This window comes from Streptomyces sp. LZ34 (assembly GCF_053890475.1).
Window position 1 is genome coordinate 3,327,616 of the sequence record NZ_CM132680.1, and the last position, 55,222, is coordinate 3,382,837.

Below are 55,222 nucleotides of genomic sequence, written 5' to 3' on the forward strand. Positions count from 1 at the left end.
TAGCAGCCGGGGTCGGTGGTGCGGACCATCTGGACGGACCAGTCGACGATGGCGGGCTGGCCGGCGGCGAACGCGAGGGTGAACCAGCGCTCGGGGGTGGCGCGGGCGATCGGGTCGAGGCCGTTGGTGCGGACCACCACGCCGCGCTGGCGGAAGGAGTCGGCGGTGCCGAAGCGCGGTGAGGCGGAGACGAGCGCGAGGGAGCCCACTCTGAGCGGATGTCGCAGCGCGAGCTCCGCGCCGATGGCCCCGCCGATCGAGCAACCCGCGTAGCCGAAGCGGTCGACGCCCAGCCCGTCGAGCGTGGCCAGGAGCCGCTCGGCGAGGTCGGAGACCGAGGCGGCGGGGTGGGCGGGGGCGCCGCCGTGGCCGGGCAGGTCGAACCGCAGCACGCGCCAGCGGCGGGACAGCTCGGGTATCTGGCGGTCCCACATGTGCCATGTGGTACCCAGGGAGGGACCCAAGATCAGGACAGGTGCGTCTTCTGGCCCGTCAAAGCGGTATTGCAGGGTGTTCGGTGGTGTCTCGCTCACCCGTCAGACCCTCTCATCTCTCACGGACGCCCCTATAACGGGGGGACGCTGGATACCGTCCTGCCCAGGTTGAAGACCTCTCGGGCGGCATATCGCTTGAGGCATCGGATGATCTCACGTCGGGTCTTGCCCTCCTGCGTGCGGCGTTCGTAGTACGCCTGGGTGCGGGGTCGAAGCGCAGCCGAGTGAACACAATGCGGTGCAGGGCCGCATTGGCTTGCCGGTCGCCCCCATGGTTGAGCCGACGCGAACTCCGACGGCCGGAGGAGTACTCGACGGGGCTGACTCCGCACAGAGCGGCGAAGGATGCCTCTGTGTTCAGCCGCTCGAGGTTGTCTCCCATAGTGATCAGGAGAGTGACGGCGCTGTCCGGGCCGATGCCCACCGGTATGAGCAGTTGCGGGGCGTGGCGTTCGACGAGCCGAGTCAGGCGCCGGTTCAGCTCATCGATCTGCCCGGTGAGCTGTTCGATGCGCTCGGCGAGCATGCTCAGGGTCATATGGGTGGCCCGGACCACCGCGTCCGGTCGGCTATGACCAGGACGGCCTCGATCTGGTTGATCGCCTGGGTGCGGGCCTTGACCGCGGAGTCCTTGGCGAGTTTGAACATCCGAGCGCTATGCACCGGACCGTCGCCGGTTTTCGCCCGGGCCCGGGCGCGACCACTGAGCACAGCCCGCGCAGCAGCCTGCGCATCGACCGGGTCCGACTTCCCCAGCAGACGGCGGGCTGTGCGGTCGGGCCGGTTCACTTCGTACACCTGGATGTGCTGAGCCAGCAGGTAGCGGGACAGGCCCGCTCCGAAGGTGCCGGTGCCCTCCACACCGGCCCGGCGCACCGCCCCCAGCTTGCGAGCCCAGACGAGCAGCCGGCCATACCCTGCCGCCGTGGCCGGAAAGGACCTGGTACCCAGGACCTCACCCAGCGTCGAAATCACGGCGGCGACGTGAACCTCACCGTGTGTGTCCACGCCCAGGACGACCTCGCCCGGATCAGGCGGGACCGTGCTGGAGGAGGTACTGCGCTGCCTGGTCGTCATGGTGGTTCGCCTCCCGCATGGTGGGGTGCTGGGTAGCCGACACCGGCCTGCTCGGGCGGTCTGAACCGTGATGGCGCCTGATCGTCGGCAAGGCCCCTATTGGGACACGCCCTGTGGCTCGGTGACAGCAGACAGAGTCAGACCCCCGCCCGGGACAGCGCTGCGCAACCTTCGCACAGTACCGGCATGATGGCATCGCCTGATCACTCCCGGAAGACTTCGCCCGGATCAGCGACCAACCACGTCCCCAGAAGTGGAGGATGAGTTAGTTCATCGCCGCTCGTGACCGCCGATGACGGACACCCGGCCCTTGGGCAGGCCCGCCCCTTCAAAGGTCCGCACCATGGCGGCACCACGGGTGATCACCGTACGGGGTCGGGCTTGAGCAGCACGATGCTGCCGAGCGCCAGGGCGGCCACGACGGGGCGGATGCCGAGCTCGCGGGGCGGCCCCACAGGCGCGGGACACTCAAGATCATGCTTGCCGAAGGTCTTGTGCTTGCGCAGGCGGCGGCGGTTGTAGAAGGTCTCGATGAAGTTGAAGACCTCGGCGCGGGCGGTGGCCCGGTCGGGCCAGGTTCGGGTGCCGATAAGCGGTCGGTGCGGCCATCGACGCGATCACGGCCACCTTCACGGACGACCGCCGCGAGTTCAGCGCCCGGCTCCGCCCGGTCATTGCCGGCAACAGCGAACTGCAGGAGCGCGCCACCTTCAAGCGCGCCCGTCTCGCCGGAGCCATGTCAGACGCACTCCACAAGCGCGGCGTACAGGAACCGACCGCGAGCCTTGCCGCCGAACTCACCAAAGCCGCGCTGGGTTGGCAGCTCGGGTCCTGTCAGGACAGTGCCCCCTCGGGCGTCCTCCCTTTTGGCTGCTCTGCCCAGACGGTCTTTCCCTGATCCCAATAACGGGTACCCCACTGGTCCGCGAGGGTGGCGACGATGAACAGCCCTCGGCCAGTCTCGTCGATGGTGCGGGCGTGTTTCACGTGTGGAGCGCAGGTCGAGGCGTCGCTGACCTCACTGGTCAGCATCTCGTCAAGGATCAGGCGTAGTTGCAGGGGCGGAGCGCCGTAGCGGACCGCGTTGCCGACGAGTTCGCTGACGATGAGCGCATTGGTGAACGCACTCTCCTCGTCCACGCCCCAGGCATCCAGCTGGCGCCGGGCCGCTGAACGGGCGATCTGGGCGGCCTCGGGGCCCGGCGGCAGGGAGAGGGCCAGTACCTGATCCGAGGGCAGCGCTTTCGTACGGGCGAGCAGCATCAGTGTCTCGTCGGTCGGGTGGCCGTGTGTGAGCGCATGCGTGATGTCGTCGCGCAGCTCGGGAAGACTCCGCTTGCTGCCGCGGTCCAGGAGCGGGCGCAGTGGCCCTGCCAGGACCTCGTCTGCGAGTGGGGCCGTGGCCATGGCCAGGGTGGTGCCTTCGGGGAGGCTGACCGTGGTCGCGGGAAACGGGGCGCTGCCCGCTCCGGCGAGCAGGGGGCCTGGAGGCACGGCCACGGTGGATGAACTGCCGTCGGGGAAGAGAACGACTGGCTCCGGGAGACCGGCACGGGCGAGGGTGCATGTGAGAGTGACCGGGTCGTAGATCGCGATGGCGCAGCTGGCAGTGAGCGGCTCATGGTGCAGGGGATCCCCAGGGGGCAGTGCGGCACGTTCAGCTGCGAGACGGATCGCGGTGTCGCTCAACCGGGCCAGTAGCTCGTCGGGCCCCAGGTCCAGCGGGGCCAGTGAGTGGAGGGCCGTCCGAAGCTGTCCCATGGTGGCCGCCGCGGCGACGCCTCGTCCGGCGACGTCGCCGACGACCAGCGCGGTCCGTGCGCCGGGCAGCGCGATCGCGTCGAACCATACGCCGCCACCCTCCGGACCGGGAAAGTGCAGTTGGCAGACCTCCACGGAGCTTGGCGTGGCTGGATGCTGGGGCAGAAGCCTGCGCTGGAGAGTCGCTGCGATGGTCCGCTCGCGGGTGTACCGACGGGCGTTGTCGATGCAGAGAGCGGCGTGCGCGCATACGTCGGACGCGAGCTGAAGGTCCTCCTCCTCGAAGGGATCTTCTTGTTGGTGGCGGTAGAAGCTGACTACGCCCAGGGCATGACCGCGCAATGCCAGCGGTGCCACGATCAGAGAGTGGACATCGGACCGCCTGATGGACTCCGCTCGGGCTGGGTCGGCGGCGAGCCACGCGCTGTCGGCATCGATCGGGACGAGCCGCGGGCGGAGGTCGGACAGTACGCGCGAGTAGGGGGTGCCGGACGGCAGCGGGCGCACGTCTCCCACCGGGTATGCCGAGATCCGTCCCCGGAAGGCTGTTCGGCGTAGGGGAACGTCCTGGTGGACGGGGACCAGTGGAGGGTCCTCACCGCGGACGACGTCGTCGATGACTTCGACGACGGCGATGCCGGTGAAGGCAGGCACTACTGCGTCCACCAGTTCTCGGCACACAGCCAGCACGTCCAGCCGCCGCCCCACCCGTGCGCGGACCGCGTCCAGGAGGGCCAGGCGTTTCAGCGCGTTCTCACGCTCGGTGACGTCGACCGCGGACGCCACCAGACCGAGCACGTCCCCGCGGCCGCCCTCCAAGCGGGCGATGGAGACGGAGCAGATGCGGCGTCTGTGCAGGCCAGGCACCTCGCCAGCCCGGACGAGCAGGTTCGGTACCGGCACTCCGCTCTCCAAGACCCTGCGAGCCACCGCGAGCGCTTCGTCAGGGTCTTCGAGTTCGAACGCCTCGGTGAACCGCTTGCCGAGCAGGTCTGCCACTGGCGTATCGCGCAGCCAACGGGTGCCGGTGTTCATGCGGACCACGCGGAGTTGGTTGTCCAGGACGTGCAGTCCCACCGGGGACTGGGTGAACATGGCCCTCAAGACCGCCACGTCCTGCCGTGAAACGGCGTCCGCTGCCGCGCGTACCTGCCAAACAACGGAAGTGCCGCGCAGCTCCGGCGTGACCAGTACCGGGGCTCCGTCAGAGAGGCTGCCTCGGCGCCCTCCGTCCCCCGCGTTGATCTCACGCATCAGCGCGAGGACGGACTGGCCAACGGCCTCCTCGGCGGACCATCCGAACAGCTCCTCAGCAAGACGCTGCCACTCGATCACCCGTCCGTCCTCAGCGATGATCATGAGCACGTCGCGGTCGGGCACTGAAAACACCTCCCGCTCTCATCCCCGGGTCCATGCACCCCCCGATCTGCGCAATGCACCCCTCCACCAGTTCAAGCGCGTGGCGGTCCCCCGGCAACCCGACCCGGGTGCTTCAAGCTGTCACGGCAGGCTGATCGAACTCCTGAAGAGGATGCCGCGAAAGCCGCCCTCCCCTGCTCCACAGACGCCGGACGCACTGCGTGTTCCCGCCGTGCGCGAACAGGCCGCCACCGTGCTCGCCCGGGGTGGAGTGCTGGTCCTGGCCGGGCTCACTCCGAAGCCTCTCACCATCACGGACAGCACCCGGTTCAGCTTCCTCCGTAACCAGGGGAAACGCATGACGACGCTGGTCCTCATGGTGCTGTTCGTCATGCTCAACTTCACCACCTGCGGCGGCATCTTCGAACCGGAGCTGCAGAACGGCTTCTTCGGCGCGCTGCACTCCTTCTGGAACGGCCCCGACTTCGTCGAGGGCGCCCGCAGTCTGCTCTACTTCGACTCGGCGGGCCTGGGTGGCCGAATGCTCTCCCTGGTGCTCTGGCTGGTTGCGGGCCTGCTGCTCGTGGCCGCGGCCGCGGTGACGGAGCGGCGCAGCACCACTGTCCGGGCATCCATTCCTTCAGCGGAGGCGGACGCCGAGGAGGAAATGGGCGAGGCCGTCGCAGTGTGATCGCCCGGACGGCCAGGGGGCGGTCCTACGGCCTGAGGTAACACCGCTTCTCTCTGCCGCCGGAGTGTCGATGCCTCGCACCCGCCACAAAACCGATCAACGTTGTCACCTACGGCTGAGCCGTCAGCGGTTGTCAGCATGTGGTGGCGCTGGGGCGCCGGTGGGACGCATGGCCGGCCACGCACTTATGGCGCTCCTACAGTGAGTAGGTGGGCGTTTCGGCGACTGACGCGGTGCGTGCGGCCACAGCAGAGGTCGACTACGCTGCGCTCTTCGCTGCTACCCCCAGCCCATGCCTGGTGCTTCTCCCGGACCTGGTGATCATCGCAGTGAACAGGGCATTCTGCCAGGCAAGCGGGCGCACCCGCGATGATCTGGTCGGACAACCCTTCTTCGACGCCATCCCGGTAAACCCTGCAGACCCCGACGCAGATCAAGTACGCCACCTGGTGACGGCCTCGCTGGAGCGGGTGCTCTCCACCCGGGAGCCGGACACGATGGCGCTGCCGAAGTACGACGTCCCTGCCGCGAGCCGACCTGGGGTGTTCGAAGAGCGCTGGTGGTCCACGACCAACACGCCGGTTTTGGGGCCGGAGGGGCAGGTGAGGTGGATTCTCCTCCGGGTGGAGGATGTGACCGCCTACGCCCGTGCAGGGCGCGCCAGCAACAAGCCCGGCAATACGCAGCAGATGGAGGCCGAGCTGTACGAACGCACCGGGAAGGTGCAGCGCCTGAACGAAGAGCTGCGCCGGGCCAACGCCCGCCAGCGACGGATCGCCATCAAGCTGCAGGAGGCAATGCTCCGCTCACCCGGCCTGGCCCTTCACCAGGATGTCGCGGTGCGCTACCTGCCCGCGGTCGACTCTTTGAATGTGTGCGGCGACTGGTACGACGCTGTGGACCTGCCCGACGGCCGCTTCTCGGTGACCGTCGGGGACGTGGTCGGCCACGGCTTGGAGGCAAAGGCGCCAGTGACGACATCGCCCTGGTTGTCGTCCGGCTGTGAGAGTGAGCTTGCCGCACTTCCTGACGAAGGGTCCCCGGCGTCCTACTCAATGTCGGGTTCGGGAGGCACCAGACTCCGCGACGTCGTCACGGCGCTGATCCAGCTCCGTGACGACCTACTGACACGGACTCCTGCCACCACGCCGACCAACTGCTGCTGGCACCGCTCGTGCGACAGTTCTAGCGGGGCATCAGCCGTGTCCGCCCAGCACGATCTTCCACACTCGGGTCGCCACCTGGAGGTTGAGCCGGTCCTCGACGTTCGCGAGGTCGTTGCCGCTGATGTCGCGGATGCGCTGGAGCCGATAGCGCAGCGTGCTGCGGTGGATCGCGAGGGATTCGGCGGTCTCGTCGTAGTTGCCGCCGCAGTCGAAGTACCGGGACAGGGTCTCCACCATGGCCGTGTGGTGCCGGGAGTCGTAGTCGATGAGCTGCCCGAGCCACTCGTGGACGAACGTCTCTAGTTCCCGGTAATCGTTGCCAGGTCCCAGGATGCGGTAGAGGCCCAGCTCGTCGAAGAACGTCGTGCCGTAGCGCTCGCGGGAGTGGCGGCGCACTTCCAGGGCGCGCTGCGCCTCCTGGTAGCGGTGGGGGATGTCGTCCAGGGAGTCGCAAGGGGCGCTCACCCCGATCGTCCCGGACCGTGTTCCGGTCTCCCGGGCGAGCGCCTCGTACAGCGCGCGGGCGTGCGGCCTGTCGTCGGCGACCAGGACCACGTGGTCGGAACGTCGGGTCAGCAGCGAGCGCATGCCCACGGCAGAGGCCGCCCGGCCCACGGTCTGCGCGAAGGAATCGTCCGCAGTCCGGTTCGACCACTGCACCACGACGATGTAGTTGCTGCGGTGCAGGTCGTGTCCGACTGCCTCGGACCGGGCGTAGGCGCTCGCCTCGTCCGTCCCTGCCAGGAGGTCGTCGACCAGCTCGCGGTGCAGCCTCAGCTCCACTTCGGCCAGATTACGCAGGTGCGCCAGCTCCAGGGCGAGTGACGTGGCGGCGTGTTCCAGCGCGAGCACGGTGTGCTCGTCGGCCTCGGCCCGGGCATCGACCAGGGCCAGCACGCCCAGGATCTCGCCGTGCGGGCGAGCCAGGGTGATCAGCCGGTCCTTTATCCGCACCGGCCCGACCTCCCGGGCGACGGCGTGCAGCATTTCGTCCTGGCGCACGGGGTCAGGTTCCGGATAGGGGTCGGGGCGGCTGGGGCCGGTCCAGGACCTCAGCCGACCGAAGCGGTCCTCGACCAGCGCGGGGAGTCCAGTGAGCCCGTGCAGTACGCGGGTGATGGCTTCCTCGCCGCCGCCCGAGGCAGCGACGTCGGCCATGAGCGCGTGAACGGCCCGCAGGTACCCCGACTCAGCCACGACGGAGATCAGCCGCCCCTGGAGGGCTGTCCGTTCCTCCCTCAGCCGGTACAGCTCCAGCGCGTCCTCGCGTTGGCGGCGGTGTGCGAAGGCGACCGACAGTGCAGCAGCCGTGTGCCGGACGAGCGTGGCGAGCAGGGATCGCTCGGCCTCGGTGGGCCGGGAGCGGGACGTCACCACGAGGTAGCCGTGGAGTCCCTCAAGTCCGCGTAGCCCCAGGGCCCGGCCCCAGGGCCGGCCGGGTACGGTCACAGGGCCGTCCTGCCCGGCCAGCTCCCGCAACCTCCGGTCCACGGCCAAGGCATGGATCTGCCCGTTCCTCGGGCTGGGGACCAGGTCGCCGTCCACCTTGAGGTATCCGGCCTCGGCGCCGTACGGCCCTGCGGCGGCGATGTGGTCCATGGCCAGGCGCAGGATCTCGCCTTCGTCCCGGGTGTCGAACAGGGCGCGGGAGAGCGCCATCAGTTCGTGGGGGGCATGGTCGGCCGGGGTTGGAGCGGGTGGGCGGGGCCCTCTCCGCGCGGCCGTGGGGTGCCGCCCGCCGCTGCCCCGCGGGGGGCTGCCCTCCCAGTCGGAGCGGCGGCGGTACAGGTTGTGCGCCCGGCTGCCGGCCATGGGATCACTCCGTTCTCCCCGAGCCTACAGGCGAGCGGTGGAACCCGCTCTCGGGCCGGCTCATCCGAGATGTTCGGATTCTTCCTCTCGTACTCGTGGGGCGATCGGACCCGTGCATTTCTGACTCGCCAGGCGCAGGCGTGGAGCCACTCGGCTCGCCACCCTGGGGAGTGTTCGAAACTGTCCGTGCGCACCGGCAGGAAGGGCTGGGCGATGACCGAGCAGCATCGCAGGCCGGTTGCCTCGTACAAGACGTACCGGGAAGCTGCACGCGCCGTTGACCACCTCTCTGACCATGGGTTTCCCGTGGAGAGGGCGGCGATCATGGCCAGGGCGTGCGCCTGGTCGAGCAGGTGATCGGCCGGATGGGCTACGGCAGGGCCGCCCTTCACGGAGCGGCGAGCGGTGCGCTCCCCGGTGTCCTGATCGGCTGGCTGTTCGGCCTTGTGAACTGGCTCGACCCCGTCGTCTCCGCCCTACTCCCTTGTACGGGCTGATCTTCGGAGTGATCGTCGGCGCGCTGTCCGGCATGCTGCCGCACGCCTTGCAGGGCGGTCGCTGGGATTTCGCCTCGCCCTGCTCGATGCAGCCGAGCCGGTACGAGGTCGTCGTGGACGAGGAGGTCTCCGACGAGGCTGTAGGGCTGATCGGCGGGCTGCAGACCACCGGCGGAGGTCCCACCCGTACCTGAACGAACGTGATCCGGAGAGTCGACGCAGGCGCCGTACCGGGAGGAGTTCCCCATGGCCAAGGCAGTGGGCATCGACCTGGGCACCACCAACTCGGTGATCGCCGTGTGGGAGGGCGGCGAGCCGTCCGTCGTGCCCAACAGCGAGGGCAACCGCACGACACCGTCCGTGGTGGCCTTCACCGACACCGGGGAACGTCTGGTGGGCCAGCTGGCCCGGCGCCAGGCGATCCTCAACCCCAAGGGCACCATCTACTCGGCCAAGCGGTTCATCGGCCGGCATTTCGACGAGATCTCCGACGAGGCCAGGGCGGTGGCGTACGACGTCGTCGAGGGCGACGGCGGGGCGGCCCGCTTCAAGGTGCGCGACAAGCTGTACGCGCCTGAGGAGATCAGCGCACAGGTGCTGCGCAAACTCGCCGACGACGCCTCCAAGCAGCTGGGGGAGCGGGTCACGGAGGCGGTCATCACGGTGCCCGCCTACTTCAATGACGCTCAGCGCACCGCCACCAAGGACGCCGGACGGATCGCGGGACTGGAGGTGCTGCGGATCATCAACGAGCCGACGGCGGCTGCCCTCGCGTACGGCATGGACAAGAAGCAGCACGAGACCGTCCTCGTCTTCGACCTGGGCGGCGGCACCTTCGACGTGAGCATCCTCGACGTCGGCGACGGCGTGGTGGAGGTGCGCTCCACCGCCGGCGACAGCCACCTGGGCGGTGACGACTTCGACCGGCGTCTGGTGGATTACCTCGCGGACGACTTCCAGAAGGAGAACGGCATCGACCTGCGCAAGGACCCGCAGGCGCTGCAACGACTGTTCGAGGCGGCGGAGAAGGCCAAGACCGAGCTCAGTTCGGTGACGCAGACGCAGGTCAGCCTGCCGTTCATCACCGCCGACGCCTCGGGCCCCAAACACCTCACCGACTCGATCATGCGGTCCACGTTCGAGCAGATCACCGGCGACCTGGTGGAGCGTTGCCTGGGACCGGTCCAGCAGGCAATGGCCGACGCCAAGGTCGGCGAGAGCGACATCGACGAGGTCATCCTCGTAGGCGGCTCCACACGGATCCCGGCGGTCCAGGCCCTGGTCCGCCGGCTGACCGGCGGCAAGGAACCCAACATGAGCGTCAACCCCGATGAGGTCGTGGCCCTGGGTGCCGCGATCCAGGCCGGGGTGCTCAAGGGCGAGGTCAAGGACGTCCTGCTACTCGACGTCACACCCTTGTCGCTGGGCGTCGAGACGCGCGGCGGAGTGATGACGAAGATCGTCGAGCGGAACACCACCATCCCGGTGCGCCGCACCGAGACCTTCTCCACCGCCGAGGACAACCAGCCGGCCGTCGATGTGGTGGTCCTCCAGGGCGAGCGCGAGCGGGCCGCCGACAACCGGGTGCTCGGCCGGTTCCAGCTCACCGACATCCGGCCGGCGCCGCGGGGCGAACCACAGATCGAGGTCACCTTCGACATCGACGCCAACGGCATCCTCAACGTCAGGGCCCGCGACCGGGACACCGGCAAGGAGCAGGGCATCACCATCAGCGAGAGCTCCAACCTGGACCGCAGTGAGGTCGAACGCATGGTCCAGGAGGCCGAGCGCAACCGGGGCCAGGACCAGGCACTCCGCGAGGCCGTCGACGCCCGCAATGAGCTCGACGCCGTCGCATACCAGGTCGAGAAGCGCCTCGCCGAACTGGGTGACGCAGCGCCCGCGCACGAGAAGGCACGCGCCGAGATGCTCGTGTCCGACGCCCGGGCGGCGGTCAAGGAAGAGGCGGGCGTGGAGCGCGTACGGCCCCTGACTTCCGAACTCCAGCAGGTGCTCGCCGGGCTGGTGGCCCATCAGGGCGCCGCCGCCACGGGCGGTCCCGGCCAGGACGCCGCCACCGGTGGTCCCACCAGTGGCGGTGGCGGTGGCGACGATGTCATCGACGCCGAGTTCGACAAGGACTGAGGCGCGCCATGCCCAGCCACCCCCAGGAACCCGACCGGGCCGCGTCGGATCCGGTCGAACCGGTCCCGGAAGGCGCCGTACGCCCTCCTCGCGGGGATTTGCCGCAACCGGGCCCGCCGACCCGGCCGGAAGCGGCGAACGGCGAACCGGGACCCGACGCCGCCGGCCCCGCGCCTGCCGAGGACGAGCACACGACCGCGATCCAGGAACTGGAGGACCGCTGGCGGCGCGCGCTCGCCGACCTCGACAACCTTCGCAAGCGTCACGCCAGGGAGTTGGAGCGGGAACGGGCGGTCGAGCGGTCCCGCACGGCGGCCGCCTTCCTGCCCGTCCTCGACAACCTCGAACTCGCCCTGACCCACGCCGGCGCCGATCCGGGCGCGATCGTGGAGGGCATCCGGGCCGTACGCGACCAGGCGGTGAACGTCCTCGAACTGCTCGGCTACCCGCGGCGGGCGGAGACAGGCGTCGCCTTCGACCCGGCCCGGCACGAGGTGGTCGGCGTCGTCCAGGACCCCGACGTCGAGCCGGGCACCGTAGTCGAGGTGCTGCGCCCCGGCTACGGGGACGGCGAGCGGCAGCTCAGGCCGGCCGCGGTGACCGTCGCGAAGCGGGAGTGACCGGCGATGGCACGGGACTACTACGAGGTGCTGGGCGTGCCGCGGAGCGCGAGCCAGGACGAGATCCAGCAGGCATATCGCAAACTCGCCCGCAGGTACCACCCCGACGTCAACAAGGACCCCGGGGCGGAGGAGCGTTTCAAGGACCTCAACGAGGCATACAGCGTCCTGTCCGATCCCAAGACCCGGGCCCGCTACGACCGCTTCGGCGAGGATTTCCGTCAGATCCCGGAGGACTTCGACGAACGGGTCGCGGCGGGCGCGGGCGGCGGCTTCCGCGGTCGGAGGACCGCGGGCGCGGGCGGTCCTCGCGTCCGGTACGCCACCGGCTTCGGCGACGCCTTGGGAGCGGAGGGCATCGACATCGAGGACCTGCTCGGCTCCATGTTCGGGGCCGGCGCCGCCCGAGGCAGCGTCCCCGGAGCGGACCAGGAGGCCGAACTGCCGCTCACCGTCGAGGAGGCGTACCAAGGCGGCCGTCGCACCGTCACACTCACCGGTCCCACCGGGCAGCCGCGGCGGTACGAGGTCGACCTGCCGCCGGGCGTCACCGACGGGCAGCGCATCCGGCTGGCGGGCGAGGGCGGCCGGGGCAGTGGGGACGCCCCCGCGGGCGACCTGTACCTGCGGGTGCGTATCCAGCCTCACCCCCGGTTCCGGCTGGACGGCCGCGACGTGCACGTCCAGGTACCGGTCGCCCCCTGGGAGGCGGCCCTGGGCGCGACCGTGCCGGTGCCCACCCCCGGGGGTGGCACGGCCAAGGTCACGGTGCCCGCGAGCTCGTCCAGCGGCCGGCGGCTGCGGCTGCGCGGCGAGGGCATGCCGAACCCGCGCGGCGCGAACGGCGACCTGTACGCCGAACTCCGCATCATGGTGCCGCCCACCCTCGGCGACCGGGAGCGCGAACTGTTCGAGGAGCTCGCCGCCACCTCCTCGTTCGACCCCAGGAGGACGCGATGAACGACCGACCCGCGGGAGCGGCAGGCATCGGCCGGGCCGGCGTGGGCGACCGTCCGGTACGGACGGGCGTCGACGTCACCGCCTCGACGGCTGTCCGGTACGCGCTCGTGCCCGCCCCCAGGCTCTCCCTGAACGCCGTGGCCCGTCGCTCGGGCCTCCACCCCGATCTGATCCGCCGGTTCGTCGCCCTCGGCCTGGTCGACGCCGAGCGCGACGCCGCGGGGCACCTGGTGTTCGACCCCACGGCCCCGGCGGTCCTCGCCCGCATCCAGCGGCTGCGCTCCGGACTCTGCCTCAACTACGCATCCATCGGCCTGGTGCTCGACCTGCTCGACCGCATCAGCCTGCTCGAAGCCGCACTGCGCGCCCGCGGCACGAGGAGTGAAACACCCCCATGGACATGAACCGTCTCACCCAGAAGTCACAGGAAGCCCTCCAGGAGGCCCAGACCGCGGCCGGCCGCATGGGGCACACCGAGGTCGACGGGGAACACCTGCTGCTCGCACTTCTCGATCAGGAGGACGGTCTGATCCCGCGGTTGCTGCAACAGGCCGGCACCGAGCCGAAGGAACTGCGCGCGGCCGTGCGCGAGGAACTCTCCCGCCGCCCGAAGGTCACCGGCCCCGGCGCGGCACCCGGCCAGGTCTTCGTCACCCAGCGCCTCGCCCGCCTGCTCGACGCCGCCGAACGGGAGGCCAAACGCCTCAAGGACGAGTACGTGTCCGTGGAACACCTCCTGCTCGCCCTGGCTGAGGAGAGCTCTTCAACCGCCGCCGGGCGACTGCTCAAACAGGCCGGCATCACCAGGGACTCGTTCCTGAGCGCGCTCACCCAGGTCCGCGGCAACCAGCGCGTCACCTCCGCCAACCCCGAAGTGGCCTACGAGGCTCTGGAGAAGTACGGCCGCGACCTGGTCCTCGAGGCTCGGTCCGGGCGGCTGGACCCGGTCATCGGCCGTGACGCGGAGATCCGCCGCGTCACCCAGATCCTCAGCCGCAAGACCAAGAACAACCCCGTCCTCATCGGCGACCCCGGCGTCGGCAAGACCGCCATCGTCGAGGGCCTGGCCCAGCGCATCGTTCGCGGCGACGTCCCCGAGGGCCTGCGCGACAAGACGGTGTTCGCCCTCGACATGGGCTCCCTGGTCGCCGGCGCCAAGTACCGCGGCGAGTTCGAGGAACGCCTCAAGGCCGTGCTGTCCGAGGTGAAGGCCGCCCAGGGGCGCATCCTGCTCTTCGTCGACGAACTCCACACCGTCGTAGGAGCGGGCGCCGCCGAAGGGGCCATGGACGCGGGCAACATGCTCAAGCCGATGCTCGCCCGCGGCGAACTCCACATGATCGGTGCCACCACCCTCGACGAGTACCGCAAGCACATCGAGAAGGACGCCGCCCTCGAACGCCGCTTCCAGCAGGTCCTGGTCGACGAGCCGAGCGTGGAGGACACCATCTCCATCCTGCGCGGACTGCGTGAACGCCTCGAGGTCTTCCACGGCGTGAAGATCCAGGACACCGCGCTGGTCTCCGCGGCCACCCTCAGCCACCGCTACATCACCGATCGATTCCTGCCCGACAAGGCCATCGACCTGGTCGACGAGGCGTGCGCCCGGCTGCGTACCGAGATCGACTCGATGCCCGCCGAACTCGACGAGATCACCCGCCGCGTCACCCGCCTGGAGATCGAGGAAGCGGCCCTCTCCAAGGAGACCGACCCCGCCAGCAAAACCCGCCTGGAGGAGCTGCGCAGGGAACTGGCCGACCTGCGCGGCGAGGCCGACGCCAAACACGCCCAGTGGGAGGCCGAACGGCAGGCGATCCGCCGCGTGCAGGAACTGCGCCAGGAACTGGAGCAGGTCCGCCACGAGGCGGAGGAGGCCGAACGCGCCTACGACCTCAACCGCGCCGCCGAACTCCGCTACGGCCGACTCCAGGACCTGGAGCGCCGACTCGCCGCAGAAGAGGAGCAACTGGCCGCCAAACAAGGGCAGAACCGGCTGCTGCGCGAGGTCGTCACCGATGAGGAGATCGCCGAGATCGTCGCCGCCTGGACCGGCATCCCAGTCGCCCGCCTCCAGGAGGGCGAACGCGAGAAACTGCTGCGCCTCGACGAGATCCTGCGCGAGCGCGTCATCGGCCAGGACGAAGCCGTCAAGCTCGTCGCCGACGCCATAATCCGCGCCCGCTCCGGCATCCGCGACCCTCGCCGCCCCATCGGCTCGTTCATCTTCCTCGGCCCCACCGGCGTCGGGAAGACCGAGCTGGCCAAGACCCTCGCCCGGACTCTGTTCGACTCCGAGGAGAACATGGTCCGCCTCGACATGAGTGAGTACCAGGAGCGGCACACCGTCAGCCGGCTCATGGGCGCACCGCCCGGATACGTCGGCTACGAGGAAGGCGGCCAGCTCACCGAGGCCGTACGCCGCAAGCCGTACTCGGTTGTGCTGTTCGACGAGATCGAGAAGGCGCACACCGATGTCTTCAACACCCTGCTGCAGATCCTCGACGACGGCCGCATCACCGACGCCCAGGGCCGCACCGTCGACTTCCGCAACACCGTGATCATCATGACGTCCAACATCGGCTCCGAGCACCTCCTCGACGGCGCCACCGCCGAGGGTGAGATCAAGCCGGACGCCCGCGCCCTGGTGATGGGTGAGCTGCGCGGGCACTTCCGTCCGGAGTTCCTCAACCGCGTCGACGACATCGTGCTGTTCAAGCCGCTCGGTGAGCGGCAGATCGAGCGGATCGTGGAGCTGCAGTTCGACGAGCTGCGGCAGCGGGTTGCCGAACGCCGCATCACCGTCGAACTCACCGACGCTGCCCGGGAGTTGATCGCCCACCAGGGCTACGACCCGGTGTACGGGGCCCGGCCGCTGCGGCGTTACATCTCCCACGAGGTCGAGACACTGGTCGGGCGCGCCCTGCTGCGCGGCGACGTCCAGGACGGCGCGAAGGTCCGCGTCGACGCCGAGCACGGAGAGCTGGTCGTCACCTACGACCAGCCCGAGGACGTGAAGGGAGCGAGGGCGGCATGAGTACCGTGCAAGCCACCAACGTCACCTGCCCGCACTGCGGGCGCGCCAACCGGGTACCCGTGGCCGCCGAGGGCCGCCCCAGGTGCGGCAACTGCAAGCAGCCTCTGCCGTGGATGGCCGACGCGGGCGACGACGACTTCACCGAGGTCGTCGAGCAGGCCACCGTGCCCGTCGTCGTCGACCTGTGGGCCACCTGGTGCGGCCCCTGCCGCATGGTGAGCCCCGCGCTGGAGAAGGTCGCCGCCGATCTCGCGGGAACGATCAAGCTGGTCAAGGTCGACATCGACAAGAACCCGCGCCTGGCGCGGCGGTTCGAGGTCCAGGCGGTACCGACGCTGCTGGTCCTCGACAAAGGACAGACCATTGCCCGGCAGGCGGGTGCCGCACCTGCCCCTGCCCTGCGGCGGTGGGTGGAGCAGTCGATCGCGGGCCGCGAACCGGCCGGGAAGGGGTGATCGGCCATGACCGTACGGGCCGACCCCCACCTCGCCCTCGTACGCCCCGTCACCCCGCGCGCCCCAGGGTGCGAGGAATGCCTGGCCACGCGTTCCCCCTGGGTCCACCTCAGGCTCTGCCTGACCTGCGGCCACGTCGGCTGCTGCGATTCCTCGCCGAACCGGCACGCGCGCCGTCACGCCGCCGCCGACGGCCATCCGATCGTGGCGTCGCTGGAGCCCGGCGAGGACTGGCGGTGGTGCTTCGTCCACGAGGCGTTCGTGTGATGCCCGGCGACGAGACGCGGCCAAGCGCAGCGCCTGTGCCGGACGAGGCGGAGGAGAGCGTCCCCTTCGAGACGCCCGACATCTACGGCGCCTATCCCCGCCTGCCGGACGACCAGATGGACCGCCTGGCGCAGCATGGCCGGCGGCGCGCGGTCGACGCCGGTGACGTGCTGATCCGGGAGGGGGAGCGGTGCGAGACCTTCTATGTCGTCCTCAGTGGCTCGGTCGCCATCGTCGAGGGCTACGGCACGCCCGACGAACGCCTGCTGCGTGTGCACGGCCCTGGCCGCTTCATCGGCGAACTCGGCCTCCTGAACGGACAGGTGGCCTTCTACACCGCCGTGGTCAGGGACCCCGGCGAGGTCCTCGCCCTGTCCATGGATCAGCTGCGTGACCTGGTGACCCGGGACTCCATCCTTGGTGATGTGGTGCTGCGCGCCTGCCTGGGCCGCCGTGCCCTGCTCGTCGGGCAGGGCGCCGGTTTCCGCATCATCGGCTCGCGCTATTCGCCCGACACCCGGCGGCTGCGCGAGTTCGCCGCCCGCAACCGGCTGCCGCACCGCTGGATCGATCTGGAGACGGACGAGGAGGCCGAGGCGCTGCTGCGCCGCTTCGCGGTCGGTCCGGAACAGACGCCGCTGGTGATCTGGCGTGACACGACGCTGCTGCGCAATCCGAGCAACGCCGAACTGGCCCGGTTGATCGGCTTGCCGCCCCTGCCGTCGGGCAACGGCCGCGGCGATCTCCTGATCGTCGGCTCCGGTCCGGCCGGTCTCGCCGCCGCGGTGAACGCCGCCTCGGAGGGCCTCGGCACGACCGTGGTCGAGGCGATGGCCACCGGCGGCCAGGCCGGGACGTCCTCCCGCATCGACAACTGCTTCGGCTTCCCCTCCGGCATCTCGGGCGCCGAACTCACCGAGCGCGGGGTGCTCCAGGCGGGCAAGTTCGGCGCCCGGATCAGCGTCCCGGTGGAGGCGGCCCGGCTCGAACCGCGGGACGGTCACTACGCCGTGGGGTTCGCCGACGGCAGCGAGATCACCGCCCGTACCGTCGTCCTGGCCACCGGCGCCCGCTACCGCCGCCTCCATGTGCCCGGCATCGAGCCGTTGGAGGGAGCGAGCGTCCATTACTCGGCGACCGTCTACGAGGCCCAGCAGTGCCGTGCCGACCCGGTGGCGGTGGTCGGCGGCGGCAACTCCGCGGGCCAGGCCGTGCTCTTCCTGGCCGGGTACGCACCGCAGGTGTATCTGCTCGTCCGTGGGCCGAGCCTCGAGGCGCACATGTCCCGCTACCTGATCGATCAGGTCGAGCGCCACCCGCGGGTGCGCGTGCTGCTGCACACCGAGATGACCGAGGCACTCGGCGACAAGGTGCTGGAGGCGGTCACCGTGGTCGACCACCGTACGGGCGAGCATCGCCACCTCGCGGTGCGCGCCCTGTTCGTCTTTACCGGCGCCGACCCCCACACCGAGTGGCTGTCCGGCGCGCTCGCCCTCGACGCGCGCGGCTTCGTGCTCACCGGCGCGGAGGCGCAGGCCTGCTCCGTCCCCGAACTGTGGCAGAGCCAGGGCCGCGACTGCCTGACGTTGGAGACCAGCCTGCCTGGCGTCTTCGCCGCCGGCGACGTCCGCAGCGGCTCGGTGAAGCGTGTGGCCTCCGCGGTCGGCGAAGGCGCGATGAGCATCCACTTCGTGCACCGCTCCCTGGGCCACACGGCCGCGCCCGGCGGCACCGACAGCTCACCGCACACCCGTCCGAAGGAGTCCGCTTGGCTCGCATGACACCCAGCGGGCGACGAGATCACGAGAAGGAGGCGATGGGAATGACCATGCCCGTCCGGCGCCACCGCGGTGGCGCAATGCAGGACAGGCCCCTTGGCTGGGCACGCAATCCGCTGACGGAGTTCGACCAACTGCTCAGCGATATGAGCGGACTGATTGAATCCACGGTGGGAGGCGCTGCGCCCGCAGTCGCGTGGACACCCCTGGCGGATGTCACGGAGTCCGACGACGCCTTCCACGTCGAGATCGAACTCCCCGGCGTCAAGAGCAAGGACATCGACGTCGAAGCGAACGGCCAGGAGCTGGTGGTCACCGGAGAGATCAAGGAGAAGGAACGCAAAGGCGTCCTGCGCCGGAGCACCCGCCGCACCGGAGCCTTCGAGTACCGGCTGCGGCTGCCCGGAGAGGTCGACACCGAAAAGATCAATGCGCAGATGTCGGACGGGGTGCTCACCATCACCGTCCCCAAGGCCGAGGTCGCAAAGCCCCGGCACGTCGAGATCAGCGAGACGAGTGAAAGCACCGAGAGCAGCGGCTGAGACGCGAACGCCGCGGTTCCGGGCACCCATCCGGCACCGCGGCCGGGCCGGCGGGCCTCGACACCCGGAGCGGCTCATGAACGACGTCCCATATCACAACCCCTCACGGCGGCGGAGACGCGGCACGCGGCTCCCCACCGGCCTCCTTTCGGTGCCGGAGACGCCAGGCGCGCAGCAGCCGAAGGGGGAGCAGACCCAGCGGTGCTCGCCGGCCCATGTCCGCCTGGTCCTCGCGGTCGAATGCCCGTGCGTAACGCTTGGCGTCCTGGGCCGTCGGATATCGCTTGCTTCCCTCCGCTCCGCACCCGCGCGCGCAGTGCCAGACGTCACGACCAAGGTCCCCGCCCGGCTTGACCGGCTGCCGTGGTCCCGATTCCATTGGCGGATCGTCATCGGTCTGGGAGCCGTCTGGATTCTGGACGGACTCGAAGTGACGATCGTCGGGGCGGTTGCCGCCCGTATGACCGAGCCGGGCAGCGGCATCAACCTGACCAGCGCCGACATAGGCACTGCCGCCGCCATCTACGTGGCAGGCGCATGTGCGGGCGCTCTCCTGTTCGGGAGACTCACCGACCGCGGGCCAAGAGCCTTGCGAACGGCAGCTACGCGCCGACGGACGGACCCGGCCGGCCCGACAGCGCACCGGGCGACCCCCATGACCGGCGGTGACCGGCGCAGAAGGAGGCAGCGATGAAATATGACGGATTCCTCGCCCATGTACGCGAGCGAGGCGAATACAACGACCAGGACGAAGCCGCGGACGTCACCAACGCCGTGCTGGAAGTGCTGGCCCAACGGATCAGCCCGGGAGAGGTCAAGGACCTCGCATCCCAGCTGCCCGGCCCGCTGGGACAGGTTCTGAACCATGCAACGCCCCAGCGGGCGCAGAGCTTCGGGATCGAAGAGTTCTACCGCCGGGTCGCCGAGCGCACCCATGCCCGGCCGCGTACGGCGCAGTGGGACGCCAGCGCGGTCCTGACCACCGTTGCCGACGCTGTGACTGGCGGAGAACTGAATCAGATCATCAGCCAACTCCCCTCCAGTTACGCGGTCCTGTTCGGCAAGGCCGACCTCGCGGACTGAGCTCGTGAGGCGCCCAGAACGAAAGGCCCACGCAAATGGTTGATACAGGTTTCTCCTCGTTCGACACCATGGTGGACAAGGCCAATCGGCTCCTCAAAGACGTCGAGGAGGCTTTCGAGTGGCCCAAAGAACGGCGTAAGCAGTCGTATGCGGCACTGCGGGCCGTGCTGCACCCGCTTCGGGATCGTCTCCCGGTCGAGACGGCCGTGCAGTTCGGCGCCCAACTGCCGACCATCGTCAGAGGCGTCTACTACGACGGCTGGAAACCGGCCGAAACGCCCGTAAAGATGAGCAACGAGGAGTTCCTCGCACGGGTCCGGAGCGAATTCCCCTATGCGGTCGAGGGTGGCAGCGAGAAGCTGGTGCGCACCGTACTGAAAACTCTGGAGCGCCATGTGAGCGCCGGCGAATGGCAGCACCTCAAATCCCGGGTGCCGAACTCGTTTGCCGCGCTCCTGCCGTGACCCCGGTGGAGGAGGTCATGAGCGCGGTCCAACGCGCCGAGCCGCTTTGCTCCGGCGAGCGGAAGCCGGGGCGCAGATGTGCGGCACCATACCCGCCGCTTCCCGGAGACTGAGTTACGCTCGGCATCCACCGACGTCAGCGTCTGCGCCCTCGGAGTACCGGCGCCACGGCTGCGCTCTCCGGCTCTTGCGGTCACGGATCAGGGGGCTGCCACTCGAACATCAAGATCGTGGCGTCGTCGCTGAGTTTGTTGTGCCGATGCTCGAGGATGGCATGGATGAGCAGGCGCAGCACTTCCGGGGCGCTCTGCCCCGCTGCGGTCGACCGGATGACGTAGTCGGTGAAGCGCTCCAGGCCGAACTCTTCGCCTGCATCATCGCGTGACTCCACGACGCCGTCTGAGTAGAGCAGTATTCGGTCACCGGGTTCGAGGCTGACGTCGTGCACCTGACGGGCGGTCTCGGCGAGACTGGCGGGCAGACCCAAAGGAGGCTCAGGTGGCCGCTCCAAGGCCTTATGGAGCAGGCGGTGGCGACGGATGAGCAACGGAGGCGGGTGGCCGCAGTTGCACCAGCGCAGCACACCGGTGGGCATGTGCAACTGAGTGAAGACACCCGTGCAGAACTGCTCCGGAAGCCACTTCGCCAGCGCCTCGTCCACGGTGCCCACGAGTTCGTGCAGGTCTGCCCCGCTGCGCCGGGCGTTACGGCAGCCTGCCATGGCGACAGAGGTGGCAAGTCCGGACGCCAGGTTGTGCCCCATGCCGTCAAGGATTGTGGCGTGCAGAACGTCCTCGGTGAACGCATGGTCGAAAGCATCGCCGCCCAGTTCGTACGCAGGCTCCAGAACCGCCGTCGAAACGACCCGCCCGGTGCCGATCGACCGGGGAGGGAGAAAAGCCCTCACCATCTCCGTGGGCAGGTGCATCGGCCTGGTACGCATGCGCTGCGCGATGGTGTCGCTGTAGGTGCGCTTGGATGTGATGATCAGTGCGAGGAGCAGCGCCGTCGTTCGACAGCGCCGTAGCTTGAGCCCGTCCAGGGTGCTCATGTTCAGCTCCACGACGCCCAGCCGCTCCGCCCCGTCGGCCAGGGGTAGCCATATGTTCAGCCCGCCGGAGGGGCCTTCTTCCACTCGGAGAGAGTCGGTGCGGTAGGCCCATCCGGCCAGCGAAGTGTCGAGCTCCAGTTCCGGCTCGCTTTCGACAAGCGGCACCAGCAGTCTTTGCTGGATGTCGACCAGATAGATAACGGCCCTGCCCAGACCCATGGCCTCGGCATACCGGTTCAGGACCACGGGCAGTTCCCCAGGTGATGCCAGCTGGGCTGCTCTGACCAGTTCCTCCAGCAGCCGCTCCCCGGACCCGACGGACATGTTCCTGTCCATGCCTTCGATGATCCCTGCGAGGTCGAGCCGCCACAATCTGAGCTCTCCGACACCCGAGATATGGGCCGATCAGCCTGGGGTGCTGGGGCTTGCCCTTGCGGATTGGTCGGGCTTCGGGATCGGCTTACGACACCAACCGGTCGGGGATCGTGCGGATCCCCGCAAGCCGCACAGCGGTCTGCTCCAGCAGCCGGCGGGTACCCGCCGCGGTCTCGGCCGGCTCGCTGGCGGAGGTCACGACCGCTCTTGGTCCGGTCGCCACTCACAGCAGGAGGTCGAAGACGGCTCGGGCCTCGTCCCAGTGCTGAGTCTGGGGGTTCTTCAGGTCGGGGTGGAGGATCTTGAAGCTCTGGGCAAGGGCCAGGCTGAGTCCGCCGATGATGTCCGGATAGGCCGCCTCGGTCTCCTCGTCGGGCGTGCGGTCCAGAGCGGGGTGGGTGGCGAGCTGTTCCAGGATCGGCTTGAGTTCTACTTCCTGGTCGATCTTCCGGAAGTGGTGAATGCTCTCCTGCAGGCCTTTCGTGATCGGTAGGTCACAGGTCCGGATGATGTCGCGCCCGTTGGCCTTGGCAGTGGCCTGGGCGACGGTCAGCAGATCGTAGAGCTTGGCGTCGATGAAGTCGCTGTAGCGCTTGAGATCGTTCTTGTCGACGTCCAGCCCCGCGGCCACGCGGAAGAACCTTTCGAACCTGGCGATGGACATCACGGTCATGACGGCAACCTCCGGCTGCGGGCGCCGGGGTGGCTCCCGGCCCCTGGGCTTCCCATTCAGCCTGGCCGACGGGGCGCGGGAACGCATGCGCATGTCGGGCCCAATTAGCCTCCCTGTATTGCCCTGCCAGGCCCAGGTGTCCGACTGCCCGGGTAGTCGGACGGGCGTGCGGATCGACAGCAGGGTGAACACCGCGTCGCGGAGCGGCCCCACGTAAAGGGTGACCCTCCAGATGTCGATGCTCATGAGGCCGAACGCCGCGGTGGCGAACATGCCGGGGAGCGCTCGGGAGAGGCCGGTGAACAGCAGCCAGGGCCGGTTGACGCGGACCAGCCTGCCTAGCAGCCGCAACCGCCCGCGGACGTGCGGTGCCTCGCTGGTGTACTGGATCCTCCCGGGTGGCAGGGCGTTGCCGGACTCCGGGATCAGCGCTCCGATCACGCCGAGGGCCGCTCCCCTCAGCCGTTGGGCGGCGCGCATCAGGCTAAGCATGGGCAACGACAGCAGCGCGATGTGCTCCGGCGGGCCGATCATGGCGATGAGGGGGCGGGTGTTGTCCCGGTAGGACAGGTGGCGACGCTGGGGGTGTGGTCATCGATTGCCCTGTACGCGAGGGTGCCGGTTTGTGGGTGTAGGTCGGCCCGGGGTCGCGCGGCCGACGCGCCCCGGCAGGGCGTTCCGGCTAGGCTCACATGGGTGAGGTGGCTGCGGACCTTCGGGGAGGTCGTGCGATCCGGGCTCACGATCGAGGAGACGCGGCTGGAGCCTCTGCTCGCGCTGCGCACGGCCGCTGGGGTGGCGATCGTCATCGGGCCGGCGCTGTGGCTGGTCTCCCCTGCGTATGCCGCGTCCGCCGCCCTCGGTGCCTACTCCGCGGGTGGGGCCACCTTCCAGCGCACCTGGCGTCCACGCAAGGTGATCGCGCTCGGCGCGGGCGCGGGTTTGGCGCTCAGCACCTTCGTGGGCTACCTGGCGGCGGGGCGACTCGTGACGTTCCTCCCACTGCTGGCCGTATGGGCCTTTGTGGCGGGGATGGCGTGGGCCGTCGGATCGACCGCTGGGATCGTCGCAGCGACGACCGTCGGCAGCATGCTGGTGACCATCACCCTGCCCACGAGCGTCGGGCGAGCCCTGGAGCACGCCGGGGTCATCGCGCTCGGAGGCGTGGCGCAGGCCGTGCTGATCTTGCTGTTCCCGATCCGCCGTTGGGGGGCGCATCGTGACGCGCTCGCCGACGCCCTGGCCGCCGTGGCGGACTACGCCCGCCGGCTGCGGCACGACCCGACCGCCCCGTTCGACCCGGAGCCGTTGATGACGGCCCGGGACGCGGCCGCCGTGACGCCATCACAGGCCCGCACCCGTCCCCCCGTCCTGCACGGCCCCCGGGGACTAGCCGAGCGCATGCGGCCGGTCGTCGCCGCGCTCGCCGACCCGGACGTCGGCGCCCCGGCGGAGGGACCCGGGCGGGACCGCGCGCGGGAGTTGCTCGACGCGGCCGCCGACGTCCTGGATGCGGCCGCCCGTTCGATCCGCCGCGGCACTCCCGCCGAGGTGCCGCCCGGGAGCACGGACGTCCTGCGCGTCGACGAGGACCACGAGGTGCTGGAGGGCCCCGCGAGGCGGGCCGCCGAGCGGCTCGAGGAACTGCTCGGCGAGGCGTTGGAGATCGCCGGGAGCGGCGGCGCGCGCGGGAGGACGCACAGGCCGCCCGGCCCCGCGGGCGCCCAGTTCCTGGTGCGCCCGACTATGTTCCGGCTGGTCCCGGTCGTCGTCCGGGCGGTCCGCCGTGAGCTCCGCCGGGACTCGCCCGTGTTCCGGCACGCCGTCCGCCTGGCGGCGGTGGCCACGCTCGGCTATCTGATCGCCGCCCGGCTCCCCCTGGGCCACGGCTACTGGGCGCCCATCACCTCGGTGATGGTGATGCGGCCGGACTTCCACCGGACGTACGCGCGCGCGGTGGCCCGTCTCGCCGGGACCCTGGCGGGGGTCGCGCTCGCCACCGTGATGGTGCGGGCCCTGGGCCCGGACGCCCATGTGTTCGGCGCGCTGGCGGTGGTCTCGGCGGGCCTGTCGTACACGCTGATCCGTACCGGCTACGCCTACTCCCAGTGCTTCACTGCCGCGTACGTCGTCTTCCTGCTCGGCATGGGCGGCCAGGCGTGGGAGCAGACGGTCCCGGAGCGGGTGGTGCTCACCCTGCTCGGCGGGGCCCTGGCAATGCTGGCGTACGTGGTGTTCCCCGCATGGGAGACGCCCCGGCTGGCGGGCCGGCTTGCGGACTGGCTCGCCGCCAACGGCCGCTATGCGGCCGCGGTGCTCCGCAGCTACGCCGAACCGACCCGGGAGCATCGCGCCGACATGCGCAGGGCACTGCTGGCGAGCAGGGAGGCACGTGCCGCCTGGCAGGAGGCATACGACCGGGCAAGGCAGGAACCGGTCCGCCCCAGGGGTCTGACGTCGCGCGAGGCGGAGGAGGCGCAGGAGGCGCTCAAGGGGTTCGGCCGGGCGGCGATGCTCATGGAGAGCCACGTCCCGCGGGCCGACAGCCGTTTCGTCCCCGAGGCGGAGCGGTTCGCCGAGGCCCTGGAGGCGGACACCGCGCAGGCGGCAGTCGACGTGCGCGAGCACAGGAATCCGGACTGGGGGCGCGTGGAGGAGGCGCTCCACGCGTGGGAGGGCTCCGCCGCCGGGGACCGGAGCCCGATGGTGCGGCGCGGGGCGGAACTGCAGAAGCAAGCCTTGGAGGACCTTGCGACGGCCGTGAGCCGCACACCCCTGGAACGGGACGTCGGCTCCGCTCGCGAGGAGCAGCGGGTGCGGGCGGCCGCGGCGGCGGAAGGTGACGGATCAGGACCCGCGCCCCGGGGTGGGTGACGGCGCCGGCGACGGGGAGCGCCGCGCCTCCTGGAGCGGGAAGTAGTCTCCCGGCCGCGTCGAGCGCCGCCACACGTACGTCGCTGTCGCCATCACGAGGATCAGCCCCGCCAGGATGAGCAGTTCGATCCCCTCGACGTTCCGCCGGAAGGACTTCTCCGTTTCGGCCGTCACGATGAGCACCTTGCGGATGCCGGCAATCAGGCCGACGACGAGGAACGGCTCGGCGTCGAGGGTCTGGTTCCTGATGGTGAGGCGGACGGTGTGGAGCAGCTCGGCCACGATGAACAGCACAAGGCCGTTGTCCAGGGCGGAGAGAACGACCGTCTCCTCGCGGCTGACCGCGGCGGGGATGCACACCGTGGACCTGGACGAGGAGCTCGGCGGGACGAAGTCCGCCGACCTGCTCGTCGGCGCCGACGGCGTGGCATCGCGCCTGGCCGAGGTCAAGGGCGCCTCCGGTCCCGCGCAGGAGCATCTCGTCGGGCATCTCCAGCGGCATCTGGAGACCTGGCCGCAGCTGCGTCCCGACAAACCGGTCTCCGAGGGCGTACTGATCGTCAACCATCAGCACAAGCTGCACCCGTCGGAGAGGACGGCGGCGGTTTACGCGCGGCCCGAGTTCGTCGCCTCGCTGGAGTCGCTGCCTGTGACGGTCATCAGCACGGTGGAGCTGTTCAACTGGTGGCGTGCCGCGGACTGGACGGCGATCCGCACGGCCGTGCTCGGCGACGCGGCCGCGATCGCACAGTCGGCGACGCCAGTGAACCCGCCGCAACCGCCGACCGCTCAGCGGCGCCGCTGGTGGAGCGGCGGACGGCACCAGTAGCGACGCGTGATGGGGGCCACCGGCTTCACCTCACGAGGCCCAGGGGCCGTGAGCAGTCGAGCATTCTCGCCTCGTCGAAACGGCGCAGCGCGACGGAAAGCCGAAGCCACTACGCCCGCCGATCACGGCACACCGTCGCAACCCACCACACGCAGAGCCCCCGTCGGCATCAGCCGACGGGGGCTCCTCACCTCTCACCTGCTATCACACGCGTCTCACCAACAGCGTCGACGCACTTGGACCACAAGGACCTGACCTGCGAAAACGCTCCTGCCCTAGACCACCTGGACGCGGGGATCAGGCCCTGTCCTACCGGTCTTCCGGGCGCCCGGACGGCCGCAGAACCGGTCGCCCCGGACGGCCCGCCGGGGCATCCGCCCAGGTGGCGCCTAGGGCGTGACGGTGGAGACGACGTACACCTTGGGGTGGCGCCGGTTGTCGAAATCGACGGTGATGTCCAACTCCGGCTGGGGTTCCTTCTGTTTCAGCACCATCCCGGCCCAGTCCTCGTCGCCGCCGACCCGCCAGCCGACCTTCTTCGCGTCGTCGGCCTCGATGGTGATCCTGCCCTCCCTCAGCTCGGCGCGGTCGGTACCGAGCCCGACCAGGAACCGGTCCAGGCCCTGCACGGACGTGACGAACTGCACGTACAGCGAGCTGGTCTTCCAGGAGTTGGTCTCGTAGTACGCCACGTCGTCGGAGTAGCCCGGGATCCACACGTCGTAGATGCGCCGCTGGACCTTGCTCGGCCAGCCCGCGGTGAGGCCGGTCGCCGAGGCGTTCTCCTGCTTGTCCTCGCCGCTGTTGCGGCTCTGGAGGGCGGAGATGACCATATAGCCCGCCGGGATCGTGATCAGCAGGAAGACCACCACCGCCTTGAGCCAGCGGCGCGACCGGCGGCCACCGCCTCCGGGCCGCTCCCCGGCGGCCCCGGCGGCCCCGGCGGCCCCCCGGCCCGGCGGCGAGGCACCGTTGGCCGAGACGGCGGAAGTGGCCGAGACGGCGGAGGTGCCGTTGGCGGGGGCTGCGGGCGCGGCGGGGCGCTGCTCGGCGGCGGTCACTGTCGCCCCGTCTGACCGCGCGACGCCAGCCACGGGGTGGCCCCGGCGCGCTCGTAGCGCTCCACGCGGCGCCGGTTGGCGCGGCGGAACCGGCGGGCGACCAGCCGGGCCAGGTCGGCGGCGCCGACCATGCCCGCCTCGGGGCCCAGCTGAGCCTTGACGATACGGGCCTCCGGCCGGTAGCCGCGGCCGGTCAGGTTGCGCCGGAACGCGTCCCGGGCCGGGCCGATCAGCAGATCGTCGGCCGCGCTGACGCCGCCGCCGATGACAAAGCAGGAGGGGTCCAGAGCCGCCGCCAGATTGGCGATGCCGACGCCGAGCCACTGGCCGATGTCCTGCAACAGCTCGATGCACATGGCGTCGCCCTCGCGGGCCAGCTCGGTGATCAGCGGCCCGGTGATCTCGCCGATGTTGCCGCCGACCCGGTCGATGATCCCGTACGCGACCGGGGACTCGGCCGCGGCCAGCTCACGCGCCTCCCTGACCAGCGCGTTTCCGGAGCTGTACTGCTCCCAGCAGCCGCGGTTGCCGCAGGGGCAGCGGTGGCCGGCGGGCACCACCTGCATATGGCCGAACTCGCCCGCGACCCCGTACTTGCCACGCTTGACCTGGCCGTCCTCCAGGATGGCGCCGCCGATACCGGTGCCGAGGGTGATCATGACGAGGTGGTCCTCGCCGCGCCCCGCGCCGAAGCGCCACTCGGCCCACGCGGCGGCGTTGGCGTCGTTGTCGACCATCACCGGCACCGCCAGCCGCTCGGCGAGGCGGTCGCGCAGCGGCTCGTTGCGCCAGGACAGGTGCGGCGCGAACAGGACACGGTTGCGGTCGGCGTCGACCCAGCCCGCGGCGCCGATGCCGACCGCGTGCACGTCGTGCCGGTCGGAGAGGTCGAGCACCAGCTCGGTGATGGTGTCCTCGACAACCCTGGGGCTCTTGGACTTGTCGGGCGTCTCGGTGCGCAGCTTCTCCAGGATGTTGCCGTCGGCGTCGACGACCCCGGCCATCACCTTGGTGCCGCCGATGTCGATGCCGACGGTGGGGACCCGGGGCGCGGTGAGGTGCGAGCGGCGCTCGCGGGTGCCGACGGTGCGCAGCACGGTCGCCCGGGCCGACCCCCGGTGCACTCTTTCGCGGTACAGGCTCATCGGCTCACCCCTTTGCCGAGGCCAGGGCCGACGGCCACCCGGGCCGGGCCGGACGGGCCCGCCGAGGCGGCGGCGCAGACGTGGGGGGTGCGGTCGCTGCGGGTGCGTGCTCGCAAGAGTTCGTCGTCCCTGCGGGGGTCTCGGGAGGCCGGGGCCTCGGCTTACACGGTCGTGGCGGGTGGGGCCCGCCGTGCGATTGTGCCTCACCCGCGCCGGGCGCCGCATGGCGAGCCCCGCCCCAAGGCGGGTGATCGCGCCATGGCCCTGTCTCCCCGATCTCGGCGGATCAGCCCGCGGCGTCTGGTGCGTGCGATCGCAAGGCGGAGGGTCGCCCTCGTAGTGGGCCTACTCGGGCGAGCCCGACAACGCAGCGAGCGTGCGTGCCAGGCGTCGCGGGCCCGCGGAGATCGGGGAGACAGGGCCATACGCGCCCGGCGTACCCCGCGCGTTCTCAGATCTTGCTCGCCGCGTCCTTCTCCGGCGGGCGGGCGAGCTCGTGGCTGAGCTGTTCCAGTTCGCTGCCGCCCGCCATCTGGCGGGTGAGCTCGTCGAGCGCGATCTCCGGCTTGAGGTGGCTGCCGGCCATCGTGCCGCGCTTGAGGAGGACGAAGCGGTCGCCGACGAGGTAGGCGTGGTGCGGGTTGTGGGTGATCAGAACCACACCGAGGCCCGCGTCACGGGCGGCCGCGACGTACTTGAGCACCACCCCGGACTGCTTGACGCCCAGCGCCGCCGTCGGCTCGTCCAGGACCAGGACCTTGGCGCCGAAGTGGACGGCGCGGGCGATGGCCACACACTGCCGCTCGCCGCCGGAGAGAGTGCCGATGGGCTGGTCGACGTCGCGCAGGTCGATGCCCATGCGCAGCAGCGCCGACCGCGTGGTGGTGCGCATCGTCTCCACGTCGAGCCGCTTGAGGGGCCCGCGGCCCTTCCGGGGCTCGGAGCCGAGGAAGAAGTTCCGCCACACCGGCATCAGCGGCACCACGGCGAGGTCCTGGTAGACCGTGGCGATGCCGCGGTCCAGGGCCTCGCGCGGCGAGCCGAGCCGGGCCTCCTCGCCCTCGATCGTGAGGCTGCCCGCGTCGTGCTGGTGCAGCCCGGCCACGATCTTGATGAGGGTGGACTTGCCCGCGCCGTTGTCGCCGAGGACACAGGTGATCTCCCCGGCGTGCACTTCGAGGGAGACGCCCTGTAGCGCCTTGACGTTGCCGTACCGCTTGCTGACCTCGCGCAGCTCGATCAGCGGCGTCCGGGCAGGGGTGTCTGTCGTGGTCATTTGCTGGCCTCCGCCCGCTTGCGGACCCACCAGTTGAGCATCGTGGCGAGCAGCAGCATCGCGCCGAGGAAGAACTTGAACCAGTCCGCGCTCCACTGCGCGTACACGATGCCCTTGTTCGCCATGCCGAAGATGAACGCGCCGACGGCGGCGCCGATCGCCGAGCCGTAGCCGCCGGTCAGCAGACAGCCGCCGATGACGGCCGCGATGATGTAGAGGAACTCGTTGCCGACGCCCTCGCCGGACTGGACGACGTCGTAGTTGAACAGCAGGTGCTGCCCGGAGATCCAGGCCGCGAAGGCGACGCCCATGTACAGCCCGATCTTGGTGCGGTCCACGGGCACGCCGACCGCGCGGGCCGCCTCCTTGCCGCCGCCCACCGCGAAGATCCAGTTGCCCGCGCGGGTGCGCAGCAGGATCCAGGTGGCGAGCGCGACCAGCCCGAGCCACCACAGGACGGTGACCTGTAGATCGACGTCCCCGATGGTCAGGTGGGAGGCGAAGACGTCCTGGGCGGCGGGGAAGCCCTCCATGTCGGCGATGCTCTTCGTGGAGACCGTCTCGCTGATCAGCTTGGTGAAGCCGAGGTTGCAGCCCTGGAGGATCAGGAAGGTGCCGAGCGTGATGATGAAGCTCGGCAGCCCGGTGCGCACCAGCAGAAAGCCGTTGAAGAACCCGATGGCGAGGGTGGCCAGCAGGGACACCCCGATGCCGACCCAGACGTTCGCCGTCATCTGGTACGAGAACATCGACGAGACCAGCGCGGAGGAGGTGACCATCACCCCGGTCGACAGGTCGAACTCGCCGCCGATCATCAGCAGCGCGACCGGCGTCGCCATGATCCCGATGGTGGAGGAGGCGTACAGCACCGTGCTGAAGCTCGACCACTGCAGAAAGCTGTCGGCGACGACCGAGAAGAAGACGAAGACGGCGATCGCGCCGACGATCGCGCCGAGCTCGGGGCGGCCGGCCAGGCGGCGCGGCAGCGAGCGGCGGACCAGGCGCTCGTCCTTGGTCAGGGGCGGCGCTTCCGCGCTCATCGGGTCCCCCGCTTGGCGTACTTGGCCAGCTCGGCGGCGTCGTCCTTGGTGATGATCTGGGGGCCGGTGAGGACCGGCTGGCCGCCGCCGAGGACATCGGCGTTGTAGTGGTAGAGCCACAGCAGGTCCACGGCCTCGTAGCCCTGGAGATACGGCTGCTGGTCGACGGCGAAGCCGAGGGTGCCGTCCTGGAGCGACTCGGCGACCTTGGCGTTGAGGTCGAAGGTGTCGATCTCCGCCTTGCTGCCGGACTGCTCCGCCGCCTTGGCGGCCGTGGCCGCGAAGGGCGCGCCGAGCGTCACCACGGTGTCGATGCCCTTGTCGGACTGGAGCTTGGCCTCGATGGTGGACTCGACGTCGGGCATGTTGGTGCCCTCGACGTAGACCCGGTCCATCTTGCCGTCGAAGGTCTTCTCGACTCCGTCGCAGCGCTGCTCGTGGCCGACGTTGCCCTGCTCGTGGAGCACGCACAGGGCCTTCTTGCGGCCCCGCTTGTTGAGCTCCTCGCCGACCGCCTCGCCCGCGATGGTCTCGTCCTGGCCGATGTGGCTGAGCGCCCCGAAGTCCTTGGACTCCGCCGACCCGGAGTTGACGGTGATGACCGGTATGCCCGCCTTCTCGGCCTTCTTGACCACGGCCTTCATGGCGTCGGGCTTGGCGAGGGTGACGATCAGCCCGTCGACCTTCTGGTCGATGTAGGACTGGACGAGCTGGGCCTGGTCCTTGCCCTCCTCGTGGTGGGCGTAGAGGAACTTCACGTTGTCCTTGACGGCGGCCTGCTCGGCCCCGCTCTGGACGATGTCCCAGAAGGTGTCGCCGTCACCGGAGTGGGTGACCATGGCGAAGGTCATCCTCGGGGTGTTCACCGCCGCCCGCCCGGAAGCGTTCGCCGCCCTCTCGGCCCGCTCCTCGGCGCGCTTGCCGCCCGTACTGCTGCATCCCGCCGAGGCGAACCCCAGCACCGCCGCAAGCACGGCAGCGGTCAACGCACGTGCCCCTGTCCCAACCCTGGCCACGAAGACCCAGCCCTTCTCGAAGACGTCCCGTTTTGGCGGCGTCCGGGCATGCCTGAGCGGCCGGGACGCCGCCCAAGTATCCGTCACGGTGCACGGCTGGGGTCCAGGGGGTGTACGGCGGAGATCCGGGGAGTCTTCAGCGGCTCAGGGGCGTACGAGCAGCTGGAACTCGAAGGAGTAGCGCGAGGCCCGGTAGGTGTGCGAGCCGAATTCGACGGCCCGGCCGGTGTCGTCGAAGGCCGTCCGCTCCATGGTGAGAAGCGGCGCGCCTTCCGGCTCGCCGAGCTGCTCGCCCTCCTCGGCGGTGGCGGCGCGGGCGCCGACCGTCTGGCGGGCGCTGTGCAGGGTGATCCCGGCCGCGCGCATCAGGCGGTACAGCCCGGTCTCCGCCAGCTCGGCGCTGTCCAGCTTCAGCAGGCCCGCCGGGAGGTGGTTGCACAGATGGGCCATGGGCTCGCCGTGGGCCAGGCGCAGCCGCTCGATCAGCACGACCTCGGTGCCCTCGGCGACCCCGAGGGCCGCGGCGACCTCGGCGGTCGCGGCCTCGGTGGTGTTGCGCAGCACGTGGGTGGCGGGGCGCTGGCCCGCGGTCTCCAGGTCGTCGTAGAGGCTGCTCAGCTCGAGCGGGCGCTTGACCTGGCTGTGCACCACCTGGGTGCCGACGCCGCGGCGGCGCACCAGCAGCCCCTTGTCGACCAGCGACTGGATGGCCTGGCGGACGGTGGGACGGGACAGGCCCATCCGTCCGGCCAGCTCTATCTCGTTGCCGAGCAGGCTGCCGGGGGCCAGCCGGCCCTGCTCGATCGCCGCTTCGAGCTGCTGGGACAGCTGGAAGTACAGCGGGACGGGGCTGCTGCGGTCCACGCTGAACTGCAGCGCCTCCGCTGAGCCAGAAGAGCCTTCTTCCTGCTTTGCCACGGGGCGAGCGTAGCCGGATGCGCACATGACGGGAAGTCGTGAAGTTCTGTTGTCCGGACAAACTACGCACAACTTATCCGACATCGCCAATAACATCGCCAATAACGCTGTCAGTGTTGTCGGTGCCGCTGTCGGCGCGGGCGTGCAGCCAGCACAGGGCGCGGTGCCCGGGGCCCACCTCGGCCTCCGGCGGCCGGCGCGTACAGGCGTCCATGGCCAGCGGACAGCGCGGCCGGAACCGGCAGCCGTCGCCGACCACGATCTCCCGCCGCTCGGCGAGGTCGTCTCGCCGCGCCCGCGCCGCGAGCCGGGCGACCCGCGCCGCGCGCGCCTCCTCCCGGCCCGGCCCCGGGGAGCCGGTCGCGGCCGAGGCGAGCAGCTGGGTGTAGGGGTGCTTGGGGGCGAGGATCACCTCGTCGCTGGGGCCGCGCTCGACGATCTCGCCCCGGTACATCACCATCACCTCGGAGGAGAAGTGGCGCGCGGTGGCCAGGTCGTGCGTCACATACAGCAGGGCGAGGCCCCGCTCGTCCTTGAGCCGGTCCAGCAGGCCCAGGATCTCCAGCCGGATCGAGACGTCCAGCATCGACACCGGCTCGTCGGCCAGCAGCACCTCGGGGCCCGGCGCGAGCGCCCGGGCGATGGCCACCCGCTGCCGCTGTCCGCCGGAGAGCTCGTACGGGCGCTTGCGGGCCACATCGGCCGGGGGCGTCAGGTTGACCGACCGCAGCAGCTCCTCCGCCTTCTCCCGTACGTCGGCCCCGCGCCGCGCCTTTCCGTTGACCAGCAGCGGCCGGTGCAGGTGGTGGCCGATCGTGTGGGCCGGGTTGAGGGAGGCGAACGGGTCCTGGAAGACCATCTGGACGGCGCGCCGGTAGTCCGCGCCACGGGTGCGGCGCGCCCCGCCGAGCTGAACCGTTCCGGCGGTGGGCGTCACCAGCCGGGACAGGGCGCGTACGACGGTCGACTTGCCGCTGCCGCTCTCCCCCACCAGCGCGAGGGTGCGCCCCGCGTGCAGGGCGAAGGAGACCCCGTCGACCGCCCGGAAGGGCCGCCTGCCGGGCTGCGGGAAGTCGACGGTGAGCCCGGTCACCTCCAGTGCGGTCACGGCTGGCTCCGTTCCTGAAGTGACCCGAGTGACCCCGCCGCCGCGGCAGCGTGGGCCGGGTCGTGCAGATGGCAGGCCGCGTAGCCCCCGCCGGGCAGCGGCACCGGGCGCGGGGCGACCGTGCGGCACGGCGCGAACGCCCGCTCGCAGCGGTCCGCGAACGGGCACCCGGTCAGTTCCTCGCGCAGGTCGGGGGGCGAGCCGGGGATGCCGCGCAGCGCGCGCCGCTCGCCGGTCAGCTCGGGGAAGGAGCGCAGCAGCCCCTGGGTGTACGGGTGGCCCGCGCTCTCCGCGATGCGGTCACACGGCCCGTACTCGACGATGCCGCCCGCGTACATCACCGCCAGCCGGTCGCTGATCTCCAGCAGCAGGGACAGGTCGTGGGTGATGAAGACGACGCTGAAGCCCAGCTCCTCGCGCAGCCGCTCCACCTCGTCGAGGATCTCCCGCTGCACGACCACGTCGAGGGCGGTCGTCGGCTCGTCCATGATGACGACCTCGGGTTCCAGGGCGAGCGCCATGGCGATGACGACGCGCTGGCGCATGCCCCCGGACAGCTCGTGCGGGTAGGCGCGGATCCGGGCGGGGTCGATGCCGACCATGTCGAGGAGGGCGCGGGCGCGCTCATGGCGCTCGGGGCCGGGCATGCCGGGCCGGTGCGCGCGGAAGATGTCGTCGAACTGCCGGCCGATGCGGGTCACCGGGTTGAGGGCGTTCATCGCGCTCTGGAAGACGATGGACAGCTTGTTCCAGCGGAAGGCGCGCAGCGCCTCGCCCTCCAGCTCCAGCAGGTCGCTCTCGCCGCCGTCACGGCCGTGGAAGGTCACGGAGCCGGCGGTGAGGCGGGCGGGCGGCTGAAGACAGCGGGCGACGGCGTACGCGAGGGTGGACTTGCCGCAGCCGGACTCGCCCGCGATGCCCAGCAGTTCGCCGCGGCGCAGCTCGAAGCTGACGTCGCGGACGGCGCGGGTCGGGCGGCCGCCGCCGTGCGCCTCGTAATTGACGTCGAGGTGCTCGGCGCGCAGCACGGTGTCGTCCAGCGCTGTGTCGTTCAGCACGGTGTCGTTCGTCTCGCTGTCGTTCATCGCGCTCCCTTCCGCAGCCGCGGGCGGCGGGTGCGCAGCCGCGGGTCCAGGACCTCGTCGAGGCCGAAGCTGACGAGGGACAGGGCAGTGCCGAGAAGGGCGATACACAGACCCGGTGGGACGAACCACCACCAGGCGCCGCCGGCCAGGGCCTCCGCGTTCTGGGCGAAGTAGAGCATCGTGCCCCAGGTGAGATAGGAGGGGTCGGCGAGGCCGAGGAAGGCCAGGCCGGCCTGGGTGAGCACCGCGAAGATCACCGCGTGGATGAACTGCGAGACGATGATCGCCAGTTCATTGGGGAGGATCTCCACGAGCACGATCCGCCACCGCTTCTCCCCGTAGACGCGCGCGGCCAGGACGTAGTCACGGGTGCGCAGCGAGAGGGTCTGGGCGCGCAGGACCCGGGCGGAGGCGGCCCAGCTGGTCAGGGCGATGACGAGGACGGTGGAGAAGACCCCGTCGCCCTTGACGTACGCGGCGACCACGATGACCAGCGGCAGCCCGGGGATGACCAGGAAGACATTGCTGATCAGGGAGATGGTCTCGTCGGCGACGCCGCCGAGGAAGCCGCCGCCGATGCCGATGACGACGGAGACGACGGTGGCCAGGACGGCGGCCGCGGCGCCGATCAGGAGGGTGCCGCGGGCGGAGACGACGAGCTGGGCGAAGACGTCCTGGCCGGTCTGGGTGGTGCCGAGCCAGTGCGCCCCGGAGGGGCCCTGGCCCAGGTCGACGCTGACCGCCTCGGGGTCGGCGGCCAGCCAGGGGCCGATCAGCGCGGTGAGCGCGAAGACGACGAGGACGCCGAGCGCGATGACCAGCCGGCGGGAGCGCAGCGCCAGGCGCAGCAGGCCGCGGCCGGCGGCGCGTTCCGGGGCGGTGGTGGCGGCGGTGGGGAGGGTGGCGGTCATCGGGCCTGCCTGGTCCGGGGGTCGACAAAGCCGTACACCAGGTCCACCAGGAAGTTGGCGGCCAGGACGGCGAAGGTGATGACGAGGAAGACCGCCTGCATCAGGGGGTAGTCGGTGTTCTCGACGGCCTGGAGGAGGGTGAAGCCCATGCCGGGGTAGGAGAAGACGATCTCCATGACGAGCGAGCCGCTGACGATGAAGCCGAGCGAGATGGCGAATCCGGCGACCGAGGGCAGCACGGCGTTGCGGGCGGCGTAGCCGACCATGACGGTGCGCGGGCGCAGCCCCTTGGCCTCGGCGGCGGTGACGTAGTCCTCGGCGAGGGTGGAGACCATCATGTTGCGCATGCCGAGCATCCAGCCGCCGATCGAGCTGAGCACGATGGTGGCGGCGGGCAGCACCGCGTGTTCGACGGCGGAGGAGAGGAAGTCGCCGTTGAGCCCCATGTCCAGGGTCTCGTCGTAGCCGCCGCCCAGCGGCAGCACGCCCCACACCTGGCTGAAGAGGTACAGGAGCAGCAGCGCGAGCCAGAAGTAGGGGACGGAGGCGAGGAAGGTGGTGGAGGGGACGAGGGAGTCCAGCCAGCTGCCGCGCCGCCAGCCGGCGAGGGTGCCGAGGGTCAGGCCGAGGACGAAGCTGATGAGGGTGGCGGCGCCGACGAGGACGAGCGTCCAGGGTATGGCGTCGCTCAGGACGTCCGTGACGGGGCTGGGGAAATAGGTGACCGAGAGGCCGAAGTCCAGGTGGACCACGGAGCCCAGATAGTCCCAGTACTGGGTCAGGATGTTCCCGTGGCTCAGGCCGAGCATGCTGGCCAGGGCCTCCTCCTGGCCCGGCTGTACGGGCCCGGACTGCGCCATCCGGGCCAGCATCAGCTGCACCGGGTCGCCGGGGATGAGCCGGGGCAGAAAGAAGTTGACGGTGACGGCCATCCAGGCGGCGACGGCGTAGAAGCCGAGCTTTCTCAGGACGTAGCGCACGCTGCCGCGCCCTTACTTACCGGATTTGCCGTTGGCGGGCTTGATACGGGCGGCCACCCAGCCGCCGTCGGGGTCGAGCCAGATGGAGGGGGCCGCGTAGAGGTTGTCCTCGGTGGGATATCCGGTGACGCGGTTGCCGTTGAACTCCTGCTCGTTCTGACCGTAGAAGAGCGGGATGACCGGCATGTCCTTGATGAATTCCTGCTGGATCTTGTAGTACCAGGGCTTCTGCTTCTCCAGGTCGGCGCTGGAGGCGATCTTGTCCAGTGCGTTGTCCATGACCGGGTTGGCATAGCGGCCGAAATTGCCGACGTTGGTGGACTCGCCGATCTTCGGCGGGATGGTGCTGTCCAGCAGCTGGGCGTAATAGGCGCGCGGGTCGGGGGTGTAGCCGCTGTTGTCGAGCAGCATCTGGAACTGGCCGCGGGCGCGGTTGTTGGACCACTGCGCGTACGACTCGGCCTTGACGACGAGTTCGATCCCGGCCTTCTTCAGCTGCTGCTTGGCCAGCTGGGCGACGCTGACGTAGTCGGTCCAGCCGGAGACCAGCTCGAGCGTCACGGACAGCTTCTTGCCGTCCTTCTCCCACTTGCCGCCCGACTTGGTGTATCCGGAGGCGGTCAGATACTCGTCAACCTTGTCCTGGCCGGTCTCGATCACGGCGTCCTTCAGGGACGGGTCGAGCACGGACTCGTAGTTGGGGAGCAGCAGCGCCATGGGGTTGGCGACGGGGGCCTGGCCGTCGTACACGCTCCGGTTCATGAATTCGCGGTCGAGGGCGGCGCTGATCGCCTTGCGGACATTGACGTCGGCCGTCGGGCCGCGCTGGGCGTTGGGCACGAAGGACGTGGTCGCCAGGGGGATGTTGACGAGTTCGAAATTCTTGTTCTTGGCGAGGTAGTTCTTCTTGATGTCGGGGATGAAACCGCCGCCCCAGTCGATCTGCCCGGAGGTGACCGCGGCCGTGACCGCGCTGTTTCCGGTGAAGGACCGGTACCGCATGATTTTGAAGTGCGGAAGCCCCTTGAAGTAATAGTCGTCGCGGGCGACCAGATCCATGGTCATGCCCTTGACGGATTTCACCTTCCACGCGCCGGTGCCGACCGGGTTGGGGTTGAGCGTGGTCGCCCTCTCCTTGACCGGGATCTTCGACCAGATGTGCTTGGGCAGCATCTTCATCTTGCCGAGGACGAAGTACTCCTTGGTGGAGGCGGACTTGGAGAACGTGATCACCGCCGTGTCCTTGCCCTCGGCGCTCGCCGAGGCCACAGGGAGGGCGTACATGTTCTGCGCCTTGTTGTCCTTCGCCATCTGGAAGGTCCAGGCGACGTCCTCGGCCGTGAAGGGCTTTCCGTCGTTCCAGGTGGCGTCCGTGCGCACCTGGATGCGGAGCTTCTTGCCCCCGTCCGACCAGGTGTACTTGGTGGCCAGCCACGGCTCGATCTCCCCGGCCTTGGCCGCGTTCATATGGAACAGCGGCTCATAGATCATGCCGTTGGTCGCCTGGAGGGGCTGCGGGGCGAACGGATTGAAGTTCCGGATGAAATTTCCGGTGGATCCCGTGGCAACGGTCAGCACGCCGCTCGAGCCGCCGTTATTGTTCTTGCTCCCGCCGCACGCGGCGAGTGTGACGGTGAGCGTGAGCGCGGCCCCGGCTGCGAGCGCGCGGCGCGGACCTGCCGTTGTCCTCGAGATCATGAGTTCCCCTCGGTGTGCGGGTCGAGCCGTGCGGGATGGACGGACGCCTGCCGGGTGGCGGTCCGCGCACCCCCGGCGCCGCGAAATTAAGGGCGCCCGGAAGAGGGTGTCAATAGTGCTGACGCGGCGCCCTTGCTGAACCGGGCTAGTCGAACCCGTCGAACCCCCAGGTCCGGGCCCGAAACCGCCCCATAGAGCCAAAGTTGGGCGATCAAGCCGGTCCGTCGACGGCGCGTACGGACCTTGTCCGAAGTGTTGACACTAAACCGGTAAAGCCGTTCACTGCTTGCTGCGCGGCACCGCCCGTCCGCACCGGGCCGCATCCCTGACGCCCCCTGCCTGAGGGAGAAGTTCGCAGATGCAGCGCACGTCCGCACGGCTCACCGTCGGCGACCACCCGGTCATCTGGCTCGGCGCCAACTACTGGTCGCGCACCGGCGGCCCGCTGATGTGGCGCTCGTACGACCCGGACGTGGTCGACGCCGAGCTGCGCGTGTTGCGGGACCACGGGCTCAACATGACCCGGTCGTTCTTCTACTGGCCGGACTTCATGCCCGCCCCGGACCGCCTCGATACGGAGCTCTGCGCGCGCTTCGCCGACTTCCTCGACCGCCACCAGGCACTCGGCATGACCACCGTCCCCACCTTCATCGTCGGCCATATGTCCGGCGAGAACTGGGACCCCTCCTGGCGCGGCGACCGCGACCTGTACAGCGATGTGTGGCTGGTGTCCCGTCAGGCGTGGTTCGCCCGCGAGACGGTGCGCCGCTTCGCCGGGCACCCCGCGGTGGCCGGCTGGCTGGTCTCCAACGAGATGCCGATCTACGGCCGCCAGCCCGGCGAGCGGTCCGGCCAGGTGCCCGCGGAGCGCGAGGCGGTCGCGGCCTGGGCCCAGATCGTCGTCGACGCCGTACGGGCCGGCGGCGGCACCCAGCCCGTCTCGCTCGGCGACGGCGCCTGGGGCCTGGAGAACTCCGGCCACGACAACGGCTTCCGGCTCCAGGACACCGCCGAGCTGTGCGACTTCCTCGGCCCGCACGTCTACCGCATGGAGAACGACCCGGTCCGGCAGCACTACGCCGCCGCCTGGGTGTGCGAGCTGACCGGCACCTTCGAGCGCCCCGTCGTGCTGGAGGAGTTCGGCGTCAGCTCCGACTTCGCCGCGGGCCCCGGCGCCGCCCGCTACTACCGGCAGACCCTGCACAACAGCCTGCTGGCCGGGGCGACCGGCTGGATCGCCTGGAACAACACCGACTACGACAACCTGAGCGAGCAGCCCCCCTACCGCCACCACGCCTTCGAGATGCACTTCGGCCTCACCGACACCGCCGGCACCCCCAAGCCGCAACTGCGCGAACTGCGCGCCTTCTCCGAGGTGCTGAGCGCGGTGGACTTCCCCCGCTGCCACCGCGCCGACACCGACACGGCCCTGCTGGTCTCCTCCTACCTCGACACCCTCTACCCCTTCACCCGCGCCGAGGACCGCTCCTACGTCCAGCAGACCGGCCGCCAGGCCTGGGTGGCCGCCCGGCTCGCCGACGCCCCCGCGGCGGTGGTGCGCGAGAGCGACGGCACGCTGCCTTCCGACGTACGCCTGTGGCTGGTCCCCGCCACCAAGCAGCTCCTCTCCCCCACCTGGTACGAGCTGGAGCGCCGGGCCCGGGACGGCGCCACGGTCTATGTCTCGTACTCCCCCGGCGCCCACGACGAGCAGCGCGGCCCCTGGTACGCCCATCTGAACGAGCTCTTCGGCGTGACCCACCAGCTGGAGTACGGCCTGGTCAACCCGATCGAGGACGACGAGGTGACCTTCACCCTCACCCGCGCCTTCGGCACCCTCCCCGAAGGCGCCAGGCTCACCTTCCGCGCCGCGGGCACCGAGAACAGCCGCGTCTTCCTCCCCGTCGAACCCGACGGCGCGCAGGTCCTCGCGGTCGACGGCCGCGGCCGCCCCGCGCTGCTGCTGCGCGAGACCGGCGAGGGCTGCGTGGTCTTCTGCACCTATCCGATCGAGCACATGGCGGCCGTCACCCCCCGCGTCAACCCCGAGGCGACCAGCACGCTGTACGACGCCCTCGCCGCCCACGCCGGCGTCCGCCGCCCGGTGACCGCCTCCGACCCCCGGGTCGCCGTGGACCGCCTGGTCCACGAGGACGGCCGGGTCTTCGTCTGGCTGGTCAGCCAGGCCGGCGAGGAGCTGTCGGTGAAACCGGCGGTGGCCGACGGCAGGCTCACCACCTTGGACGGCTCCCCGGCGGACACGGTGGTTTTGGCGCCGTACGGGGTGCGGGTGCTGCGGCTGCGCGCGGCATAGCCGGACCGCGCCCGAACGTCGGACAGGTGGTGCGTCAGCTCCCGCCACCGCTGCCGGCGGCGGGGGCGAACTCGACCGGCAGGGCCGCGAGGCCGCGGGCGAACGGCGAGGGGCGCCAGACCAAGGCGCTGTCGGGTACGGCCAGCCGGACGTCGGGCAGCCGGTCGAGAAGCACCTCGACCGCGGTCTTCGAGATCGTCTCGGCGATCTCCCGGGCCGGGTAGGGACAGCGGTGCGGGCCGTGGCTGAAGGACAGGAACGCCTGATTGCCCTCGGTCAGGACCTGCTCATCGGGGCGTATCGCCGGGTCGGTGTTGGCGGCGGCGAGGCCGAGCAGCAGCATGTCTCCTGCCGCGATGCGCTGCCCGCCGAACACGGTGTCCTGGGTGGCCCAGCGGCCCGTGAGGTTCTGCAGGGGGGTGTCCTCCCACAGCACCCCGTTCATCGCCCGGCCCACGCTGTGGCGGCCGCCGGCCAGCGACAGGGCGAACCGCTCGTCGGTGAGCATCAGACGCAGCGTGTTGCCGATCCAGTCGGCCGTCGGCTTGTGACCCGCCAGCGTCATCACCATCAGGTCCGCGACGATCTCGTCGTCGGAGTACTGCGCGGCGCCCTCGTGCGCCAGCATCCGGGAGACCACGTCCCCGGCGGGAGCGGCACGCTTGTCCGCCACCAGACGCTGCATCGACGTGAAGACGTGCTGAAAGGCGGGCAGGGCGTTCTCGTTGCCGTCCGCCATGTCGTTGATGGCCGTCGCAAGGGCGGGGCCCTCGGCGTCCGCGAAGCCGTAGGTCCGCGCGAGGACCAGCATCGGCAGGAGGTTGGCGTAGTCGGCGATCAGGTCGCTCGTACCGGTGCCGCAGAACCCGTCGATCAGCCGATCGGCGAACCGCTCGGCATCGTCGCGCAGTTCGTACGGATCGGCGCCCTCAAGGGCGCTGTGGAGTATCCCCGAGCGCCGCTCGTGCTCGGGGCCGTCGCTGTACAGCACACACGGCAGGTCAAAGGTGACCAGGGGGCGCAGCGGCCAATCGGCGGGGATGCGGTCCCACTGGTTCCACAGGGCCGAGTCATGGCTGAAGAGCACCGGATCGCTGGTCATCTGGTGCAGTTCGCGGTAGCCGAGCACCAGCCAGGCCGGCACGTCGCCGTCGAGCAGCACCGGGGCGACGGGCCCCTGTTCGCGCCGCATCTCCTGGTACAGGCGGGCGGGCTCGGTCTGGAACCGCGGACCGCTCAGCCGCGCGGCGCCCGCGTGGGCCGGGCAGCCGGGAGGGGGCGTCGTGGCATCGGCGGTGGGCGGCTGCGCGACGGCGGTGGGCTCGGGGTGCGCTGTCATCGGTCAGTCCTCGCGGCGGATAGCGGATACAGACGGACGTGTCTCCCGGAACACCCGCATCACGGTGGGGCACGTCCCGGTGCGATCCGCTCGCACCGGGACGACGGACACGGGGCCGGTCAACCTGGCTCAATATATGCAGGTTGACGCCCTGAAGGCACCTGGTCGATATAACGAAACTGATGGTCAGAGACATGGTGCCGACATCGGGCGACGGCGCGGGAAGGCGGGTGACACCGGCCGAAACGCTACGGGCGGCGCGGCCTGCTACGCCTGCTCCTCCTCATAGCGGATGTCGTGGCGGGCCGCGATCGGGTTGATCTTCACCGGGTCGAGCTCTCCGTCGGTGAGCACGGACGCCCCCGCCTCGAACAGGTCCTCCAGATAGCACTCCCACCCGCCGGGCGAGGAGATCTGAAGCACGCGGGGCGGCGGGTCCGAGGCGCGGCGCAGGGCGTGCGGGACGCCCTTGGGCAGGAGGACGAACGTCCCCTGTGCCGCTGTCAGGGTCCGGTCGTCGAACTCCACCTCGAGCTCGCCTTCCAGGACGTAGACACACTCGTCCGCCGCGTGGTGGGTGTGGCGCGGGATGTCGCGCGCGAGCGTCACCTCCAGCAGGGAGAACCGGCCCTCGGTGTCGTCGGTGGCCGCCTTCACGGCGAAGGCCGGGGGCATGGGGACCCGGCCCGGTCGTGCCTGACCGGGCCCGAGCAGGATGAAGCGGTCTTGTGACATCGCGGTTCCTTGTCTGTGCGGTCTTCGGGGCTGTGTGCGGTGTGCGGTGTGTGGGTCCGTGGGGCGGGTCTTCGGGGTGAGGTCCGGCGGCCCGGTCAGCGGCTCTGGCGCACCCCGCGCCGCCACACCTCGGCGATGGCGCGGCTGGCGGTGATGTCCCGGGTCGGGTCGCCGTCGACCAGGAGCAGGTCGGCCCGCAGGCCGGGGGCGATCCGGCCCCGGTCGGCCAGCCCGAAGTGGCGCGCCGGGACGCTGGTGGCTGCCGCCAGCGCCTCCGGCGGGGTGAGCCCGGCCTGGACCAGCAGCTCCAGCTCGCGGTGCAGGCCGTCGCCGTGCAGCGGGGCGAAGGGGTTGGCATCGGTGCCGGCCAGCAGCGGGACCCCCGCCCGGCGCAGTGCCCCGGCCGCGTACGCGGCGTTCGCGGTACGGGCGGCGCCGTCGCCCCCGTACACCTCGTAGTTGACGATCGCGCTGATCACGAAGACACCCTGAGCGGCGATCCGGGCGGCGAGCGCGTCGGCGGCCGGGTCACCGGGGGCGGTGTCCGCCCAGACGTGGGACAGCCCGTCGGCACCCGCGTCCAGCGCCGTCCCGGCTTCCTTAGCGGTGACCGCGTGCGCGATCGTACGCAGCCCCACGGCGCGGGCCGCCTCGACGAGGGCGGTCGCGATATCGGCGCCCAGGGTGGGGACCGGCGTTCCGGCGGCCGAGCCGTCGTCGATCACGAACTTCAGGTAGTCGCTGCCCTCGGCGGCCCGGGCCGCGACGAACGCCTCGGCCTGGGCAGGGTCGGTGATGGTCTCGAACGGTCCGTTGGCGTCCTCGGGGCGCTCCAGCATGGGCGCCACCATCGCCATGACCCCGGACGGATGACCGCCGGGGGCCGTGCCGAGGACCCCGGCGCTGCGCAGATCGGCGACGTCGTCCCGGTCGGCCGCCAGGCGGCGCTGCCGCGCCAGGTTCGGCGGCAGGCAGAACATGTCGAGCTCGGTCGTCACACCGAAGGTGAGCGCTTGGGCGAGGCTGCCGTCGAAGGTGTGGGTGTGGGCGTCGATCAGCCCCGGGAGAAGGGTCCGGCCGGTGCCGTCGACGTCCACCTCCGCGGGGCCGCCGTCGTATGCGGCGATGCGGTCGCCGTCGATGAGGACGTGCGTGCCGGTGGTGGCCCGCTCACCGTCGAAGACACGGACGTCACGGATGAGAGTGCGCATGGAAGCTCCCCAAGCAGCCAAAGTTAGTTCACCAGATGATAATACCCTAGCTAACTATATTCATGGCGAACTGTATTCCGACAACTAGACTCCCGGGACATGAGCGAAGGCGAGCCCACGTACGACGACGACGGCGGCGGCGGTATGTGCGTGGTGGACAGGATCCTGACGGACTGGCGCCGGGAGCGCCCCGATCTGGATGTGTCGGCGCTGGCGATCGTCGGGCGGCTGTCGTTCGTCGCCGAGAACATCGTCGGCCCGGCGGGCGAGCGGGCCGTCGAGCGGCACGGCATCGGGCGGGGCGACTTCGACGTGCTCGCCACGCTGCGGCGCGTCGGCGCCCCCTACACCCTCAGCCCCTCGGTGCTCTCGGCGGAGTTGATGATGTCGCGGGCCGGCATGACCAAGCGGCTGGACCGCCTCGAGCAAGCCGGGCTGGTGGAGCGCAGCCTCGACGCCGAGGACCGCCGCAGCTTCCGGGTCGCCCTCACGGACCGGGGCCGCCAGGTGGTCGACGCCGCGCTCACCGACCTCACGGCCGGCCTGAGCGCGCTGGTCTCCGAACTCACCGCCGAGGAGCGGGACGGCCTGGTCCGGGCGCTCGACGCGCTCCTGCGCGCCGCCACGCGCCCGAACCCCCCGGGCCGCGGCTGAATCCCGGGCGGCCGCCCGGAAGCGCGGCATGGCCGTGCCACTGCGGCCGTCACCAGGGCATGGGCGCCGTCACCAGCCGTCACCAGGGCAGCGGGCGGCCGTCGCGGAAGAAGCCGCCCGTGGGGCCGGAGTCGGGGAGGGTGGCCGCCCAGACCACGCTGCGCGCCCCCTCGGCCACCGGCCGCCCGCCCGGCCCGCCCATGTCGGTGGCCACCCAGCCGGGGCACACCGCGTTGACCAGCACTCCGTCGGCGCGCAGTTCGGCGGCGAGCATGCGGGTCAGCGCGTTCAGGCCGGCCTTGGAGGCGGTGTAGGCGGGGGTGCCGCCGCCCATGTTGGTCAGGGATGCGGCCTCGCTGGAGACGTTCACGACGCGCGGGTGGGCGCCGGCGCGCAGCAGGGGCGCGAAGGCTTGGGCGGTGCGCCAGGGCCCGTAGAGATTGGTTTCGGCCGCCTCCCGGACAACGTCGAGGTCGGCGGTGACGGCTCGCTGCCAGGTGTCGTAGTGGACGGCGGCGTTGTTGACCAGCACGTCCAGCCGCCCGTAGCGGTCGGCGACCTCGGCGGCGACCCGCTCGACGTCCGCGTCATCGGTGACATCGAGCCGCAGGGGGTGCACGGACCGCCGTACCCTTCCGGCCACCCGCCGCGCCGCGGCCTCGGCGGCCTCGAGCGAGCGGGCGGTGAGCAGGACGGTGTGCCCGAGCTCCGCGAGCTGCCCGCACACCTCCAGGCCGATCCCCCGGTTGGCTCCGGTCACCAGCGAGACGGCCTGTGGGCTGCGATTCTGCGGCATGCCACCAGCATCCGGCGAATCGCCGCCGCGCGTCCAAGACCCGCTGTGATAACCAGCCGCTATGGACGCTCACATACGCGACCTCCGCTACTTCGTCGCCGTCGCCGAGGAACTCAACTTCACCCGCGCCGCCGAGCGGATGTTCGTCTCGCAGCCGGCGCTCAGCAAGCAGATCCGCCACCTGGAGGAGCTGCTGCGGGTCAGGCTCTTCGACCGCGACCGCCGGACGGTCACCCTCACCGCTCCCGGCGAAGCCCTGCTCCCCAAGGCCCGCGAGTTGATCCGGGTCTGGGACGAGGCGCAGCGAGCGGTCAGCGACGCGGCGGCCGCCGAGGCGGCCGTGCTGACGGTGGGTGTCTCCAGCAGCGTGGGCCGCGGCCTGCTGCCGGCCGCCCGGGCGCGCTTCGCCGAGCGGCGTCCCCACTGGCGGATCCGGGTGCGCCAGGTCGACTGGGAGGACGCCACGGCCGGGCTGGCGACCGGCGGCGAGGTGGACCTGGCCCTGCTCTGGCTGCCGGTCCCCGGCCAGGAGGCGCTGAGCGTGCGTGTGGTGGCGACCGAGCCCCGCTGGGTCGCGCTGCCCGTCGGGCACCGGCTGGCCGGGCACACCGAGGTGCCCTTCGCCGAGCTCCTCGACGAGCCGTTCCTCGCGCTTCCGGAGAGCGCGGGTCCGCTGCGCGACCACTTTCTGGCCCTGGAGGAGCGGGCCGGGCATCCGGTCCGTATCGGCTCGGTCGTCTCCAACGCGGACGAGACCTTCGAGGCGGTGGAGGAGGGCAGCGGGGTCGTGCTGCTGGCCGCGGGCAACGCCGCGATCTACTAGCGGCCGGGCGTCGTCACGCTCCCGGTCAGCGGGCTCTCGCCGAGCCGGCTGGCGCTCGCCTGGCGACCCGACGACCACCGCGCGGCCGTCCGCGACTTCATCGAGGCCCTGCTCAACCCCACACCCGACCTGCCCCGGGACGGGCAGGCCGGGCCCTGAGCGGACGCGCGCCCTTCCCTCACTTCATCCAGTCCTGTTCGTACTTGGCGTACGTGCCGTCGTGCGTGGCCAGGTGCACCCACTGGTCGACGTACTCCTTGAACTGCGCGTCGCCGCGCGGCAGCGCATACGCCTTCTCCGAGAAGGAGAACGGCTTGTCGGGGTGGACGGCGCACAGCTCCGGGTGGATCTTCGCCTGGTAGCGGGTCTCGCTGGCGTCGGTCATCATCACATCGGCGCGACCGGCGATGATCTCGTCGAAGATCGTGGTGTTGTCCGGATGGACGGTGAGGGTGGCCCGCTTGATGTGGGCGCGGGCGAACTGCTCATTGGTACCGCCCGGGTTGACGATCACCCGCACGCCCGGCTGGTCGATGTCCTCCAGCGTCTGGTACTTCTGCTCGTCCGCGCACCGCACCACCGGGGTCTTGCCGTCCGTCAGATACGGCTCGCTGAAGTACGCCTTACGGGCCCGGGCCAAGGTCACCGACACCCCGCCCATGCCGACGTCACAGCGCCCGGCGGCCAGGTCGTCGACCAGCTTGGCCCAGGTCGTCGCGACGAAGGCGGGCTTGGCGTCCAGGCTCTTGGCCAGGTCGCGGGCCATGTCGATGTCGATGCCGGTGTAGTCGCCGGTCTTGGGATCGCGGTGAGTGAAGGGGCGGTAGTCGCCCGTGGTGCACACCCGCAGCACGCCACGCTCGGGCACCCGGTCGAGCAGGGTGCCGCGCTGGTGCTTGCCCGCCGCCGCGGGCGCGGAGGCAGGTCCGGAGGCGGGACCGGCGGCCAGGGCCGAGCCGGCGGCGGTGGCGGCCAGCACGACGGCCAGGGCGGACAGCGTGACGGAACGTCGCATGGCGACTCCTTCGCACAGGCCGCGGCGAGCGGCACGGAACGGCACGCACAGGGCGCACGGGAGGGGCGCCTCCCAGCCGTGGCTGGGGGCGCGACGCCCTGGGCGTGATCACAGCGCGCTCAGGTTGGCAGAAGAGGCCGTCCGGCGGAACCCGTTGACCACCTGCTGAAACGTCGCCCCGGCCAGCCCGGCCGTCAGAAGGCGTCGGCCGGGGCGACGTCCCGCAGCCGGGCGAGGAGCTCGGCGGCGCGCTTCGCGACCACGTCCCGGTCGCCTTCCGACAGCGCCGAGCCCATCCCGCAGGCGACCGCTCCGGCGGCGATCCACTCCGGCGCGTCCGCGACGGTCACCCCACCGGTGGGTAAAAGCGCTGCCTGCGGCAGCGCGGCCCGTACGTCCCTGACCCAGCGGGGGCTGTAGGCGGAGGCCGGGAACAGCTTGAGGGCGTCCGCGCCCAGCTCCAGCGCGCGCACCATCTCGGTGGGCGTGGCGACGCCGGGAAAGACCGGCAGGCCGTAGCGGTGACCGGTGCGGATCACCTCCGGGTCCAGGCTCGGGGAGACCAGGAAGCGGGCGCCCGCGTCGACCGCCATCCGGGCGGAGGCGGCGTCCAGCACCGTGCCCGCGCCGATCACCGCCTCGTCGCCGACCTCGCGGACCAGTGTGGTGACGGCCTCCAGCGCGAAGGGGGTGGTCAGCGAGAACTCCACGGTGGTGAGGCCGGCGGAGAGCAGGGTGTCCGCCGCCGCGGTCGCGTGGTCGTAGCTGTCGCTGCGGATGATGGCGAAGACCCGCTGTGCGAGCGCGGCCCGGGTGATCTCCCAGCGGTACACGGCAATTCGCCGCCTTTCCTCTCAGAAGGGTCTCCTGGGATGCCGCCCCGGTTTGCCTCCGGGATATGCGGCCTTTCGCTGTGCGATTGTCGGTGTGGGGGGCACTGCCTGGGGGCACTGTGGGGGTGAGGCCGGTCAGTGGCGGTGCGTGGTGGGCGATATCGGCCTCTCGGTGCGTCAGGGCGTGGAGCGAGGGCGCGGGTTCAGCGGTGGACCGAGTCGGCGCCGCTCGTGAACGCCGCCAAAGCCCGCTCGCGCCCGGCCGCCGAGGGCAGCCCGTCCGTATCGGTCGCGGTCTGGACGACCAGCGCGGCGACGCAGGCGGCCTCGGCGAGCGCCCGAGGCTCGGGCAGCCCGCGCAGCCGCCCCGACAGATACCCCGCGGCGAAGGCGTCTCCGGCGCCCAGGGGGTCGGTGACCGGCACCGGATAGGGCGGCTGGTCCCAGCGCCCGTCCGCGGTCACGGCGGTCGCCGAGCGGTCGGCACGCTTGATGACGACGGTATGCGCCCGGCCGTCCAGCAGCTCCGCCGCGGCCTCGTCGGCGGATCTGGCGGTCAGCAGCTCCAGTTCCTCGTCGCCCGCGAGGACGAGGTCGGCCTCACGCAGCAGCCGCCCGGCCGTCTGGGCCCACTGCGCGGCGCCGCCCAGCTTGCGCCGCACGTTCGGATCGAAGGAGATCTCCGCCCCGGCGGCACGGGCCAGCTCGACGAGCCGGTCCGTGGCGGCCGCCGCGGTCGGCGACAGCATCGGGGTGATCCCGGAGAGATGCAGCAGCCGGGCGCCCTCGACGGCCTCGGCCGATATGTGCTCGGGCGCGAGCCGGGAGCCGGCCGAGCCTGAGCGGTAGTACTGCACGTCGATGGCGCGGTGCGGATGGCTGTCGCGCAGCAGCAGCCCGGTCGGGGCCTGCTCGTCCACCCCGGCGAACGCCACATCCACGCCGTCGGCGCGCAGCTCGCGCAGCACGGCCTGGCCGGCCGGATCCGCGCCCACCCGGCCCAGCCAGCGGGCGCGGTGGCCGAGCCGGGCGAGGCCCGTGGCCACGTTGGACTCCGCTCCGGCGACCGAGCGGCGGAAGTACACGGCCCGCTCCAGGGGAACGCCGGGCTCGGCGAGCAATAACAGCATCGCCTCGCCGCATGTGACCACTTCAGGGCCGCTCGCCACCGGTGCCTCCCCTTGCTCCCCGCACGTCCCCTTCTCCCGGAAACGCTACCTGGCGGCACCGACAGCGGCCCCCGCGGGGTTCAGAACCTCTTTTTTCAGGCTCGGTTCTCCCTCGGCTACCGCTCGGAGGTGCCCCCGGGGCCATGCCGTTCGGGACGGGCGCACAACGCGGCGGCCGCTGCCTGCGAGCAGGCAGCGGCCGCGGTGCGGGGGGTGGCGGTCTTCGGTGGTCAGCAGCGGTAGTCGACCAGGTCGAACGAGGCGTAGTGGTCGGCCGTGTAGTAGTCCTCGTCCGTCTTCTTCCCCGTCACGATGCGGCGGGCGCCGCGGGTGTCGGAGCCGGGGGTCTTGACGGTGTACTCGTGGTAATAACCGCTGGACTGGGACGGGAGGATGCCCTCCCGGTTCTGGAAGACGGTCCCGTCCTGCGGGTACGGGAAGGGGCCGCCGGACGTGATCAGGTCGAGCGTGTCATGGGCCTGTGACGGCAGGTCGGAGTAGCAGATGTCGCCGACGGCCGCGATCTGGAGGACCGACGAGGCGGCCTGGGGCGCGAGCGGGGTGGCCGTGGCGGACGCGACGGCCGGGCCGCCGATGAGAAGGCTCGAGGCGAGCGCGCCGAGCACACCGATGCGGGCGATCCGTGGGGGGATTCTCATACCCGATAGCATGACGCGCGTAGACCCTGACATGTCAATGCCAAGTCGAAGGTGTTTCCCCGGAGTTCACAAGACCCGCGCGAAGCGCCAGGAGAAGTGATGAAGACGTAACGTCCGCGCGACCTTTGGGCCCAGCTCGACCGGTTGTGCCTGCTCGGCCCGGCGCCATGGCCCCGGACGAAGGTTCCTTGAAGCCCGGCAGCTCAGCGAACAAATAATCGGTTGCCTGTTGGCGATGGGGGTGGATGCAATGTCCGGCATGGTCGCCCAGGTGCGCCCGCCACGGCGAGATGAGATGGACGAGATGAACGCGTACTGCCGGGCCTTACCACTCTGCGATCCGGGCAAACCGCCACCGAATCGTCACGCGGGAGACGCCAACACATGAATACGCCACCATCGCCATCTGGACCGGAGTGGACTGACGGATCGTCCGTCCGGATCGGCGTTCTCGTTCCGCTGACTCGGCCCGGCTGGGTCGAGGCAGGCCGGCACTTGCTCGCCGGCCTCGAGCTGGCCGTTCGCGAAGTCAATGACGCCGGCGGGATCGGTGGAAGGCCACTCGAGCTGGTGGTCCGAGACACCGCGGCCGATCCACAGAGGGCCGCGGCGGCCGTGGATGAATTGGCTCGCCTGGGCGTGGCTGCGTTGGCGGGGGAGTATCACAGCGTCGTCGCTCGCGCGGCCGCCGGCCGGGCCGACGCCCTCGGCCTGCCGTTCCTCTGCTCGTCAGCGGTTCTCGACGCGCTCACCGAACAGCCGACGGAATGGGTCGCGCGCCTCTCCCCGCCGCAGTCCCGCGGCTGGCAGGTCTACGCGGACTTCCTCCTCGGCGCGGGCCACAGCCGAATCGCCGTAGCAACCCAGCCGAGTGTCTACTGGGCAGCTGGGACCCGCATTCTGCGGGACTACCTCACTCCACGCGGCGGCAGCGTCATCGAACTCGACATGAACGCTCTCACCCCCACAGCCGTGTGCGACAAGCTCGTCGAGAACCGCGCGACCGCCCTCCTTCTGCTGGTCGGCCACCCGGAGCCGGCCGTACCGATCGTCAAGTCCGTCCGCCACGACCAGCGCCTCGCCGAGATCATGATTGGCGCTCCAGCCGGGCAACCGGAGTTCGCCGAATGGGTGACGTTGCTGGGCGACGACGGCGCCGCGATCCCGTTCTTGCGCTACCTGCCCGAGCGCCTCGGCCCACTCGGTGCACGAGTCGAGACGGCCCTCCGCGAGCGGCTGGCCGAAGCACCCTCCTTCGTCGCCTTCGAGGGCTACGACACGGTCGCCGTCCTCGCCGATGTGCTGCGTTCTCACGGCGCGGACCGGGCGCGCACTGCCGAATCCTGGCCGCGCGTCGCGGTCGAAGGCACCCGCGGGCAGATCCAGTTCTCCCGCACGCCGGGCATCAGCGTTTGGCAATGGGCTTGGACGCCGATCCAAGTCGTTGATCGAGATCCGGCGGAACCCGATCGCTTTCGGATCCTTCACGCCGGCTGAGAGAGCAGTCTTGCCTCAGAGGCAAAACTTTTGCCCGAGAGGCGAAAGCTGGCTATACCGGAGACATGACCCCGTCCCCCGAGGGGCCCGCCGACGGGCCCTCCGCAGAGCTGCCCTCCGTCGCCCCCCGCCTGCGCGACCTGCGGCGGCGCAGCGGCCTGACGCTGGAAGCCGCCGCCCGGCTGGCCGGGCTCTCGCCCGCGCATCTGTCCCGCCTGGAGACCGCCCGGCGCCAGCCGTCGCTCCCGATGCTGCTGGCCTTGGCCCGTACCTACGCCACCACGGTATCCGACCTCCTCGGCGAGGTCTCGCCCGAGCGGGACCCGATCCTGCGGGCCGACCGGATGGCAGCCTCACAGGCGGGCGGCTGGACGTACTGGCGGGCCGGCAGCCCCGGCCGGGCCATGCAGGCGCTGCGGGTACACGTACCGGCGGGGACCGGCCCACAGGAGGACCTGGTGCGGGTCCATCCGGGCGAGGAGTGGCTGTACGTCACCCAGGGGCGGCTGCGGCTGACGCTCGGCGAGACCGTCCATGTGCTCGGCGTCGGCGACGCGGCCCACTTCGACTCGCTGACCCCGCACCGCATAGCCGCCGCCTCGCCCGGCGGCACGGATCTGCTGTTCGTCCACACACTGCTGCAGAGCGGCACGGCCGAGCTGTGCCTCGGCGACGCCGTCCGCGGAGGGAGACACCAGGCACCATGACAGACGCCGACAACACCCTGGGCCCCGCGACGACGGGCGGCGCGGCGCACGGGGCCGCGCCGAACGGCGAGGCCGTGCAGGAGGAGGACCGGGCGCCGATGGGGCTCTCCATCCGCGTCTTCATCTACCTCGTCGGCGTCCACTTCATCGCCGCGTTTCTCTTTCTGCTGTTCTACCTGGCCGGGGCGAAATAGCCCGGCCCGCCCAAACGGCCCGGCCCCTCCAGGGCAGCCGCGTCACCCCGCGGCAGCGCCGTCACCCCGCGTGGGTGGAGAACAGCCCGCCGGTCGGGCCCTGCTTGTCGCCGCCCTGCGCCTTCTTCAGCGCGTTCGCCAAGCCCTCCATGGTCAGCGACTGCAGGATCACCCGGCCATTGCCCTCCAGCGTGGCCAGGGACAGGCCCTCGCCGCCGAACACGGCGTTCATCAGGCCCTGGCGGTTGAGCCCGCCGATGCGCTGGACGCCGTACTGGATGCCGTCCTCGAAGGCCACGATGCAGCCCGTGTCGACCTCGATCCGGCCACCGAAGTCGGCGGGGTCGAGGTCGATGAAGTTGCCCGCGCCGCAGATGATCACCGTGCCGCGCCCGGTGAACTTCTCCAGAATGAACCCCTCGCCACCACTGCGCCCCGTCCTGCCGCCCTGGAAGGCGATGCCGAACTCCACGGTCGACTCGGCCGCCACGAAGGCGTCCTTCTCCGCGAACCAGGCGCGGCCGCCGTCCAGCTCCAGCGCGCGCATCTCCCCGGGCAGCACCCCCGCGAAGCCGACGGTGCCCTCGCCGCCGGTCGAGGTGAAGTACTGGAAGGCGACCGACTCCCCCGCCAGCGCCCGCTGGCCCACCTGCATGGCGGTGCCCATGGCCTGGCGCAGCATGCCGCCCATCCCACCCCCCGTTCCGCCACCCCCGCCGCCGCTGCCCCCGGCGGCCTGTCCGCCGCCCGGCCCGGGCCCGGACAGCCGGGTCTCCATCGTCACGTTCGCCGTCTTGAACAGGAACTTCCCGGCCTCGCAGTAGACGGTCTGGCCGGGCTGGAGGCTGCAGACCGCCATCTGCATCGCATTGCCGACGATCTCTTGGCGCAAGGTCACAGCAGGACTCCTCGGTACGGACATGGCGGATATATCGCAAAGTAACAGGGGATCGCCTGGTCAACGTTCGACCCGAAGCCCTGGGTTCCGCCAATAAAACGCAATCCCGGTCACAGGCCGACGGGCACAATCCCGATCATGGACATGGACACAGACATGGACTGGACATGGCTCGGGCCACCCCTGGACGTGCGCCCCCTCTTCCCCGTCGACCGCCGCGCCCTGCTCGACCTGCTGGCCGCCCTGGACCCGGCCGACTGGCGGCGCCCCACCGGCTGCCCCGGGTGGGAGGTGCACGACGTGGTCGCCCACCTCCTCCACGACCACCTCCGTCGGCTGTCCGGCGGCCGCGACGGGCACCCGGGGCCGCCGTTCGGCCCCGGCGAGACGCTGCCGCAGTTCATCACCCGGACCAACGAGGCCTTCGTCCGCGGCTCCCGGCAGCTCAGCCCGCGCGTGCTGACCGATCTGCTGGCCACGCTCGGCCCGCAGCTCGATGACTTCTGGTCCGGCCTCGACCCGGCCGCGCCCGCCGGCCTGGACGTGTCCTGGGCGGCCCCCGGGACGCCCGCCCCGAACTGGCTGGACACGGCCCGTGAGTACACCGAGTTCTGGGTCCATCAGCAGCAGATCCGCGACGCCGTGAACCGACCGGGCGCCACCGAACCCGAGCTGCTGCACCCGGTGCTCGACACCTTTCTGCGCGCCCTCCCGCACACCCTGCGCGACCACCCGGCCCAGGACGGCACGGCGGTACGGGTCCTGGTGCCCGGCCCGGCAGGCGGGACATGGGCGGCGGTGCGCGAGGGCGCCCGCTGGGCGCTTCGCACCCTTGCCACCCCGGACGACCGCCCCGCCACCCCGGCCACCGCCGAGGCCGAGGTCGACGCGGACACGCTGTGGCGGCTGGCCACGCGCGGGATCACCCCGAGAGACGCGCGGTCCCGGGCCACGACGCGCGGCGACGAGGAGCTGGCGCGTGCCGCGCTGACCCTCCTCTCGATCGTCCGCGAGCCCGACCCGGAAGCCAACTGAAGGAAATTTTCCGGCCCTTGTGACAGATCCGCGGCGATGGCAGCGTCTACAAGGTGGTCGGCCGTACTTCTTCGGCGGCCATCGGACTCGGCCCCCACTACTGGGCCCGGGGTCCGAGCTGATCGATTCACCGAGAGGGGGAGCCGTCGATGACCGCAGTCGACGACGCCTTCCCGCGCGACCCCGCGGCGCACCACCGAGCGGAGCGCCGGACCACCCAGGTCCACGCCGCCCATCCCACCGCCCGCGAGGTCACCTCCGGCGGCCGCCCGACGCTGCGCCACACCGTCGGGCCCCGACCGCCGGCCCACCAGTCCGCCGCCCCGGCGACGGCGCACGCCGCCAGCGTCGCGCCCGTGCCCGGGAGGTCCGCATGAACGAGGAGGAGTTCGACGCGCGGGCGGATTTCAAGGCCTGGTGTCGCGAACACACCGGGCCGCTCCGGCTGACCGCGCGTCGGCACGCTCGTGACCACCAGGCCGCGGACGACGCCGTACAACACGTACTGGAGAGCTTCTGGAAGAAATGGGATGACGCGGACCTTCGCCGAAAGGTCAAGAGCACACCCGGATACGCCCAGCGCTGCGTGATCAACGCCTGGCGCTCCATGGAGCGCAGCGAGACCGCGGAGCGCGAGCGTCTCAAGAAATACGCCTCCGGCGAGCTGGTGCCGGAAACGCAGGACCTCTACTCCGACATCGAGTGGAAGCTGAGCCTTCCGCCCATGCTGGAAATGCTCAATCCCACCTGGCGTTCAGTCATTGAACTGCGGTACCAGCAGGGCAGGTCGTTCCCCGAGATCGCCGCGATCATGGGAATCTCGGAGTCGACCGCCCGCCGATTCGACAAGAGGGCGCTTATCGCCCTCGCGGAAGCCGAACGGGCGTGGGGAGAGAAAGGAGGCGGGGATGGACGTCTTTGAACGTCTCGCCCTGGCATCCCAGCACGCTTCCCCGGATTCGGTTCGGCCCGACGCTGAGACCTTCCTGGCTCGGGTGTTTCCCGAGTTGGAATTCGTCTCTTCACCGGTTTCCGCTACGGGGACCGGCCGCGCCGCGGCCGGCCCCCGGCGGGCCGAATCCAAGGAGGACCTCGTTC

General features: G+C 70.7%; 51 protein-coding genes and 5 pseudogenes (2 of these 56 running past the window's edge). 28 read left to right on the forward strand and 28 right to left on the reverse strand.

The features are described 5' to 3' along the window. The 3 genes and pseudogenes from pcaDC to ACWY4P_RS12620 all read right to left on the reverse strand — a co-directional run. On the reverse strand, positions 1 to 533 hold the 5' end (the start) of the coding sequence (pcaDC, locus tag ACWY4P_RS12610) for a bifunctional 3-oxoadipate enol-lactonase/4-carboxymuconolactone decarboxylase PcaDC (protein WP_456210629.1). 826 nt of this gene lie to the left of the window's left edge; the window shows 533 of its 1,359 coding nt (coding positions 1–533); its start codon is at positions 531 to 533; the stop codon falls past the left edge of the window. A 32-nt stretch (positions 534 to 565) separates the two neighbouring features. Next, positions 566 to 1,571 (reverse strand): annotated as a pseudogene (locus ACWY4P_RS12615) (IS110 family RNA-guided transposase). An 834-nt stretch (positions 1,572 to 2,405) separates the two neighbouring features. After that, on the reverse strand, positions 2,406 to 4,712 hold the full coding sequence (locus ACWY4P_RS12620) for a SpoIIE family protein phosphatase (RefSeq protein ID WP_456210630.1): 2,307 nt from the start codon (positions 4,710 to 4,712) through the stop codon (positions 2,406 to 2,408). A 211-nt stretch (positions 4,713 to 4,923) separates the two neighbouring features. On the opposite strand from ACWY4P_RS12620, the gene ACWY4P_RS12625 reads away from it, so the two are divergent. Then, a complete protein-coding gene (locus ACWY4P_RS12625) occupies positions 4,924 to 5,382 on the forward strand; it encodes a hypothetical protein (RefSeq protein WP_456210631.1) in 459 nt (152 codons plus the stop codon). 233 nt (positions 5,383 to 5,615) lie between these two features. Then, positions 5,616 to 6,350, forward strand: a pseudogene (locus tag ACWY4P_RS12630) (PP2C family protein-serine/threonine phosphatase); the annotation flags it as partial. Positions 6,351 to 6,578: 228 nt separating this feature from the next. Here the strand turns inward: ACWY4P_RS12630 and ACWY4P_RS12635 are convergent. After that, positions 6,579 to 8,360 (reverse strand): PucR family transcriptional regulator, encoded by a 1,782-nt coding sequence (locus ACWY4P_RS12635; protein ID WP_456210632.1) that lies wholly within the window; start codon positions 8,358 to 8,360, stop codon positions 6,579 to 6,581. 335 nt (positions 8,361 to 8,695) lie between these two features. Here ACWY4P_RS12635 and ACWY4P_RS12640 point away from each other — a divergent pair, with 335 nt between their 5' ends. The 14 genes and pseudogenes from ACWY4P_RS12640 to ACWY4P_RS12705 all read left to right on the forward strand — a co-directional run bounded on the left by ACWY4P_RS12640 (position 8,696) and on the right by ACWY4P_RS12705 (position 20,205). Then, complete coding sequence (locus ACWY4P_RS12640; RefSeq protein ID WP_456210633.1) at positions 8,696 to 8,857, forward strand: hypothetical protein; 162 nt, start codon at positions 8,696 to 8,698, stop codon at positions 8,855 to 8,857. Further along, positions 8,845 to 9,051, forward strand: coding sequence for a hypothetical protein (locus tag ACWY4P_RS12645; protein WP_456210634.1), 207 nt, complete (start codon positions 8,845 to 8,847; stop codon positions 9,049 to 9,051). Before ACWY4P_RS12640 ends, ACWY4P_RS12645 begins: the two co-directional genes overlap by 13 nt. 52 nt (positions 9,052 to 9,103) lie before the next feature. Then, complete coding sequence (gene dnaK / locus ACWY4P_RS12650) at positions 9,104 to 11,002, forward strand: molecular chaperone DnaK (RefSeq protein WP_456210635.1); 1,899 nt, start codon at positions 9,104 to 9,106, stop codon at positions 11,000 to 11,002. A gap of 8 nt (positions 11,003 to 11,010) precedes the next feature. Continuing rightward, entirely contained in the window at positions 11,011 to 11,622 is a 612-nt protein-coding gene (gene grpE / locus ACWY4P_RS12655) for a nucleotide exchange factor GrpE (RefSeq protein ID WP_456210636.1), read from the forward strand. A gap of 6 nt (positions 11,623 to 11,628) precedes the next feature. Continuing rightward, complete coding sequence (locus ACWY4P_RS12660) at positions 11,629 to 12,582, forward strand: DnaJ C-terminal domain-containing protein (RefSeq protein WP_456210637.1); 954 nt, start codon at positions 11,629 to 11,631, stop codon at positions 12,580 to 12,582. After that, positions 12,579 to 12,986 carry a chaperone modulator CbpM gene (locus tag ACWY4P_RS12665; RefSeq protein WP_456210638.1) on the forward strand — a complete coding sequence of 136 codons (408 nt, stop codon included), beginning with the start codon at positions 12,579 to 12,581 and terminating at the stop codon, positions 12,984 to 12,986. The genes ACWY4P_RS12660 and ACWY4P_RS12665 overlap by 4 nt, the downstream gene beginning before the upstream one ends. Continuing rightward, complete coding sequence (gene clpB / locus ACWY4P_RS12670; protein ID WP_456210639.1) at positions 12,977 to 15,616, forward strand: ATP-dependent chaperone ClpB; 2,640 nt, start codon at positions 12,977 to 12,979, stop codon at positions 15,614 to 15,616. The genes ACWY4P_RS12665 and clpB overlap by 10 nt, the downstream gene beginning before the upstream one ends. Beyond that, entirely contained in the window at positions 15,613 to 16,071 is a 459-nt protein-coding gene (trxA, locus tag ACWY4P_RS12675) for a thioredoxin (protein WP_456210640.1), read from the forward strand. Before clpB ends, trxA begins: the two co-directional genes overlap by 4 nt. 6 nt (positions 16,072 to 16,077) lie before the next feature. Beyond that, complete coding sequence (locus tag ACWY4P_RS12680) at positions 16,078 to 16,338, forward strand: UBP-type zinc finger domain-containing protein (protein WP_456210641.1); 261 nt, start codon at positions 16,078 to 16,080, stop codon at positions 16,336 to 16,338. Beyond that, positions 16,338 to 18,119 (forward strand): FAD-dependent oxidoreductase, encoded by a 1,782-nt coding sequence (locus tag ACWY4P_RS12685; protein ID WP_456210642.1) that lies wholly within the window; start codon positions 16,338 to 16,340, stop codon positions 18,117 to 18,119. Before ACWY4P_RS12680 ends, ACWY4P_RS12685 begins: the two co-directional genes overlap by 1 nt. 41 nt (positions 18,120 to 18,160) lie before the next feature. Then, positions 18,161 to 18,658 (forward strand): Hsp20/alpha crystallin family protein, encoded by a 498-nt coding sequence (locus ACWY4P_RS12690; protein WP_456210643.1) that lies wholly within the window; start codon positions 18,161 to 18,163, stop codon positions 18,656 to 18,658. 277 nt (positions 18,659 to 18,935) lie between these two features. Beyond that, positions 18,936 to 19,235, forward strand: a pseudogene (locus tag ACWY4P_RS12695) (MFS transporter); the annotation flags it as partial. A gap of 113 nt (positions 19,236 to 19,348) precedes the next feature. Then, positions 19,349 to 19,741 (forward strand): DUF2267 domain-containing protein, encoded by a 393-nt coding sequence (locus tag ACWY4P_RS12700; RefSeq protein ID WP_456210644.1) that lies wholly within the window; start codon positions 19,349 to 19,351, stop codon positions 19,739 to 19,741. A 35-nt stretch (positions 19,742 to 19,776) separates the two neighbouring features. Next, positions 19,777 to 20,205, forward strand: coding sequence for a DUF2267 domain-containing protein (locus tag ACWY4P_RS12705; RefSeq protein WP_389424175.1), 429 nt, complete (start codon positions 19,777 to 19,779; stop codon positions 20,203 to 20,205). Between the two features lie 193 nt (positions 20,206 to 20,398). Here the strand turns inward: ACWY4P_RS12705 and ACWY4P_RS12710 are convergent, their stop codons facing one another. From ACWY4P_RS12710 to ACWY4P_RS12720, 3 genes and pseudogenes are all read right to left on the reverse strand, one after another. After that, positions 20,399 to 21,592 carry a PP2C family protein-serine/threonine phosphatase gene (locus ACWY4P_RS12710; protein ID WP_456210645.1) on the reverse strand — a complete coding sequence of 398 codons (1,194 nt, stop codon included), beginning with the start codon at positions 21,590 to 21,592 and terminating at the stop codon, positions 20,399 to 20,401. A 64-nt stretch (positions 21,593 to 21,656) separates the two neighbouring features. Next, a pseudogene (locus ACWY4P_RS12715) lies at positions 21,657 to 21,815 on the reverse strand (ISNCY family transposase); the annotation flags it as partial. A 39-nt stretch (positions 21,816 to 21,854) separates the two neighbouring features. Beyond that, positions 21,855 to 22,838, reverse strand: a complete 984-nt coding sequence (locus tag ACWY4P_RS12720) for a DUF1931 family protein (protein WP_456210646.1) — start codon at positions 22,836 to 22,838, stop codon at positions 21,855 to 21,857. Positions 22,839 to 23,000: 162 nt separating this feature from the next. On the opposite strand from ACWY4P_RS12720, the gene ACWY4P_RS12725 reads away from it, so the two are divergent. Further along, complete coding sequence (locus ACWY4P_RS12725) at positions 23,001 to 25,178, forward strand: FUSC family protein (RefSeq protein WP_456210647.1); 2,178 nt, start codon at positions 23,001 to 23,003, stop codon at positions 25,176 to 25,178. On the opposite strand, the gene ACWY4P_RS12730 is transcribed toward ACWY4P_RS12725, so the two are convergent. Next, entirely contained in the window at positions 25,152 to 25,538 is a 387-nt protein-coding gene (locus ACWY4P_RS12730) for a phosphate-starvation-inducible PsiE family protein (RefSeq protein WP_456210648.1), read from the reverse strand. The two genes, ACWY4P_RS12725 and ACWY4P_RS12730, sit on opposite strands and share 27 nt — an antisense overlap. Between ACWY4P_RS12730 and ACWY4P_RS12735 the strand changes: the two genes are divergently transcribed. After that, positions 25,531 to 26,007 (forward strand): hypothetical protein, encoded by a 477-nt coding sequence (locus ACWY4P_RS12735; RefSeq protein WP_456210649.1) that lies wholly within the window; start codon positions 25,531 to 25,533, stop codon positions 26,005 to 26,007. The genes ACWY4P_RS12730 and ACWY4P_RS12735 overlap by 8 nt on opposite strands. A gap of 389 nt (positions 26,008 to 26,396) precedes the next feature. Here the strand turns inward: ACWY4P_RS12735 and ACWY4P_RS12740 are convergent, their stop codons facing one another. The 11 genes from ACWY4P_RS12740 to ACWY4P_RS12790 all read right to left on the reverse strand — a co-directional run bounded on the left by ACWY4P_RS12740 (position 26,397) and on the right by ACWY4P_RS12790 (position 38,245). Continuing rightward, entirely contained in the window at positions 26,397 to 27,068 is a 672-nt protein-coding gene (locus ACWY4P_RS12740; RefSeq protein ID WP_456210650.1) for a hypothetical protein, read from the reverse strand. Continuing rightward, positions 27,065 to 28,213, reverse strand: a complete 1,149-nt coding sequence (locus tag ACWY4P_RS12745) for an ROK family glucokinase (protein WP_456210651.1) — start codon at positions 28,211 to 28,213, stop codon at positions 27,065 to 27,067. The genes ACWY4P_RS12740 and ACWY4P_RS12745 overlap by 4 nt, the downstream gene beginning before the upstream one ends. Positions 28,214 to 28,664: 451 nt before the next feature. Next, complete coding sequence (locus ACWY4P_RS12750) at positions 28,665 to 29,489, reverse strand: ATP-binding cassette domain-containing protein (RefSeq protein ID WP_456210652.1); 825 nt, start codon at positions 29,487 to 29,489, stop codon at positions 28,665 to 28,667. Then, positions 29,486 to 30,529, reverse strand: coding sequence for an ABC transporter permease (locus tag ACWY4P_RS12755; protein WP_456210653.1), 1,044 nt, complete (start codon positions 30,527 to 30,529; stop codon positions 29,486 to 29,488). The genes ACWY4P_RS12750 and ACWY4P_RS12755 overlap by 4 nt, the downstream gene beginning before the upstream one ends. Next, entirely contained in the window at positions 30,526 to 31,515 is a 990-nt protein-coding gene (locus ACWY4P_RS12760; RefSeq protein WP_456210654.1) for a sugar ABC transporter substrate-binding protein, read from the reverse strand. The genes ACWY4P_RS12755 and ACWY4P_RS12760 overlap by 4 nt, the downstream gene beginning before the upstream one ends. 174 nt (positions 31,516 to 31,689) lie before the next feature. Next, positions 31,690 to 32,409: a GntR family transcriptional regulator gene (locus ACWY4P_RS12765; RefSeq protein WP_456212904.1), complete on the reverse strand. Its 720-nt coding sequence runs from the start codon at positions 32,407 to 32,409 to the stop codon at positions 31,690 to 31,692. A 127-nt stretch (positions 32,410 to 32,536) separates the two neighbouring features. After that, a complete protein-coding gene (locus ACWY4P_RS12770; RefSeq protein ID WP_456210655.1) occupies positions 32,537 to 33,571 on the reverse strand; it encodes an ABC transporter ATP-binding protein in 1,035 nt (344 codons plus the stop codon). Next, positions 33,568 to 34,656 carry an ABC transporter ATP-binding protein gene (locus ACWY4P_RS12775; RefSeq protein WP_456210656.1) on the reverse strand — a complete coding sequence of 363 codons (1,089 nt, stop codon included), beginning with the start codon at positions 34,654 to 34,656 and terminating at the stop codon, positions 33,568 to 33,570. Before ACWY4P_RS12775 ends, ACWY4P_RS12770 begins: the two co-directional genes overlap by 4 nt. After that, on the reverse strand, positions 34,653 to 35,567 hold the full coding sequence (locus ACWY4P_RS12780) for an ABC transporter permease (protein ID WP_456210657.1): 915 nt from the start codon (positions 35,565 to 35,567) through the stop codon (positions 34,653 to 34,655). The genes ACWY4P_RS12775 and ACWY4P_RS12780 overlap by 4 nt, the downstream gene beginning before the upstream one ends. Beyond that, positions 35,564 to 36,547, reverse strand: a complete 984-nt coding sequence (locus ACWY4P_RS12785; RefSeq protein WP_456210658.1) for an ABC transporter permease — start codon at positions 36,545 to 36,547, stop codon at positions 35,564 to 35,566. Before ACWY4P_RS12785 ends, ACWY4P_RS12780 begins: the two co-directional genes overlap by 4 nt. A 12-nt stretch (positions 36,548 to 36,559) precedes the next feature. Further along, positions 36,560 to 38,245 carry an ABC transporter substrate-binding protein gene (locus tag ACWY4P_RS12790; protein WP_456210659.1) on the reverse strand — a complete coding sequence of 562 codons (1,686 nt, stop codon included), beginning with the start codon at positions 38,243 to 38,245 and terminating at the stop codon, positions 36,560 to 36,562. Between the two features lie 358 nt (positions 38,246 to 38,603). On the opposite strand from ACWY4P_RS12790, the gene ACWY4P_RS12795 reads away from it, so the two are divergent. Beyond that, positions 38,604 to 40,559, forward strand: coding sequence for a glycoside hydrolase 5 family protein (locus tag ACWY4P_RS12795; RefSeq protein WP_456210660.1), 1,956 nt, complete (start codon positions 38,604 to 38,606; stop codon positions 40,557 to 40,559). Between the two features lie 34 nt (positions 40,560 to 40,593). On the opposite strand, the gene ACWY4P_RS12800 is transcribed toward ACWY4P_RS12795, so the two are convergent. The 3 genes from ACWY4P_RS12800 to ACWY4P_RS12810 form a co-directional block, all read right to left on the reverse strand. After that, on the reverse strand, positions 40,594 to 41,898 hold the full coding sequence (locus ACWY4P_RS12800) for a cytochrome P450 (protein ID WP_456210661.1): 1,305 nt from the start codon (positions 41,896 to 41,898) through the stop codon (positions 40,594 to 40,596). 267 nt (positions 41,899 to 42,165) lie between these two features. Beyond that, positions 42,166 to 42,633: a cupin domain-containing protein gene (locus ACWY4P_RS12805; RefSeq protein WP_456210662.1), complete on the reverse strand. Its 468-nt coding sequence runs from the start codon at positions 42,631 to 42,633 to the stop codon at positions 42,166 to 42,168. A 95-nt stretch (positions 42,634 to 42,728) separates the two neighbouring features. After that, entirely contained in the window at positions 42,729 to 43,844 is a 1,116-nt protein-coding gene (locus ACWY4P_RS12810) for an amidohydrolase family protein (RefSeq protein ID WP_456210663.1), read from the reverse strand. A 99-nt stretch (positions 43,845 to 43,943) separates the two neighbouring features. Between ACWY4P_RS12810 and ACWY4P_RS12815 the strand changes: the two genes are divergently transcribed. Further along, positions 43,944 to 44,498 (forward strand): MarR family winged helix-turn-helix transcriptional regulator, encoded by a 555-nt coding sequence (locus ACWY4P_RS12815; protein ID WP_456210664.1) that lies wholly within the window; start codon positions 43,944 to 43,946, stop codon positions 44,496 to 44,498. A 79-nt stretch (positions 44,499 to 44,577) separates the two neighbouring features. On the opposite strand, the gene ACWY4P_RS12820 is transcribed toward ACWY4P_RS12815, so the two are convergent. Continuing rightward, positions 44,578 to 45,294 carry an SDR family NAD(P)-dependent oxidoreductase gene (locus ACWY4P_RS12820; RefSeq protein WP_456210665.1) on the reverse strand — a complete coding sequence of 239 codons (717 nt, stop codon included), beginning with the start codon at positions 45,292 to 45,294 and terminating at the stop codon, positions 44,578 to 44,580. A gap of 61 nt (positions 45,295 to 45,355) precedes the next feature. On the opposite strand from ACWY4P_RS12820, the pseudogene ACWY4P_RS12825 reads away from it, so the two are divergent. Next, positions 45,356 to 46,276, forward strand: a pseudogene (locus tag ACWY4P_RS12825) (LysR family transcriptional regulator). Between the two features lie 19 nt (positions 46,277 to 46,295). On the opposite strand, the gene ACWY4P_RS12830 reads toward ACWY4P_RS12825, so the two are convergent. The 4 genes from ACWY4P_RS12830 to ACWY4P_RS12845 form a co-directional block, all read right to left on the reverse strand. Beyond that, the gene (locus ACWY4P_RS12830; protein WP_456210666.1) at positions 46,296 to 47,132 is read right to left on the reverse strand and encodes a transporter substrate-binding domain-containing protein; all 837 of its coding nucleotides are present in this window, start codon (positions 47,130 to 47,132) and stop codon (positions 46,296 to 46,298) included. Positions 47,133 to 47,326: 194 nt separating this feature from the next. Beyond that, entirely contained in the window at positions 47,327 to 47,965 is a 639-nt protein-coding gene (locus ACWY4P_RS12835; RefSeq protein WP_456210667.1) for a bifunctional 4-hydroxy-2-oxoglutarate aldolase/2-dehydro-3-deoxy-phosphogluconate aldolase, read from the reverse strand. Between the two features lie 203 nt (positions 47,966 to 48,168). Then, on the reverse strand, positions 48,169 to 49,095 hold the full coding sequence (locus tag ACWY4P_RS12840) for a sugar kinase (protein WP_456212905.1): 927 nt from the start codon (positions 49,093 to 49,095) through the stop codon (positions 48,169 to 48,171). Between the two features lie 269 nt (positions 49,096 to 49,364). Beyond that, positions 49,365 to 49,793 (reverse strand): ribonuclease domain-containing protein, encoded by a 429-nt coding sequence (locus tag ACWY4P_RS12845; RefSeq protein WP_456210668.1) that lies wholly within the window; start codon positions 49,791 to 49,793, stop codon positions 49,365 to 49,367. Positions 49,794 to 50,177: 384 nt separating this feature from the next. Here ACWY4P_RS12845 and ACWY4P_RS12850 point away from each other — a divergent pair, with 384 nt between their 5' ends. The 3 genes from ACWY4P_RS12850 to ACWY4P_RS12860 all read left to right on the forward strand — a co-directional run bounded on the left by ACWY4P_RS12850 (position 50,178) and on the right by ACWY4P_RS12860 (position 52,191). Beyond that, positions 50,178 to 51,290 (forward strand): ABC transporter substrate-binding protein, encoded by a 1,113-nt coding sequence (locus tag ACWY4P_RS12850; RefSeq protein ID WP_456210669.1) that lies wholly within the window; start codon positions 50,178 to 50,180, stop codon positions 51,288 to 51,290. A gap of 65 nt (positions 51,291 to 51,355) precedes the next feature. Continuing rightward, positions 51,356 to 51,997, forward strand: coding sequence for a helix-turn-helix domain-containing protein (locus tag ACWY4P_RS12855; RefSeq protein ID WP_456210670.1), 642 nt, complete (start codon positions 51,356 to 51,358; stop codon positions 51,995 to 51,997). Continuing rightward, a complete protein-coding gene (locus ACWY4P_RS12860; RefSeq protein WP_456210671.1) occupies positions 51,994 to 52,191 on the forward strand; it encodes a DUF6126 family protein in 198 nt (65 codons plus the stop codon). Before ACWY4P_RS12855 ends, ACWY4P_RS12860 begins: the two co-directional genes overlap by 4 nt. 61 nt (positions 52,192 to 52,252) lie before the next feature. Here the strand turns inward: ACWY4P_RS12860 and ACWY4P_RS12865 are convergent, their stop codons facing one another. Further along, complete coding sequence (locus tag ACWY4P_RS12865; RefSeq protein ID WP_456210672.1) at positions 52,253 to 53,089, reverse strand: AIM24 family protein; 837 nt, start codon at positions 53,087 to 53,089, stop codon at positions 52,253 to 52,255. A gap of 138 nt (positions 53,090 to 53,227) precedes the next feature. Between ACWY4P_RS12865 and ACWY4P_RS12870 the strand changes: the two genes are divergently transcribed. The 4 genes from ACWY4P_RS12870 to ACWY4P_RS12885 all read left to right on the forward strand — a co-directional run. Further along, positions 53,228 to 54,124, forward strand: a complete 897-nt coding sequence (locus tag ACWY4P_RS12870) for a maleylpyruvate isomerase family mycothiol-dependent enzyme (RefSeq protein ID WP_456210673.1) — start codon at positions 53,228 to 53,230, stop codon at positions 54,122 to 54,124. A 149-nt stretch (positions 54,125 to 54,273) separates the two neighbouring features. Continuing rightward, complete coding sequence (locus ACWY4P_RS12875; RefSeq protein WP_456210674.1) at positions 54,274 to 54,501, forward strand: hypothetical protein; 228 nt, start codon at positions 54,274 to 54,276, stop codon at positions 54,499 to 54,501. Continuing rightward, positions 54,498 to 55,046: an RNA polymerase sigma factor gene (locus tag ACWY4P_RS12880; protein ID WP_456210675.1), complete on the forward strand. Its 549-nt coding sequence runs from the start codon at positions 54,498 to 54,500 to the stop codon at positions 55,044 to 55,046. Before ACWY4P_RS12875 ends, ACWY4P_RS12880 begins: the two co-directional genes overlap by 4 nt. Next, a protein-coding gene (locus ACWY4P_RS12885; RefSeq protein ID WP_456210676.1) for a hypothetical protein crosses the window boundary here: on the forward strand, positions 55,033 to 55,222 show its 5' end (the start). It continues 308 nt past the right edge of the window; the window shows 190 of its 498 coding nt (coding positions 1–190); its start codon is at positions 55,033 to 55,035; its stop codon lies beyond the right edge, outside the window. The genes ACWY4P_RS12880 and ACWY4P_RS12885 overlap by 14 nt, the downstream gene beginning before the upstream one ends.

Excerpts from the sequence above, each read along its gene's own strand:
- ACWY4P_RS12820 (WP_456210665.1), bottom strand. The coding sequence starts at position 45,294 with ATGCCGCAGAATCGCAGCCCACAGGCCGTCTCGCTGGTGACCGGAGCC.
- ACWY4P_RS12830 (WP_456210666.1), bottom strand. The coding sequence starts at position 47,132 with ATGCGACGTTCCGTCACGCTGTCCGCCCTGGCCGTCGTGCTGGCCGCC.
- ACWY4P_RS12810 (WP_456210663.1), bottom strand. The coding sequence starts at position 43,844 with ATGCGCACTCTCATCCGTGACGTCCGTGTCTTCGACGGTGAGCGGGCC.
- clpB (WP_456210639.1), top strand. The coding sequence starts at position 12,977 with ATGGACATGAACCGTCTCACCCAGAAGTCACAGGAAGCCCTCCAGGAG.
- ACWY4P_RS12800 (WP_456210661.1), bottom strand. The coding sequence starts at position 41,898 with ATGACAGCGCACCCCGAGCCCACCGCCGTCGCGCAGCCGCCCACCGCC.
- ACWY4P_RS12745 (WP_456210651.1), bottom strand. The coding sequence starts at position 28,213 with ATGAGCCTGTACCGCGAAAGAGTGCACCGGGGGTCGGCCCGGGCGACC.
- ACWY4P_RS12795 (WP_456210660.1), top strand. The coding sequence starts at position 38,604 with ATGCAGCGCACGTCCGCACGGCTCACCGTCGGCGACCACCCGGTCATC.
- ACWY4P_RS12685 (WP_456210642.1), top strand. The coding sequence starts at position 16,338 with ATGCCCGGCGACGAGACGCGGCCAAGCGCAGCGCCTGTGCCGGACGAG.
- ACWY4P_RS12775 (WP_456210656.1), bottom strand. The coding sequence starts at position 34,656 with ATGAACGACAGCGAGACGAACGACACCGTGCTGAACGACACAGCGCTG.
- dnaK (WP_456210635.1), top strand. The coding sequence starts at position 9,104 with ATGGCCAAGGCAGTGGGCATCGACCTGGGCACCACCAACTCGGTGATC.
- ACWY4P_RS12700 (WP_456210644.1), top strand. The coding sequence starts at position 19,349 with ATGAAATATGACGGATTCCTCGCCCATGTACGCGAGCGAGGCGAATAC.
- ACWY4P_RS12875 (WP_456210674.1), top strand. The coding sequence starts at position 54,274 with ATGACCGCAGTCGACGACGCCTTCCCGCGCGACCCCGCGGCGCACCAC.
- trxA (WP_456210640.1), top strand. The coding sequence starts at position 15,613 with ATGAGTACCGTGCAAGCCACCAACGTCACCTGCCCGCACTGCGGGCGC.
- ACWY4P_RS12815 (WP_456210664.1), top strand. The coding sequence starts at position 43,944 with ATGAGCGAAGGCGAGCCCACGTACGACGACGACGGCGGCGGCGGTATG.
- ACWY4P_RS12680 (WP_456210641.1), top strand. The coding sequence starts at position 16,078 with ATGACCGTACGGGCCGACCCCCACCTCGCCCTCGTACGCCCCGTCACC.
- ACWY4P_RS12750 (WP_456210652.1), bottom strand. The coding sequence starts at position 29,489 with ATGACCACGACAGACACCCCTGCCCGGACGCCGCTGATCGAGCTGCGC.
- ACWY4P_RS12780 (WP_456210657.1), bottom strand. The coding sequence starts at position 35,567 with ATGACCGCCACCCTCCCCACCGCCGCCACCACCGCCCCGGAACGCGCC.
- ACWY4P_RS12660 (WP_456210637.1), top strand. The coding sequence starts at position 11,629 with ATGGCACGGGACTACTACGAGGTGCTGGGCGTGCCGCGGAGCGCGAGC.
- ACWY4P_RS12805 (WP_456210662.1), bottom strand. The coding sequence starts at position 42,633 with ATGTCACAAGACCGCTTCATCCTGCTCGGGCCCGGTCAGGCACGACCG.
- ACWY4P_RS12720 (WP_456210646.1), bottom strand. The coding sequence starts at position 22,838 with ATGATCGGCCCGCCGGAGCACATCGCGCTGCTGTCGTTGCCCATGCTT.
- ACWY4P_RS12665 (WP_456210638.1), top strand. The coding sequence starts at position 12,579 with ATGAACGACCGACCCGCGGGAGCGGCAGGCATCGGCCGGGCCGGCGTG.
- ACWY4P_RS12705 (WP_389424175.1), top strand. The coding sequence starts at position 19,777 with ATGGTTGATACAGGTTTCTCCTCGTTCGACACCATGGTGGACAAGGCC.
- ACWY4P_RS12790 (WP_456210659.1), bottom strand. The coding sequence starts at position 38,245 with ATGATCTCGAGGACAACGGCAGGTCCGCGCCGCGCGCTCGCAGCCGGG.
- grpE (WP_456210636.1), top strand. The coding sequence starts at position 11,011 with ATGCCCAGCCACCCCCAGGAACCCGACCGGGCCGCGTCGGATCCGGTC.
- ACWY4P_RS12755 (WP_456210653.1), bottom strand. The coding sequence starts at position 30,529 with ATGAGCGCGGAAGCGCCGCCCCTGACCAAGGACGAGCGCCTGGTCCGC.
- ACWY4P_RS12845 (WP_456210668.1), bottom strand. The coding sequence starts at position 49,793 with ATGAGAATCCCCCCACGGATCGCCCGCATCGGTGTGCTCGGCGCGCTC.
- ACWY4P_RS12850 (WP_456210669.1), top strand. The coding sequence starts at position 50,178 with ATGAATACGCCACCATCGCCATCTGGACCGGAGTGGACTGACGGATCG.
- ACWY4P_RS12635 (WP_456210632.1), bottom strand. The coding sequence starts at position 8,360 with ATGGCCGGCAGCCGGGCGCACAACCTGTACCGCCGCCGCTCCGACTGG.
- ACWY4P_RS12735 (WP_456210649.1), top strand. The coding sequence starts at position 25,531 with ATGCACACCGTGGACCTGGACGAGGAGCTCGGCGGGACGAAGTCCGCC.
- ACWY4P_RS12880 (WP_456210675.1), top strand. The coding sequence starts at position 54,498 with ATGAACGAGGAGGAGTTCGACGCGCGGGCGGATTTCAAGGCCTGGTGT.
- ACWY4P_RS12840 (WP_456212905.1), bottom strand. The coding sequence starts at position 49,095 with ATGCTGTTATTGCTCGCCGAGCCCGGCGTTCCCCTGGAGCGGGCCGTG.
- ACWY4P_RS12860 (WP_456210671.1), top strand. The coding sequence starts at position 51,994 with ATGACAGACGCCGACAACACCCTGGGCCCCGCGACGACGGGCGGCGCG.
- ACWY4P_RS12690 (WP_456210643.1), top strand. The coding sequence starts at position 18,161 with ATGACCATGCCCGTCCGGCGCCACCGCGGTGGCGCAATGCAGGACAGG.
- ACWY4P_RS12710 (WP_456210645.1), bottom strand. The coding sequence starts at position 21,592 with ATGGACAGGAACATGTCCGTCGGGTCCGGGGAGCGGCTGCTGGAGGAA.
- ACWY4P_RS12855 (WP_456210670.1), top strand. The coding sequence starts at position 51,356 with ATGACCCCGTCCCCCGAGGGGCCCGCCGACGGGCCCTCCGCAGAGCTG.
- ACWY4P_RS12870 (WP_456210673.1), top strand. The coding sequence starts at position 53,228 with ATGGACATGGACACAGACATGGACTGGACATGGCTCGGGCCACCCCTG.